The organism is Pseudomonas sp. AF32, from assembly GCF_022342325.2.
GTDB classification, from domain to species: domain Bacteria; phylum Pseudomonadota; class Gammaproteobacteria; order Pseudomonadales; family Pseudomonadaceae; genus Aquipseudomonas; species Aquipseudomonas uvaldensis.
The window spans coordinates 1-57,671 of the sequence record NZ_RQJK02000010.1 but is presented as its reverse complement, the minus strand read 5'-3'; the positions used below and the strand labels follow the sequence as shown (position 1 = coordinate 57,671).

28 protein-coding genes and 2 pseudogenes (1 of these 30 running past the window's edge) are annotated in these 57,671 nt (G+C 62.5%); 17 read left to right on the top strand and 13 right to left on the bottom strand.

Features of this window, described 5'->3' with window-relative positions:
• A protein-coding gene (locus tag EGM97_RS11460) for a VOC family protein (protein WP_238964713.1) crosses the window boundary here: on the top strand, positions 1–324 show its 3' portion. Its footprint begins 102 nt before the window's first position; 324 of the gene's 426 nt are visible here — the last part of the coding sequence; the start codon falls outside the window, past its left edge; the stop codon is at positions 322–324.
• Between the two features lie 75 nt (positions 325–399).
• On the opposite strand, the gene EGM97_RS11455 is transcribed toward EGM97_RS11460, so the two are convergent.
• The 3 genes from EGM97_RS11455 to EGM97_RS11445 all read right to left on the bottom strand — a co-directional run bounded on the left by EGM97_RS11455 (position 400) and on the right by EGM97_RS11445 (position 2,325).
• Positions 400–945: a hypothetical protein gene (locus EGM97_RS11455; RefSeq protein ID WP_238964695.1), complete on the bottom strand. Its 546-nt coding sequence runs from the start codon at positions 943–945 to the stop codon at positions 400–402.
• A 125-nt stretch (positions 946–1,070) separates the two neighbouring features.
• Positions 1,071–1,841, bottom strand: coding sequence for an alpha/beta fold hydrolase (locus EGM97_RS11450; protein WP_238964696.1), 771 nt, complete (start codon positions 1,839–1,841; stop codon positions 1,071–1,073).
• Between the two features lie 64 nt (positions 1,842–1,905).
• Entirely contained in the window at positions 1,906–2,325 is a 420-nt protein-coding gene (locus EGM97_RS11445; RefSeq protein ID WP_238964697.1) for an organic hydroperoxide resistance protein, read from the bottom strand.
• 357 nt (positions 2,326–2,682) lie between these two features.
• On the opposite strand from EGM97_RS11445, the gene EGM97_RS11440 reads away from it, so the two are divergent.
• The 4 genes and pseudogenes from EGM97_RS11440 (at position 2,683) to EGM97_RS11425 (ending at position 7,549) form a co-directional block, all read left to right on the top strand.
• Complete coding sequence (locus EGM97_RS11440; RefSeq protein ID WP_238964698.1) at positions 2,683–3,795, top strand: ABC transporter substrate-binding protein; 1,113 nt, start codon at positions 2,683–2,685, stop codon at positions 3,793–3,795.
• A 16-nt stretch (positions 3,796–3,811) separates the two neighbouring features.
• Positions 3,812–6,076, top strand: a pseudogene (locus EGM97_RS11435) (ATP-binding protein); the annotation flags it as partial.
• Positions 6,068–6,661: pseudogene (locus EGM97_RS11430) on the top strand (response regulator transcription factor); the annotation flags it as partial. The pseudogenes EGM97_RS11435 and EGM97_RS11430, both read left to right, overlap by 9 nt.
• Positions 6,662–7,549 carry a sensor histidine kinase gene (locus EGM97_RS11425; protein ID WP_477788806.1) on the top strand — a complete coding sequence of 296 codons (888 nt, stop codon included), beginning with the start codon at positions 6,662–6,664 and terminating at the stop codon, positions 7,547–7,549. It begins immediately after the preceding pseudogene.
• Positions 7,550–7,586: 37 nt separating this feature from the next.
• Here EGM97_RS11425 and EGM97_RS11420 read toward each other — a convergent pair whose 3' ends face one another.
• Genes EGM97_RS11420 through EGM97_RS11410 form a run of 3 tightly spaced genes read right to left on the bottom strand, consistent with a single transcriptional unit; the run spans position 7,587 to position 11,549 of the window.
• Positions 7,587–8,849, bottom strand: coding sequence for a TIGR02270 family protein (locus EGM97_RS11420; protein WP_238964700.1), 1,263 nt, complete (start codon positions 8,847–8,849; stop codon positions 7,587–7,589).
• A 23-nt stretch (positions 8,850–8,872) separates the two neighbouring features.
• On the bottom strand, positions 8,873–9,331 hold the full coding sequence (locus EGM97_RS11415) for a DUF6484 domain-containing protein (RefSeq protein WP_238964701.1): 459 nt from the start codon (positions 9,329–9,331) through the stop codon (positions 8,873–8,875).
• A 16-nt stretch (positions 9,332–9,347) separates the two neighbouring features.
• A complete protein-coding gene (locus EGM97_RS11410) occupies positions 9,348–11,549 on the bottom strand; it encodes a type VI secretion system Vgr family protein (RefSeq protein WP_238964702.1) in 2,202 nt (733 codons plus the stop codon).
• Positions 11,550–11,874: 325 nt separating this feature from the next.
• On the opposite strand from EGM97_RS11410, the gene EGM97_RS11405 reads away from it, so the two are divergent.
• The 4 genes from EGM97_RS11405 to EGM97_RS11390 are packed head-to-tail and all read left to right on the top strand — an operon-like array spanning position 11,875 to position 15,869.
• Entirely contained in the window at positions 11,875–12,969 is a 1,095-nt protein-coding gene (locus tag EGM97_RS11405; RefSeq protein WP_238964703.1) for a DUF2169 family type VI secretion system accessory protein, read from the top strand.
• Positions 12,966–13,997 (top strand): 3-oxoacyl-ACP synthase, encoded by a 1,032-nt coding sequence (locus EGM97_RS11400; protein WP_238964704.1) that lies wholly within the window; start codon positions 12,966–12,968, stop codon positions 13,995–13,997. Before EGM97_RS11405 ends, EGM97_RS11400 begins: the two co-directional genes overlap by 4 nt.
• A gap of 1 nt (position 13,998) precedes the next feature.
• On the top strand, positions 13,999–14,988 hold the full coding sequence (locus EGM97_RS11395; protein ID WP_238964705.1) for a PAAR-like domain-containing protein: 990 nt from the start codon (positions 13,999–14,001) through the stop codon (positions 14,986–14,988).
• A 32-nt stretch (positions 14,989–15,020) separates the two neighbouring features.
• On the top strand, positions 15,021–15,869 hold the full coding sequence (locus EGM97_RS11390) for a hypothetical protein (protein ID WP_238964706.1): 849 nt from the start codon (positions 15,021–15,023) through the stop codon (positions 15,867–15,869).
• Here EGM97_RS11390 and EGM97_RS11385 read toward each other — a convergent pair.
• From EGM97_RS11385 to EGM97_RS11365, 5 genes are all read right to left on the bottom strand, one after another.
• Positions 15,866–16,111, bottom strand: a complete 246-nt coding sequence (locus EGM97_RS11385) for a hypothetical protein (RefSeq protein ID WP_238964707.1) — start codon at positions 16,109–16,111, stop codon at positions 15,866–15,868. The genes EGM97_RS11390 and EGM97_RS11385 overlap by 4 nt on opposite strands.
• 141 nt (positions 16,112–16,252) lie before the next feature.
• Positions 16,253–17,356: a polyamine ABC transporter substrate-binding protein gene (locus EGM97_RS11380; RefSeq protein ID WP_238964708.1), complete on the bottom strand. Its 1,104-nt coding sequence runs from the start codon at positions 17,354–17,356 to the stop codon at positions 16,253–16,255.
• 211 nt (positions 17,357–17,567) lie between these two features.
• A complete protein-coding gene (locus EGM97_RS11375; protein WP_238964709.1) occupies positions 17,568–18,935 on the bottom strand; it encodes an MFS transporter in 1,368 nt (455 codons plus the stop codon).
• A 58-nt stretch (positions 18,936–18,993) separates the two neighbouring features.
• Complete coding sequence (locus EGM97_RS11370; protein ID WP_477788804.1) at positions 18,994–36,792, bottom strand: non-ribosomal peptide synthase/polyketide synthase; 17,799 nt, start codon at positions 36,790–36,792, stop codon at positions 18,994–18,996.
• Entirely contained in the window at positions 36,789–46,343 is a 9,555-nt protein-coding gene (locus EGM97_RS11365; protein ID WP_477788803.1) for a non-ribosomal peptide synthetase, read from the bottom strand. Before EGM97_RS11365 ends, EGM97_RS11370 begins: the two co-directional genes overlap by 4 nt.
• 472 nt (positions 46,344–46,815) lie before the next feature.
• Here EGM97_RS11365 and EGM97_RS11360 point away from each other — a divergent pair, with 472 nt between their 5' ends.
• From EGM97_RS11360 to EGM97_RS11350, 3 genes are all read left to right on the top strand, one after another.
• The gene (locus EGM97_RS11360; protein ID WP_238965573.1) at positions 46,816–47,181 is read left to right on the top strand and encodes a YfeK family protein; all 366 of its coding nucleotides are present in this window, start codon (positions 46,816–46,818) and stop codon (positions 47,179–47,181) included.
• 456 nt (positions 47,182–47,637) lie between these two features.
• Positions 47,638–48,690 (top strand): DNA-binding protein, encoded by a 1,053-nt coding sequence (locus EGM97_RS11355; RefSeq protein ID WP_238965572.1) that lies wholly within the window; start codon positions 47,638–47,640, stop codon positions 48,688–48,690.
• A gap of 3 nt (positions 48,691–48,693) precedes the next feature.
• Positions 48,694–48,891 carry a hypothetical protein gene (locus tag EGM97_RS11350; RefSeq protein WP_238965571.1) on the top strand — a complete coding sequence of 66 codons (198 nt, stop codon included), beginning with the start codon at positions 48,694–48,696 and terminating at the stop codon, positions 48,889–48,891.
• On the opposite strand, the gene EGM97_RS11345 is transcribed toward EGM97_RS11350, so the two are convergent.
• Positions 48,888–50,276, bottom strand: coding sequence for an OprD family porin (locus EGM97_RS11345; protein ID WP_477788802.1), 1,389 nt, complete (start codon positions 50,274–50,276; stop codon positions 48,888–48,890). The two genes, EGM97_RS11350 and EGM97_RS11345, sit on opposite strands and share 4 nt — an antisense overlap.
• 153 nt (positions 50,277–50,429) lie before the next feature.
• Here EGM97_RS11345 and EGM97_RS11340 point away from each other — a divergent pair, with 153 nt between their 5' ends.
• The 3 genes from EGM97_RS11340 to EGM97_RS11330 are packed head-to-tail and all read left to right on the top strand — an operon-like array spanning position 50,430 to position 51,255.
• On the top strand, positions 50,430–50,588 hold the full coding sequence (locus tag EGM97_RS11340) for a hypothetical protein (protein WP_238965570.1): 159 nt from the start codon (positions 50,430–50,432) through the stop codon (positions 50,586–50,588).
• Positions 50,589–50,605: 17 nt separating this feature from the next.
• Entirely contained in the window at positions 50,606–50,830 is a 225-nt protein-coding gene (locus EGM97_RS11335) for a DUF2188 domain-containing protein (RefSeq protein WP_238965569.1), read from the top strand.
• Complete coding sequence (locus EGM97_RS11330; protein ID WP_238965568.1) at positions 50,827–51,255, top strand: HhH-GDP family DNA glycosylase; 429 nt, start codon at positions 50,827–50,829, stop codon at positions 51,253–51,255. The genes EGM97_RS11335 and EGM97_RS11330 overlap by 4 nt, the downstream gene beginning before the upstream one ends.
• Positions 51,256–51,359: 104 nt before the next feature.
• On the opposite strand, the gene EGM97_RS11325 is transcribed toward EGM97_RS11330, so the two are convergent.
• A complete protein-coding gene (locus EGM97_RS11325) occupies positions 51,360–52,568 on the bottom strand; it encodes a methionine gamma-lyase (protein ID WP_238965567.1) in 1,209 nt (402 codons plus the stop codon).
• A gap of 124 nt (positions 52,569–52,692) precedes the next feature.
• Here EGM97_RS11325 and EGM97_RS11320 point away from each other — a divergent pair, with 124 nt between their 5' ends.
• Both EGM97_RS11320 and EGM97_RS11315 read left to right on the top strand, forming a co-directional pair.
• On the top strand, positions 52,693–53,163 hold the full coding sequence (locus EGM97_RS11320; protein WP_238965566.1) for an Lrp/AsnC family transcriptional regulator: 471 nt from the start codon (positions 52,693–52,695) through the stop codon (positions 53,161–53,163).
• Positions 53,164–54,056: 893 nt separating this feature from the next.
• On the top strand, positions 54,057–57,371 hold the full coding sequence (locus tag EGM97_RS11315; RefSeq protein ID WP_238965565.1) for a hypothetical protein: 3,315 nt from the start codon (positions 54,057–54,059) through the stop codon (positions 57,369–57,371).
• The last annotated feature ends 300 nt before the right edge of the window (positions 57,372–57,671 follow it).

The following is a 57,671-nucleotide window of genomic DNA, read 5'->3' as shown; positions in this document are numbered from 1 at the left end:
TCCCAATGGGTCGACTTCAACTTTTATGGCCATCAACTGGTTATCCACGAACAACCCAAAACCGCATCACAGGAAAATGCCCATCGCAACCCGGTGGATGGTCACGACGTACCGGTGCCTCATTTCGGCATCGTCCTGGGCTGGGAAGAGTGGGAAGCGCTGGCCGCGCGATTGAAGTCCTTCTGCACTGAATTCGTGATCGAACCTTACATCCGTTTCAAAGGGCAGGTAGGCGAACAAGCCACCATGTTCTTGTTCGACCCGTGCGGCAATGCCCTGGAGTTCAAGGCCTTCAAGGACATGAGCCAGCTTTTCGCCAAATGACCCAAGCGATGGCGGGCCCTGGCGTGGGGCCTGGAGCAATGGAAAAAGAGCCGCAATTGCGGCTCTTTTTCCAGATCATTTCAACGCTTGCGTGAACTGCGGGTCGCTGTACAAGCTCTTGAGCAGGTCCAGCACCATTGGGTTGTAGTTGTTTGCAGCAGCCGGGATGGCAACCGGGCCAAAGAAACTGCTGCCCCATGCACGCTGCACGTCCTTGGTGGTTTCGTACAAAACCTGGTCACCTTTACGCAGGGTGAAGCGTGCAGCCAGCTCGCCATGACCTTCGCTCATGCCGGCGGTGAGTTGACTCTTGATCAATTGAACCTGCAATTGCCGGTCAGCGCGAGGGTCCAGCAGACCTGCCTGACGGAGCTCATCGTTGATCGCTGCCTGGATGTGCAGTGGCACGCTGCCAACAGGCGAAGAAATCGGATTCAGGCGAACCATCAGCGACCCTTGACCGGAATCGGCGTTCACCTGCGCTTCCCGCAGAGGCTGCAAGGGCGCGTTTTGCTTGAGCTGCTGGACGTTCTGATAATTAGGTTCGTAGCGGGTCATGGTCACACCACAGCCTTGTAGCAGCAGCGCGCAGAACGGCAGAGCCAGGTAGAGCTTCTTCACAGCAAATCCTTATGTGTTTTTTTGAGGGCGCGATTATCGACTGATAGCTTTGCGCCATCAAGCATGAAAGCCCTGGCCTACGGCAAAAGGCCCGCATGCGCGGGCCTCGGGTTGCCATATGGCACTTACTGCGCAGCTTTCTCGATCAGGTTGGCTACCACCTTCGGATTGGAAACCATCACCACATGGGAGGCGCCTTTCACGACGACGGTTTGCTTGGAGTGCGCACGCTCGGCCATGAACGCCATGGCTTGCGGCGGGATGTTCTTATCCTTGTCGCCGTACACGAACCAGGACGGAATGGTTTTCCAGGCGGGGTCGGTGGCGGCTTCGTTCAGCGCGGCGACGGTGATGGGACGCTGACCGGCAGCCATCAGGCGTGCTTCGGCCTCGGGAACATCGGCCGCGAACTGGTCGTGGAATTTGTCCTGTTGGATATAGAGGTCCTTGCCGCCGTCAGCCAACTCGACAGGGGCCGAAAGGGCCGAGGCGAGGGTGCCTCCCGGGAATCGTCCGGACAGCTCTGCCGCGGTTTCGCCCGTTTCCGGGGTGAACGCCGCCACATACACCAGGCCCTTCACGTTCTGATTGCCGTAGGCCGCCTCGCTGATCACCGAACCGCCGTAGGAGTGACCGACCAGGACCACCGGCGTCTTGACGTTCTTGACGATACTCGCCACGGCTTGTGCATCGCTGCTCACGCCGCGCAGCGGGTTCGCCGCTGCGATGACCGGGTAGCCGTCCTTCTCCAGAATCTTCACTACGCCGTTCCAGCTCGACGAGTCGGCGAAAGCACCGTGCACCAGGATCACAGTGGGTTTGACGTCAGCAGCGTTTGCAAAACCGGCGGCGGCGAAAGCGGTGGCGAAGGCCAAGCCAGACAGAATCTTTTTCATGGGTCACTACCTGTAATAGAGAAGAAGAGGGCGGTTGCTATCAGGTTCCAAACGGCTACTGGCGTCAGACAGCGACGTGCAGGCGCACATCGACATTGCCGCGGGTGGCGTTGGAGTAAGGGCAAACCTGGTGGGCTGCGTCGACCAGTGCCTGGGCATCGACTTGATCCAGGCCGGGCAGACGGATGTTCAAGTCAATGTCCAGACCGAAGCCACCGGGGATCTGGCCGATACCCACATGGGCGGTGATCGAGGCATCCGCCGGGATGCTGCGTTTGCTTTGGCTGGCGACGAACTTCAGCGCGCCGATAAAGCAGGCCGAGTAGCCGGCGGCGAACAGCTGCTCAGGGTTGGTCGCTTCGCCGCCGGCGCCGCCAAGTTCTTTGGGCGTGGTCAGCTTCACGTCCAGGACGTTGTCGTTCGAAACAGCGCGGCCATCGCGGCCACCGGTGGCGGTTGCTACTGCGGTGTAGAGTGCTTTCATGATGTTTCTCCTTGGGGGCGATAAGACGGTATGTGGCTGAATTGAATCGCGCTTAATGTTTGCGCGCTAAGAAGTTGGAGTGAATTTAGCGAATTAAAAGTTAGCGCGCAATATAAAATTTCAAAAAAATGCTTGGGATTTTGATAACTCATTGTTTTTGATAGGAATATTTTTTACGGGCGACACCGTGACGAGACGATCAGCGAAGCGATGCTTGAACGTCGCGATTCTTCGAACCGTGAACGGAGGGGGGAGCTTTTCATCCAGGTGAAATCGGAATTGAGACTATGCTCATCGCTACTGCAGGCAATGTGTTGGTTTCATTTCAATGGTCGACCGCTCTGGAAAGGAGTCCGTATGAATTCGGTTTTTCATGCCCGGTTCAATTGCAAAACCCTGTGGCGTTTCGCCGGTTGCCTGATCGGGCTGGCGACGGTTGCCGGCCCTACAGTCCAGGCTGCGGAAGACGGTATCGCCCGCGGTCCTACCGCCAGCTATAGCATTGCCTTCAGCAACTCCTACGCCGGCAGCGACTTTCGCAAGGTCATGGTGCGCAACTGGCAGGAAATTGCGGCCCAGGCGCAAAAGGATGGCTTGATCCGCGAGGCTCCGGTAGTCAGCGCCAATAACTCCGCGCCGGAACAAGCCGCCCATATCCAGGACATGATCGTCAAGGGCGTCAATGCCATCGTCATCCTGGCCGCGTCGGACACGGCTCTCAATGGCGTGATCCGGGATGCCTGCAATGCCGGTATCGTGGTGGTTGTCATGGCCAGTCTGGTCACCGAACGCTGTGTCTATACCGTGGACTACGACTGGTCGGCCATGGGCCGCGTCGAAATCGATTACATCGCCAAGCGCCTCAAGGGCAAGGGAACGCTGCTGGAGATCCGCGGCATTGCCGGCGATGCCACCGATCAGAACATCAGCGACGGGATTCACAAGGCCGTTCGCGACTACCCAGGTCTGAAGTTCGCCAAGACCGTATACGGAAACTGGACGGCGTCCGTCGCGCGCAAGGAGGTGGCGCTGGCATTGCCATCGCTGCCCGGCATCGATGCCGTCGCGACTCAAGGCGGTGACGGTTATGGCGCGGCCATGGCATTCAAGGCGGCAGGACGCCCTCTGCCGATCATTGTGATGGGGAACCGCCAGGACGAGCTCGCCCTATGGAAGCAGGAGCGCGATGCCAATGGCTATGAGACCGTCTCGGTCTCTGCCTCCCCGAGCGTCTCCCAAGTGGGCTTCTGGGTGGCCCAACAGATTCTCGCGGGCAAGCAGGTGCCCAAGTTCGTCGAGGTGCCACTGGTACGCATCGATGCGAAAGACCTGGACGCCTGGCTTGCCACCATGCCGGTGGGCGGGGCCGCCAATCCTTCCTACAACCAGGCATCCGTTGCGGCGATGATCGACGCGGCCACCAACAAAACGGTGGCGCCAACGCCTGTGCCGGAGGTGACGAAGCAGTAGCGGCGGGGGAGGCGCCATGTTGACATTCAAGCCTGCCAAGGATAGACCCATTGCCGTCAAGATCGGCCTGGCGGTTGCAGCGCTGGTGTTCCTGATGCTGACGGTATCGTTGGTGAACCTCTACGGCCTGCGAGGCATGGTCCGCGCGGTGGATTCCACCAGCCACTCCGCAGAAATCCTGGCCTCGGTCAACGGAGCCACCGGACGGGTGGAAAACTTCATCGCCACCCGCGATCAGCAAAGCCTGTCCCAGGCCGAAGGCATGGTGACGACGGCTATCGCCGGCCTTACCGCCATTCCGGAGGCAGAAGCGCAATCGCTCAAAGGTAGCCTGGAGCGGCTCGCTTCGGCGATCTCGGCCTTGCGGGCGGCAACCCTGACCATGGATGGCGAAACGGAAAACATGACCGCCCACTACGGCCGGATGCGAGAGGCAACGATCATCGTTGAGCAGGGCATCGCCGATGGAATGAAGGGACTTGAGTCTCGCGCCGAAGACCATCGAGCGAAAGTGAACAGCATCGAAAGCGCCCATCGTATCCTGGATATCCTGCGCAACGGCCAGCGGATCATCACCGCCAATGTGGCCAAAATGCTGGTGACCGGTGATCAGACGGCGGTCACCGCGGCACGGAACGCCTGCGCGGCGCTTCCACCCGTTGTCGAGCAGTTACGCGAGGTGATGACGGCACCACAAGAGATAGAAACCCTGGACGGCCTGGCGACGGCGCTCGCTGCTGTCAGCCTGGCGATCACGCACCTGGGCGAGTCGTCCAGACTCCGGGGAGCCGAAGCTCTGCGATACCTGGCCATCAGCGAGGACAGGGTCGAGCGTCTCGAGACTATGACGAATGAAGCGCAAGAACGCGTTGCCCATGATGCAAGCGACATCCAGGCGGCCACCGGTTTGCTGCAAAATGCAGCCGCGTTGTCCAAGCGTTTCGCCGAGCGCGTTGCCACTTTGGAAGCGCAGACGATGTCGTTTCGCCTGTCACCGTCGGCCGAGGTTGCCGGCTCCGTCGGCGCTATCCTGGACGAGCTTTCGCGTCTCGCTCGCGTGCTCCCTTCGTCAGTGGCGCTACAAGCCAAGGCCACCTCCCTGACGGTCAGCGATCAGATCGCCGGCTACCGTGCAGCATTCGCCAGGTTTCATCAAGCGAGCAATGCTTTGAGCGCCGCACGCGATCAGGTTCGCAACGAGGCACGAAGCGCCGGTCTGCTGGTGGCTCGCTTTGCTGGCCAGGCGCGCTCCGCCGCTCTGATCCATAACGATCGCGGCATGCTTGCGACGTTGGTCGCGGGCACCATCGCCATTCTGCTGGCCGGCGCCATCGCTTGGAGTACGTCCCGGTTTATTGCCCAGCCCATCGTGGCCCTGGCCACGGTCATGCGCCGGCTGGCGGCCGGCGACCTGAACGCCGAGATTGCCAGCGCCAGTCGCGGCGACGAGATCGGGATCATGACCCGTGCCGTAAGGGTGTTCCAGGAGAATGCCCTGCGCATCCGGGTGCTGGAGGCCGAGGCCGAAGCCGAACGCCAACAAGTCCAGGCTTCATTGGAAAGGATGGTTGCCGAGCGAACCGACACACTGCACCGGCAGACCGCAATGCTGGAAGCCCAGGCCGTCGAACTCATCGAGGCGCGCAATCAGGCCGAGGCGGCCAACCAGGCCAAGAGCGATTTCGTTGCCACGGTCAGTCATGAGCTGCGCACCCCCTTGACCCTGATCCTCGCACCTTTGGAGCAGCTTTCAGCGGCGACCACTCCGCCAGCGGACTGGCATGCGCAAATCGATCGCGCCCAACGCAACGCGTTGCGCTTGATGAACCGGGTGAATGACATTCTCGATTTTTCCAAGGCTGAAGCGGGCAAGTTTGACTTGTGCCCGGCGCCCATCGATTTGAACAAGGTGGTGGGCACGCTGGCCGAGGATGCGGCGCTGGTGGCCAAGGGCAAAGGCTGTACCTTGACCTGCAGCATCGATCCGACACTCGGCACGGTGTTTCTGGACCCTCGTCACTTCGAGAAGATCGTTCTTAACCTGGTGAGCAATGCCATCAAGTTCACGCCAGCCGGTGGCACAGTGCACCTGGCAGTCACAGCGCTTGGCGACGAGCGGTTTGAGTTCGCGGTACAAGACTCGGGCATCGGCATTGCGCCCGATAAACTGCCGCTGCTGTTCCAGCGTTTTTCCCAGATCGACAACTCTGCCACGCGCCACTACAGCGGCACAGGCATTGGGCTGGCCCTGGTCAAGGACCTGGTCGAACTGATGGGCGGCGAAGTCGGCGTCAATAGCGAGCCCGGACGAGGTTCGTGCTTCTTTGTCCGGCTTGCGCTCGGGGTCGAGCCGAACACCGTGTCGACCGAAGCCAGTGACATGCATGAGCGATCGTCGCCGAGCACAACCGAACAGCGCCACTTGCGTTTCGACGATGGGCACCAGGGCGTTGGCAAAGGCCGTGCTTCGCCAGAAGGCATCGATGAGAGGCACCCGGAACGTACCTCGCAATCCAGGGTGTTGGTGGTGGATGACAGCCCGGAAATGCTCAGCTACCTGAGAGAGCTTTTGCACGAGGACTACATCGTCGCCACCGCATCGGATGGCGAGCAGGCCTGGGCACTGTTGCAGCGCCAGCCTGTCGATGTTGTCGTCTCGGATGTGATGATGCCGGAGCTCGACGGCTTTGGCCTGACCGCCAGGATCAAAGCCAGCGCCGGCTTCGCCCATCTGCCAGTGATCCTGTTGACCGCTCGCGGCGGCAGCGAAGCTTGTGTCTCCGGGCTGGAAAGTGGCGCCGATGACTATATCGCCAAACCCTTCTCGCCGCTGGAGCTCAAGGCTCGCGTACGAGCAGCGCTACGCATGAGCCAGGTACAAGCCGAACTGCAAGCAAAAGCGCGCCAGGCAGGCATGGCCGAAATCGCCACGGCGGTGCTGCACAACGTCGGCAACGTGCTCAACAGCGTGAACGTATCGGCCGAAACAGTCAGCAGCCAGATGCGCACGTCCAAAGCCCAGGGGCTGGGCAAGGTGGCTCAGTTGATCAACGAACACGTCGACGACCTGAGCGAATTTCTCACCAGCGACCACAAAGGAAAGATGCTGCCCGGCTACTTGCTCAAGCTGGCGGAGGTGGTAACGGCGGAGCAGCAGGGCATCATCGAAGAGCTCGGGCAACTCACCAAGGGCGTCGATCACATCAAGAACATTGTCGCGGCCCAACAGTCCTACGCGGTTGCCGTCAGTGTCGTCGAGACAGTACTGCTCCCGGAGCTGATCGACGACGCCTTGCGCTTGAGCGCCGGTTCACCGGCGCGCCAGGAGGTGACGGTGGTCAAGCACATCACCGACTTGCCCCTGTTGTCACTGGACCGGCACCGGGTGCTGCTGATTCTGGTGAACCTGATCCGCAATGCCAAACAGGCGTTGCAAGGCGTGAGCGATCGCAGCCCCTGCATCACCTTCGGCGCCTCCCTCACCGACGGGTCGGTATTGCGTATCACGGTGACCGACAACGGCAGTGGGATTGCACCAGAGCATTTGAAGCGAGTCTTCACCCATGGCTTCACCACCCGCAAAGAGGGCCATGGATTTGGCCTGCACAGCTGCGCGCTGGCCGCACAGGAAATGGGCGGCAGCTTGACTGTGCACAGCGATGGGGTTGGACAGGGGGCGACCTTTATTCTCGAAATACCGATTGATGCTTCGCAGGCCAAGGTGAACACCGGATCGGTGCAGGCCGCTGATTGATGACAAGCCCCTGATCCATCGATTCTGTCCCCACTGATCAACGGCCGAATGGCGCCGTCATACCCAACAACCGCTTTTGCCGCCAGGTCGGCGCACTGGTGGGAAAAAGCACCTCATTCGGCCGAAAGCGGGCAAGACCGCAAGCGGCGGCGATACGCTGGCATTGCTGGCCGCTCATCAGGACCCGCTCGAACGTGTGTTCATTGTGGGCCGATCCGAGCAGGTAGCGAGTGCCCATCTGCAACTGTCCACCGTTGGCGTGCCACCAGGCTTCGACTGACCGTGGATCGGGCCAGGGCAGGCTTTCATCGGGGTCCATGGCAACGTTCGGGTCGGCGGGATTGTCGTTCGGACCTGCATCGAAATCCGGCAGGTCCTGCAATTCGAGGTCGAGGAGCGTCAGGTCAGCCCCCGTGATGAGGCTGAAGGCTTCGCCGGCGACGCGGGCGTAAGGCAAGTCGCTCATGTGTTGGATCAACCAGGGCACGCAGACCGGGTCTCCCAGTAATCCAAGGGCCTGGATGCCGATGTGTCGATGCCTGGGATCCTGTACCCATTGGCGTATCCAGGCGATGCTGGGCTCGCGCTCCTGCCACGCCAGTAACACGCCAAGGGCGCGGTATTGAAACTCGCCCGGCTGTTCGGCGAATTGGCGCAAGGGTTCCAAGGCCTGCTGGTCGCCCAACTGGGCCGCGGCCCAGTTGGCCCAGAAACGGGTGGCGGTATCCGTGTGCTGGCAGTGGCCGCGGATGTTCGGTAGCACGTCGTGCCGGCGCAACTCGCCGGCGGTACGGGCAGCACGGGCCAGCACGCTTGGGTCCGTGTCGCAAAGTCCGCCGATCAGGGCAGGGCCGGGATCGTGCCGATGCATGCCGCAGGCGGCCAGGCCGAGGCGCCGAAACATTGGCTCAGGCGCGGCGAGCATCCGCTCGATCCAGGGCGACAGTCGTTCCCAGTCGAGCCATCCCAAGGCCATTCGATAACCGCGCTCAGTTTCTGCGGCGCTTCGCAGGTGTTCGCTCAGCCGGGATAACACTTTCCCATTGGCCGACTCGAAAGCCAACACCGCACAGGCAAACATCTCGCCGACCCCATGGGGTCCTAGCTGGCTCAGGAGCGCTTCCAGGCCATCATCGGCGGCGATGCGCAACCCGTCGAGGTGAGCGTCAAGACGGTTGTCGAGTGCACTGAGGTGTTCGATATCGTAGTGCGGTGCGCGCAGGGCGTAGTCGCGCAGGTTGGCCAGGAAGCTGGCTTCTTCGGCGTGCTGCTCGATGATCGGGAACAGCGAGTTGTTCATGAGGCAGGCTTCTCGTACAGCGCCTAGTTGATCTGCACCGAACCGCCCTTGATGCGGTTGACCCCGCTGGAGCGGCTGGAAAGGTAGGCGCCTTGGATAATCACTTTGCCCTCGCGGGTCAGGGTGATGCTGGCCTTGCCGCACCGCAGGATGATTTCCCGTTTGGCGCTGAACTCCAGGCGCTCGCCGTCCAGGTGGGCGAACGCAGGTGCCGTGGGTTCTTCCAGACGCTGGATGCGGCCGATCACCAGCGGCCGTGCCGGGTCGCCTGCCTCGAACATCAACGCGATCTGGACGCCGATGTCTTCGCGGGTCAGGGGGGTGGTGGTGCGTGCGGCGAGGCCCGTTTCACCGGGGCAGCCCGGAAATGCCACCACTGGCGCGTCCACCTGTGGCACGTCCAGCAAGACACCAATCACAACGCCGTCCACGCGCACCGGCGCCGAGGTGGGGGTGGCGCAAAGATGATATTCAACGGTCATAGCGGCCACTCCATGGCTAGTTCTGCAGGATCTTCTGGCCTTTGACGACAACATTCCTGTTAGCCTTGATGTTGATGGTCCCGGAGCCGTCGAGGGTGATGTTCTTGCCGCTGATCATGATGGTGCCGTCCTTTTTCATGGTGATGCTGGCGGCCCCCGTGGTCAGCGTGATCGAGTCGCCGGCGGTGAGGGAGAAATGCTTGCCGACGTCCAGGCTGTCGTTCTGCTTGATATCGGTGCTGCGGTTCTGGGCAACGTCACGGGATTCGTTCTGGCCGATCCGGGTGCTGTGGTTACCGTTGATATCGGTGCTCTGGTTGCCGCTGATCTCGATGCCTTCGTTGCCTTTGACCGTTTCATTGCGGTTACCGGAAATATCGATCGTCTCGTTTCCACCCACGTCCTCGCTGCGGTTGCCGCCGATGCTGATGGATTCGTTGGCAACGACCTTTTCCGTGCGGTCTGCACCGATGGTGATGGTCTCGTTGCTGCCGACTTTCTCGGTGCGATTGACGCCGATGGTGATTTTTTCGTTGTTGCCCACCTCCTCGGTACGGTTCACGCCGATGGTGATGGTTTCGTTGTTGTCCACGGTCTCCGTGCGGTCGTGTTTGACGTGCACGATCTCGTCGTTGTCGATGGTCTTGTTGCGGTCATGGCCGACCCAGTGGGTTTCGTCGTTCTCGACCTCGATGTCCTGGTTCTTCTCGGCATGGATGAACAGTTGCTCCGCGCCTTTTTTGTCCTCCATGCGGATCTCGTTGAAATTGGCCGGTGAACCGCCCTTGCTTGAACGGCTTTTCACGCCACTCTGGGTGGCATTGGCTGGCAGCCCGTAGGGCACGGTCTGCTCGGCGTTATAGACACGGCCCGTGATGATCGGCCGGTCCGGATCGCCTTCCAGGAAACTGACGATCACTTCCTGGCCGATCCGTGGAATCTGCACCGAACCCCAGTTCTTGCCGGCCCAGGCCTGGGACACGCGAATCCAGCAGGAGCTGTTCTCGTTGGATTGGTCATGGCGATCCCAGTGGAAATGCACTTTGACCCGGCCATATTGGTCGGTCCAGATTTCTTCGCCACTGGGCCCCACCACCACGGCCGTCTGTGGCCCGCGGACGATGGGCATGGGCGTCAGCGGGAGAGGGCGGTAGACCTGATGAGCGTCCATGCAGTCCAACTCGCTGACGAACTGTTCGGCCAGGTCCGACTGCCCGCTTTCATAGGGGTCCTGGCGGATCTGATAGCGGGCGACCACCACCAGGTATTCGCGATTCTGGTCTGCCCGCTCGTAACCCGTCAGCGCGAACAAGTGACCGGAGCCCAGCCCGCGAGCGAGACCGCGCAACTGCACCCGTTCGAATTGACTGTGGATGGCTTCGATGCGGGTACGGGCGTAATGCTCGCCGTCATGGCTCTGCAGGTATTCACCGGGATAGTCATAGAGCGGATAGTCGCCGTTGCTGTGGCTGCGCATGACACTGGAGCGCACCTCAAGGCTGGCGCGAGGACGCTCGAAGTCATAGTCGTTCAACGCCAGCGAACCGGGTTGTACTTCTCGTGCCAGTTGCCACTCGTAGAAATGATCCCGTTCGCGCATTTGCCGGTCGGGCGGATAGAAGGGCACGCTGTCGTAGTCCGGCACCGTGGTATGTGCCCCATAGGCATCGGCCAGCACCAGTACATGGCGCCCCTGTTCATGCCGGAAGAAATAATAGATGCCTTCCTGTTCCATCAACCGGCTGACGAAATCGAAGCTGGTTTCGCGGTATTGCACGCAGTATTCCCACTCGCGATAACTGCTGCTCAGACTGTCTTCGAAATCCGAGAAACCGAGGTCGCGGAACACTTGCTTGATGATGTCCGGCACCGTCTTGTTCTGGAAAATCCGGCAATCCGACGTACGCGTGAGCAACCAGAACCAGGGGCGCAGCACGACACGGTAACCGGCAAACTGACCGCGTCCGGCCAACTGGCGGCAACTGCAGACAATCCCGTGGAAATAGCGTTTACCGCCTTCGTACAGCTCCAGGGTCAAGCCCATGGGCTTGCCCAGCAACTGATCGAACGTGATCGCCCGGTCTTCGGAGGTCAGATCCAGTTCGTAGTGAAAACACCGGCCTAATTCTTCACTGCCTTCCATGGTTTGCAGCAACAAGACATCGCCACCGAGTGGGCTGTCGATCTGCACCAGGCGGTTGTTCTGCGTGATTGGCATCAACGGCGTCCTCTGGCTCGGGTTCGGACGTCAGTGGGCCGTCTTGACTGCATGGCGCTGTCTATCCATCACCGGTTGATCTCCCTATCGGTCTATTCGGCGCTCTAGCCTCGTTCAGCAAGCGTAGACGGGAATGGCGGGGGGTGTTACTCGCCTCATGGGCAAAGAGCCGAGCCAAGCGCCAAGCCAGCAGCATGCTATCGTTTCAGTAAAACAACGCAGGTGTGCCAAGGACAGGGAGGTGTGGCTCGTAGCGCCACGGCAGGGTGTGCATGTCCCTCGGGATTGTTGCCAGGCTATGTGCACGAGTCACCAGACAAGCACTATGCAGATCACCAGCAATACCACCCCGTTTCTCGCCGAACGCTTTGTTTCAACAGATCAAAACGGACAGAAACACTGCGTTGTGGTTGTCAGGGCGACCTTTGATGTCGACGATCAGGGTTGCTGCGTGCCGGCGTCGGAGCAGGTCCCCTTTGTCTATGGCGACCAGCACCACGGCGATCCTGGTACGACATCGGTCCGTTTCGAGACTGACTTCGCGCCGGTGAAGCCACGCGTCGATGTGTTGGTTCACGCTTCGGCCGTTTCCCCGAAGGGTGAACCCGTGACCCGGTTACAGGTTGGCTTCGCGGGTGCGGGTATCCATAAGCGTGCAGTGGTGAGTGGCGATCGCGTTTGGACGCTCGGTGTGACGGGCATCATCGCGTCGCCGCCGTCGCCCTTCACCTCGATACCGCTTTGCTGGGATCGTGCTTTTGGCGGCAGCGATCTATCCCATGACGATGAGAAAAAACGTGGCAGCGATCTGCGTAATCCCACCGGTGTTGGTTTCCATCTGAATGACCGGGACGACAGCATCCTCAATACGCGGTTGCCAAACGTGGAACGCCACGACGATCTGACGGGGGCCTGGGCGGATAAGCCGCAACCCATTGGTTTTGCGCCCGTCGGCCGGGGCTGGCAGCCGCGTATCGGCTTCGCCGGGACATACGACCGACACTGGTTCGAGACACGCCGCCCCTTTTTGCCGGAAAACTTCGACGTTCGTTATTTCCAGGCGGCGCCGCTCGACCAGCAGTTGGATCGTCTGGAGGCTGGCACACGCTTCACCTGTGCCAATATGAGTCCGGGCGGGGCATTCGTGGCTCAGACGCCGGCCTTCGACATCCCGATCACCTTCCTCTTCGAAAATCGCCAGGTACAGGCGGTCATCAACGCCGACACCGTTATCCTCGAGCCTGGTTGTGCCCGGCTTACGTTACTCGGCAGGACATCGGTAGCGCTGCCTCGCAAACTGGCGCAACTGCGAGAAATACAGGTCGGCAAGCGCCGTTATACGGACCTGCACGGTAAACCGCATTTCGCCAGCCTGTCAGACCTGGTCACCTCATTGGGACATGGGGAGGCGAAGACATGACGCAGCCCGTCTACGTGTCTTGCCTGGGATTGGTATGCGCGGTTGGCCTGACACCCGCGGCGGCGGCTGCAGCAATGCGGGCGGGGATCAGCGGCTTCGATGAGTTGCCGTGGGTCGAAGATGGCTTGGAACCGATCATTGGCGCGAGAGTGCCAACGGTGGCGGAGGATCTGCACGGGCGTGCACGGCTTGTCGAAATGCTGGTTCAGGTACTGTGTCAAAGCCGTGCCGCATTGGCGGGCCGCACAGATCTGGGCGAGCTGCCGCTGCTTCTCTGCACATCCGAGCCGCAAAGGCCTGGCTCACGGATTGACGGCATCGTGACGCAAGTCGAGGCGCGATTGGGAGAGCTGCTGCAGCGTAAAGGCGCTGCCCACGTGGCTCTTGGACATGTTGCAAGCATCGAAGCGTTGAGTCTGGCGGGGCGGGCCATGGACCAGGCCGACCGTGACGCCTGCCTGATCGTGGCGGTCGACTCTCTCGCGGATCCCCGCTGCTTGCTCTGGTTGGAGCAGAGCGGTCGGCTCAAGACCACGCTACGCTCAGATGGCGTGATACCGGGTGAAGGCGCTGCGGTGCTACTCGTCAGTCGAAAGCCGATGAATGCGGCGCCCTTGGTCGTTCGTGGCGTGGGGACTGGCAACGATGCCGCCACGGTGCTCAATGACGATCCACAACTGGGCCTGGGGATGACGACAGCCGTCGCAGCGGCCCTCGCACAAGCCGGCGTTGCCATGCACGACGTCGCTTGGCGTTTGAGCGATGTGTCGGGCGAAGCCTATGGGTTCGAGGACCTGGCGCTGGTCCAGTCTCGCCTGATGCGGCAAACCCGCCCGAGCCAGGATCTGTGGCATCCGGCGAGCTATGTTGGCGACTGTGGAGCCGCGCTGGGAGCGATACAAATCGCCTGGCTTGAACAAGCGTTTGCGCGTGGCTATGCCCCTGGTCCGATTGCGCTGGTACACAGCTCATCAGCGAACGGTGCACGGGCAGCAGCCGTTATCAGTGGCACAGTGAGGGAGCGCTGACATGTCGCACGAGGTTTATGCCAACAGCAACGAGATTGCCGGAAAAGCCGGGATGGGCAAAGTGATCGCCTCGTTTCCCGATGTCTGTCTTTCGCCGCCAGGGCCACCGGCCGGGCCGATTCCGATTCCTTATCCGGACACCTCCTTCTCGTCGACACTCAAACAGGGCTCCAGGACGGTCATGCTGCAACGCAAGCCGGCAGCGTTGTCACAACAGTCCTATTACCAGCCTTCCATGCTCGGCGACGAAGCGGCAACCCGGGCCTGGGGAATGTCGGTGATCACGCACCAGATTACCGGCAAGACCTATTTCCAGGCCTGGTCAATGGACGTTCAGATTGAGGGCAAGTATGTCTGCCGACACTGCGACATCACCACCAGCAATCATGCCAGCGCGCCTGGTGTGGGGGCGCCCAATCCGAATCTTGAAGCAGTGGGGTGGGGCGAACTGGAGGATGAAAGACCGTACACATGCGCTTGTTGCAACGGGCCTCGTCATTCAGCCGGCAAACCGATGACGATGGATGATTGGTACATGAAAGATTCTGCCGGCAATGTGGCCCCCCATGCGGCTACCTACACCGCCCTGATGAACGACGTGAACAATCGCAAGACGGCGACGCCTCCTTGCACTTGCAGCAGCCGGCTCGTTCCGTCTGCGCCTTGCAACGTCTTCAGGCGACCCGTGACGCCAGCGGAGCGGCAGGCGAACAAAAGTGCCTGGAACAGCCTGCGTGACACGTACCAAGGGGTTTTCAATGTACCGAGCGAAGCGCAAGTGATCGCGAATCTGACGCCGAAGCTGGGTCGCGCACCGGTGCAGGCCGAGATTCAGGACGAGCGGCAAGTCAATCACCTGGTTCCCAAGGCTGCGGCCGGCGGCTGTCCCGTCGGAGAAGGGAATCTTGAGAAAAACGGCGACTTGTGTCCTGTATGTCGAAGTCTGGATAAGCGTTTTGGTACGCTGCAGTCATTGGCCTCAAAAGCCTGAACCGGCGCAAGCGACGACTATGAGGAATGACAATGGACTGGAGTCGTTACGGAAACCCCGAAATGGTCGACTGGCAAGGGCGGGGGTATTTTGCTTACCCTGACGTCGTGACCATGCCTCCCGGAAGGGAAGTCGGGCGGTTGCCGCAGGAGGGTGACTACTTTCAATGGCTGGAGGCCCTGAGGCGGGCAAAGCTTGGCGATTTCAGCCTACTGCCAGGGCTCGTCGAATTGGGCAGCGGCGACACCCATCCGGTCAACCGACGCCTGTGCGCGGAGCTGCTGGGCGATGCCGGACCGACGTCTACCGTCGACAGTCTCGCAACACGACTGGCATCCGAAGAAGTGGGGCTTGAGCTCACACTGGCCTGGGGCGCAGTGCTCACGCGGCGCGGAAAGCTGGCCGATATGCCCATTGTTCTGGCTGCATTCGAACGGGTCGCGACCATCAGCGATGCCGAGATCCTGCCAGTGCATCTCTCGGGTTGTCTGGAGACGGGGTACGAACTCTGCGACCACCAGGACTATGATTCACTGGAAAGCTATCGCAACGCGGTGCTCAACAGATGCGCCGAACTGGCAGGTAGATTCGGTACGGACCAGGTCTGTGTGGACGGCGGTGAACCGCTGAGTGTGATTGGCCTGGCCCAGCGGATTTTGCGGCGCCTGCGAGAACCTTGTTTTCCATTCGAACTGCGCCGGCGCTTCGAGTGTGCGACCGGCATCGACTGCTCTTCTTTTTATCATGATCGGGTGTTCAGACCGATGCAGGCGTCAGCCCTTCTGGAAGCCTTTCTCGAAGACCCCCATGCCAGTAGGTTCGAAAGTGGTGTTCGTTATTTCTTCGGGCATCGTATTCCGGATCAGGAAAATCCACGCTAATTTGCCTGGTGATCTGCCTTTCCGGCCGGGGCAAATTCGGGAAACTCCTCCAGCAATGCCTTGTTCCCGCCGATGATGAGTTTTTTAACTGCCTGGGAGATGTTCAATCGCACCACCCCGGTCGAGATGGAATACATCGCCCACGCTTGTTCGGGCGTGCAATGAATAATTTGTTCTTCAATCTCGTTGTAGGCTTTGCTTTCGTCCGAGTTCAGGCTGGCTTGATAATCGCCTTGGCACATGATTTTGTCCCTTCCTAAGACCTCTAGGACAGTCCTGTTTAGTGAGGACTGTCCTTCCCTATGCAGTTTTAATTACGTCAAACAGCCCCTCAGGCCGGGGGCGACTCGCCTGTCCAATTGAGCGCCGGGCAAGCCAGCGGTTTAAATGCCGCTCTTCACGTTGGTCCAGACGCGGGTGCGAATTCGTTCCAAGGCCAGGGGCAACGGCTCCAGAGGGACAAGTGAAGCAACTGTTTTCTTGTCTGGATAAATCCAGGGGTTGTCACGTAATTGTTGCTCGACAAACTCAGTGGCGTCTTTGTTGGCGTTGGGATACAGCGTGTGATTTGAAGTCTTTGCGATGATTTCAGGGCGCAGCATGTAATTGATAAACGCCATGCCTTCCTTCGGATGGGGAGCGTCTTTCAATAAAACCAGATTTTCCGACCAGACCAGTGCTCCCTCGCGAGGGAGGCTGTAGGCGATCTTGCGCCCGGTTTGGTTTTTCTCGTTGATGGCCTGCGCAGCCAGAGCACCATTGGCCCATCCCACTACCGCACAGATATTGCCGTCGGCGAGGTCAGCGTCAATTCGGGATGAGTCGAAATAAAGCACGTAAGGACGGATTTTCAACAGCAGCGCCTGGGCCTTCTTGTAGTCATCCGGATTTTTGCTGTTGCTCGGCAGCCCCAGATAATGCAAAGCAATCGAAATGATTTCGCTGGGCGAATCGAGCATCGCCACGCCACAGGACTTCAGTTTACTGATGTTCTCTTCTTTGAATATCAGGTCCCAGCTGTCGACCGGAGCATCGTCGCCCAGTGCGGCTTTGACTTTATCGACGTCATAGCCGATGCCCGTGGTGCCCCAGAGATAGGGTACGGCGTAACGATTACCAGGATCGTTGACGGCAAGTTGGGACAAGATGTCCGGATCGACATGGGATAAATTGCCGAGCTGATTCCGATCCAGCGGCTGGAGCACCCCGGCCTGGATCAGACTTGGCAAGACATTGGAGGTGGCGACAACCACGTCGTATCCCGTGCGGCCAGCCATCACCTTGCTCTGCATGATTTCGGCACTGTCAAATGCATCCATGTGGAAGCGGGTGCCGGTTTCCTGCTCGAACTCCTTCGGGGTCTGGGGGGCGATAAACCCAAACCAGTTGTACAGATGCATGCCGGGTTCCACAGCTCCCACCGAGGTGCTTATCCCGATACAAAGAAGCGAGGCTGAAAATATGCTGCGCAGGCGCGACTTGCTCATACAACTATCCTTGTCAAGACGAGGCCCCTCATGGTCCTCGTAACCCGGTAGCGAATATACCGGGCATTGACGGAGAGTAAATACCTACGAATACACTGCCAAAAGTCCTCCCGTGTAGAGCGCACAGCCCGCATCACCAAAGGCACCCAGTCAATCTGCGCCTTGAGTAGCGCGCTCTCATGGAGCCATGCCGCTCCGGAGAGCAACAGATTCAACAAGGTTCGACGTCTGGCGCAAACGGCGCAGGTGCTCCCGTCCATCCCGGTGCCAGCCGTCGTAGCGGCTTGATCAGCAGACCGAGACAAGCCAGCAGCACATACAGAAGCCCGGCGATGGCAAACAGCAAGCTCAACCCGCCGATCTTGCCGCTGCCCAGTACCGGGGCGAGTGTGGTCTGCCAAGCGCCGGGGGCGCTCAACAGCGGGATCGCCCAAGTGTCCGCCAGGGTGCCGGCGCCCAAGGCACCGATCGGCATCGCCAGCAGGCAAACCATCTGCCGCGTCGACAGGACGCGTCCCAGCACTTCGGCCGGCAGGCTGCGCTGCCAGAAGCTCTGGTCGCTGCTGGTGCTCAGCGAGAAGCAGCCAAACGCAACGAAAGCCGCTGCGTACAGCAGCAGCGGGGAGTCGCTGATGCCGATGCCTAGCACGCTGGCGCCCAGCAACAGATCCGCGAGCAATACAGTGCGGATCAGCCGGGCGGGTGGCCTGGCCACCACCCACAACGAGCCGGCGAGCATGCCCAGGCCGCCGCAGGTCATCACAGTGCCCAGCACCAGCACTGAATGGCGCTCCATCACCAACGGCGATAACAGCGCCGAGGCCAGGCCGAGCATCAGGTGTTTCAGCGCCAGGTAGCCCAACAGTGCCCACAATGCCGGACGGGCACGCAGCACTGCCAGTACACTCGGCACGCCAACGGTGGATGCGGCGCGGCCGGTGCCAGTGACGCGCAGCGCCGAAGCGACCAGCGCCAGCCAAATCAGGATGCCCGCGGAAAACAGCACCGTGCCCACATCCAACAACAGCACTCCGGGAACGCCGAAAGCGCCCAGCAGCAATGCCGCCAGGGTCGGCGCGAGCAGCTGCGGCAAGCCAACCATCAGTTGCATCAGGCCGTTGGCCCGTCCGATGGCGCGAGGGCTGTGCAGCAAGCGCGGGATCGCCGCCTGGCAGACCAGCATGCGCACCACCAGCGCACTGGAGTTGATCGCGGCGAAGGCATACACCTGGCCGCGATCCAATGCACCCTGGTCGAACAACCACCACAACACCAGCGCGGCGAGTCCACTGCAGCCTTCGACACCGAGCAAAATCGCCCGCGCCTCGCAACGGTCCACCAGCCAGCCGGCCAGCGGTGCCAGGAGCAGGCCAGGCAACGCCGACAAGGCGATGACCCAGGCGTAGTCGGTGACACTGGCCTGTTGCTGCAACAACCAGATGCCCAGGCTGAAAGCCGCGAGAGCCGATCCCAGGGTCGAAGCGACCTGGCCGAGCCAGGCCCACAGCCAGGGCCTGGCCGCCCGGGCCCCTTGTGGGAGCGAGCCCGATCGCGATGGCGCCGGCTCAGTCGACGTCATTGACGGCTGAGTACTGGCTCTGCGAGTAAGCTCGCGCCCGGTTCGGGGAGCACCTGTGTCAATCTTCATCGGATAACGGCGCCTCCAGCGCGGGCCAGTGGTGGCGCAGGTGAGCGGCCAGGGTGGGGGCCGCACGTGCCTTGAGGATCGACAGGTGGTCGCAGTCGGCGATCACGCACCGCTGGCAGTCCAGGGCGAAGGCATCCCAGTGCTGTTCGACCGAAGTGGGTGGTTCACGGCCGTGCTCGGCCTGCAGCAGTACCACGGGGCCTGGGTAGGCCGGCGTCGGCTGGTAGTCGGTCGCCAGGTTGGCCTGGAACACCCGCAGCGGGCCGAGCAGCGACGTGGGCTTGGCCTGTGCCGGCATCAGGCCGACAGCCTGCATCCGCTCCAGCAACGTGGCGCATTGTGCTTCCGGCTCCTGATTCGCCAGGGTGTCCAAGTCAAGCTCCAGGCTGCATCCGGCGTCGAGTTCCAGCAACGCTACGTAGCGCCCCAAGGCCTCGCGGGCGTCACGGGCCATGCGCTTGCCCGGTACACGACTGTCGATCAGCAGCACCGGTGCCACCTGCGCACCGCTCGCCTGCAACTGACGGGCGATTTCAAAGGCCAACCAGCCGCCGAACGAATGCCCCAGCAGGTAGTAGGGGCCCTGTGGCACTTGGGCACGGATTTCCCGCACGTAGGCGCGGGCCGCCGCCTGCACCGACCCATGGGGTTCGCTGCGGCCATCGAGGCCACGGGCTTGCAGCCCGATCACCGTCAACCGCCCATCCAACTGGCGCACCAAAGGCACGAAACTGCTCACGTTGGCGCCTGCGCCCGGCACCATGAACAGGCACGGCGCATTGGGCGAACCGGTTTGCAAGGTCAGGCTGGACCGGCTGGCGGCAGGTTTGAGCGGATGCGACTCGCTTTGGTCCAGCGCCCGTTCCAGGGCGGCCGCCAGACCTTGCAGATGGTTCGGATCGCGCATGATCGACCAGTGATCGCCTGCGATTCGCTGTTCCATCAAGTTCGCGCCCAGCAGCGCTCGCCAGTCGGCACCCAGGTCGCGGGCGCCGGTCAACTCGGGACGCGCCGAAGCCGCGCTGAATAGATGCACAGGCAAGCCCAGTGGCGCCGGCCGGTAGCGAACCATGGCGTTGCGCAAGGTCAGGTTCAGGCGCGCACGGCGGATCAGTGCCGGGCGATCGAAGGCGGGCGGCAACCAACCTCGGCTGCGCGCCGTGGCGAGCACGGCGTCGAGGTCCAGGCCGCGGTGCCATGGCACCTGCCTATCCTCATCGACCTGTTGGGTGGCCAGATAGCCAAGCAACTGCTGGCGCAGATCACTTTCGTCGAGGCTGAAGGGCAACACCGGTGCCCGCAGTGCCCCTGGTTGACTGCTGTCGATCAGTCCGAGAAACGCCACTTGCTCGTCCTCGCCCAGCAGTTGACGCGCCATTTCATAGGCCAGCACACCGCCGGCCGACCAGCCCGCCAGCCGATAAGGACCGTCGGGCTGAACAGTGCGCAACAGCGTGATGTAGCGCTTGGCGAGGGTCGGGTTGTCGATACCGTCTTCCAGCTCGGCTGCGGCCTGCACGGCGTAGAGACCGAGTTCCGGGTCCAGGTGACGGGCCAGCCGTTCATACGGCAGCGCCTCACCGGTGCCCTCGTGGATGAAGAACAGTGGTGGCTGGCGGCCGCCGCCCGTGCGAATACACAACAGGCCCTGGGCCTCAGCGGCGTCCCGGGTCACCACCTGACGGGCCAGTGCTGCCAGGTTCTCGGCGTTGAACAGCGCACCCACGGTCACGTCCAGGCCTTGTGCGCGCAGGCCGTCGAGCAGTTGCACCAGCAGCAACGAATGTCCGCCGAGGGCAAAGAAGTTGTCTTCACGGCCGACCTGCTCAACCCCTAGCAACTGCGACCACAGCTGCGCCAGACAGGTTTCCGTGGCACCGTGCGGGGGCGTGTAGGGACGTTGCTGCAGAGCCTGACGGTCCGGCGCCGGCAAGGCACGTCGATCCAGTTTGCCGTTGGCCGTCAGCGGCCATTCTTGCAACTGGACATAGGCGCCGGGCAGCATGTGCGCTGGCAGTTGTTCGGCCAGGGCAGCGCGCAGCGTCCCCGGTTCCAGGTCGCCACCCGGCTCGGCCAGCAGGTAGGCGACCAGCCGCGGATCGCCTGGCTCGTCCTGGCGTGCCAGCACCACGGCCGAACGCACGCCGTCCAACGCCACGAGTCGCGCTTCGATTTCCCCCAGCTCGATGCGAAAGCCGCGCACTTTGACCTGTTGGTCGTTACGGCCCAGGTAGTGCAACCGGCCGTCGGCGGTCCAGCGGGCCAGGTCGCCGGTCTTGTAGAGCCGCTCGCCGCGACTTCCGGCGAACCGCGCTGGCAGGAAGCGTTCGGCATCCAGGGCCGGTCGGTTCAGGTAGCCCCGGGCAAGGCCGGGCCCGGCAACGTGGATCTCGCCGACCACGCCCTGGGGCACCAACTCGCCATGTTCATCGAGCAAGTAGATCCGCAGGTCCGGGATCGGCCGGCCGATGGGCACCAGCCCGGTGTCGGTGTTGCAGTCGGCGGCTTCGATCGCTTGATAGGTGACGTGCACCGTGGTCTCGGTGATGCCGTACATGTTCACCAGTTGTGTACGGTGGCTGTCCGGCCGTGCGAACCAGGGCCGTAGTGCCGCGCCGTCGAGGGCTTCACCACCGAACACAATGCAGCGCAGGCGATGGGGCGCGGCGCGGGTCTGCTTCATCCAGGCATAGAAGGCGCTGGGGGTTTGGTTGAGGACCGTGACGCCGGTGTTTACCAGCAGGTCGTAGAAATCCTGCGGACTGCGTGCGGTCAAATACGGCACGACCACCAGCCGGCCGCCGTGCAGCAGCGCGCCCCAGATTTCCCAGACCGAGAAGTCGAACGCGAAGGAATGAAACAGCGTCCAGACATCCCGCTCGTTGAACCCGAACCAGCCTTCGGTAGCGCTGAACAACCTTAGCACCGCGCGGTGTTCGACCATCACGCCCTTGGGCACGCCGGTGGAGCCGGAGGTGTAGATGATGTACGCCAGGTCGGTATCGCTGGCCTGAGGATCGGCCGGCAGGTCTGTTCCGGACTGTTCGCCCCAGCTGCCGCAATGCGGGTCCAGGGACAGGGCCGTGCAATCGGCAGGCACCAGCAGCGTTGGCGGAAGTGTCCCGAGGGTCAGTACCACTCGGGGGTTGCTGTCACCAAGGATGAAGTTCAAGCGTTGCGCGGGATAGACCGGGTCCAGCGGCACATAGGCGCCGCCGGCCTTGAGGCTCGCCAGGATGCCCACGAGCATGTCCAGGCCGCGCTCGGCGTGGATCGCCACGCGGCTTTCCGGGCCTACACCCAGCTCCCGAAGACGATGAGCCAGGCGGTTGGCGCGTTGGTTGAGGGCACGATAACTGAGGGTCTGCGTGCCGTACTGGAGTGCAATGGCATCGCCTCGGCGCGCAGCCTGGGCCTCGAAACGCTGGTGCAGGCGTTCGCCCGATGCCGGCTCCAGGGGAGCGACGGGGTTGAAACCGTCGAGCAACTGCTGGCGTTCGGCCCGGCTGAGCAAGTCGATGGTGGTCACGGTTTGTCGATCGTCGGCGACCATGGCCCGCAGCACCGACAGCAGGGCATGCCAATGGCGCGCCACGGTGGAGGCATCGAATAACGCGGTGGCGTAATTGAAACCGCCCTGGATCACGCCGCCGACCTCATGGACGTCCAGCGCCAGGTCGAACTTGGCCGTGGTCACGGGCGCGCCAACGCTTTCCAGCTGCAAACCGTTGCCCAGATCAAGCTCCCCACGGGGCGCGTTCTGCCAGGCCAGCATCAATTGGAAAACCGCGTTATGGGCCTGTGACCGCGGCGGGTTGAGTGCTTCGATGACCTGCTCGAAGGGCAAGTCCTGATGGTCCTGGGCGGCGAGGGCGTGCGCCCTGACCTGGGCGAGCAGCGCGTCGACCCGTGGCCCTTCGTCCAGGTCGATGCACAGGGCCTGGAAGTTGACGAAGAAACCGATCAGCGGTTCCAGCTCGACCCGTGCGCGGTTGGCGATGGGGGAGCCAATGACCACCTGGGCTTGGCCCGAGAAACGACTGACCACCACGGACCAGGCGGCCAGCAAGGTCATGTACAAGGTTACGCTATGGCGCTGGCTCAAGGTCTTGAGACCCTGGGTCAGCTCTGCGTCGATGAGCACCGGCAAGCTGGCACCCGCGTAATCCAGGCGCGGCGGGCGTGGCCGGTCAGTGGGCAAGGTGACGCAGGTCGGTGCGGCGCCCAGGTGCGCGGTCCAATAGGTACGCTGGCGCTGCAGTTCATCGCCTTGCAGCCATTGGCGTTGCCACAGGGTGTAGTCGCCGTACTGGTGCGTCAGTGCCGGCAATGGATCGTCCCGGCCCTGGCTGAAGGCCCGGTAGAGCTGGGAAAACTCGTCGGTGAGCACCCCCATGGACCAGCCGTCCGAGACCAGGTGGTGCACGGTCACCAGCAGGATGTGGTCGTCGGCGTCCAGGCGCAGCAGGCGGGCACGGACCGGCCACTGGTCGGTGAGGTCGAAGGGCCGACCGGCTTCTTCGGCGCAATGGGCTTGCCACTCCGTCGCGCCGGCTGTGCTCAGGTCCAGGCTGACCAGCGGCAAGGCGGCGGGCGGGTCGATGACTTGTCGCGCTTGTCCGGACAGGCTGACAAAGCGCGTGCGCAGGCTTTCATGGCGCGCCACGATGCGGTCAAGGGCCCGGCGCAGGGCGCTTTCATCCAACTGGCCGCGCAAGCGCAAACCGGCCGGCATGTTGAAGGCCGCTGTCGAATCCGGATTGAGTTGCTGGATCAGCCAGAGGTTTTGCTGGGCGAACGACAGCGGCAGCGGCTGACGGCGATCAGCCTCCGGCAACGGGGCCTGACGGCTGTGGACGGAACTGCCAAGCAGCGTGGCCAGGGCGTGCAGGCGTGGCTGGGCGAAGACCGCCGAGAGCGGCACTTCCAGGCCCAACCGGTGGCGGACCTGAGCGAGCAAGCGCAACGCCAGCAACGAATGCCCACCGAGGGCGAAAAAGTCATCCTCTCGACCAATCGGCTCGACGCCAAGCAGTTCACTCCAGATCGCCGCCAGGCCGACTTCCAGCTCGCCCCGTGGCGCGCTGTAGGGCATCTGGGCGAATGATTCAGGCGTTGGGGCCGGTAGGCGCAGGCGATCGACCTTGCCATTGGCGGTCAGCGGCAGGCTCGCCAGTTGCACGAAGGCGGCTGGCACCATGTACTCCGGCAGACGTTCGCTCAACTGGCTGCGCAGCGCCAGTGGCGGCAGCGCTTGGGCCGCGTTGAAGTAGGCCACCAGGCGGGGTTCGCCACGCTCGCCCTGTTGCACGACGACCACCGATTCGCGGATGCCGGGCACTTGATCTAGGCGACTCTCTATCTCGGCGAGCTCGACCCGATAACCGCGGATCTTGACCTGCGAGTCGTTGCGTCCCAGGTATTGCAAGGTGCCTTCGACAGTCCAGCGCGCCAGGTCACCGGTTTTGTAGAGGCGTGCTCCGCCGTGTTGGTCGAGGGGGTGGTCAATGAAGCGTTCAGCGGTCAGGTCCGGTCGATTCAGATAGCCTTGGGCCAGGGCCAGGCCCGCCACATGCAACTCACCCACCGCGCCCTGGGGCACCCATTGGCCATGAGCGTCCAGCAGACACACCTGGGTATTGGCAATCGGACGGCCGATCACCGGTACGTCGGCCCATTGCTCGGGGTCATCGCCCAGGGTATGGGCACAGACCACATGGGTTTCGGTCGGACCGTAGTGGTTGTGCAGGCGTGCCTGGGGATGCTGGCGAAAAAACGCGCGCAGCGCCGCGGTAATGCGCAAGGTCTCGCCGGCCACGATTACATCGCGCAGCGCCGGCAACGCCAGCGGTGCTTCGCTCCAGCGCTCGGCCAGTGCCGCCAGGGCAATGTACGGCAGGAACAGGCGTTCGATGCGGTTATCGCAGAGCCACTGCGGCAGGGCGGCGAGGTCAAGGCGCCGGGCTTCGTCCAGCAGCACCAAGGTGCCGCCGCTGCCCAGGGTGGAGAACATCTCCTGAAAGGCCACGTCGAAGCCCAGCGCGGCGAATTGCAGGGTGCGCGCGGCGCCAGGCAGCGCGTGACCGGCCTGCCAGGTCAACAGGTTGCTCAGAGCCAGATGCCCCATGGCGACGCCTTTGGGCAGGCCGGTAGAACCGGAGGTGTACATGACGTACGCCAGATCGTCCGGGCTCGGTTGCGCCAACGGTGGTGCGGCGGGGACGGGTGTCGCCGTGGCCGAGAGACGCACGGACAACGTGCGGCAGCCCTCGCCAGTCTGCAAGGCCTCGACCCGCTCGACATCCCACAGCAGCAGGCAGGGCTGGCAGTCGTCAATGATGCCTTGCCGACGGGCAATCGGCTGACCGGGGTCGAGCGGCACGTAGGCCGCCCCGGTCTTGAGCGTGGCAACCAGGGCCAGCACCATTTCCAGGCTACGGGGCAGGTGGATGGCCACTCGTTGGCCGGGCCCTGCGCCCTGGTCGATCATTGCCCAGGCCAAGTGGTTGGCCTGGCGGTCCAGTTCCCCATAGCTCAAGCCGCGCCCATGCAGTTCAACGGCGATGGCGTCAGGCTGCAGCAGCGCTTGACGCTCGAAGGGGCGGTGCACCCAGCTCGCCTCGGGGAATGGGGTCGGCGCCGGGTTGAGCTGGTACAGCAGGCGCTGGCGTTCGTCGGCGTCGACCAGTGCCAGGTGTGTGATCGCCTGGCGATCGTCGGCGATGAACTGACGCAGCACCTGGACCAGATAAGACCAATGCCGGCTGACGCTGGCGCTGTCATACAGGGCCGAGGCGTAGTTGAACCCACCGACGATCCGGCCCTCGGCTTCGTAGAGCTCCAGGGAAAGATCGAACGGCGCGGTGGTCTGCTCCCCGGCCAGGGGCGTAAGGCTCAGGCCGTCGAGGTCCAGGCGGCTGCGGGGCGCGTTCTGCCAGGCGAACATCAGCTGGAACACCGGCGTATGGGCCAACGAACGCGGCGGGTTGAGCGCCTCGACCACGTGCTCGAACGGAACGTCCTGATGGGCTTGGGCCTGCAACGCATGCTCGCGAACCTGGGCCAGCAACTGGCTGATGTCCGGCTCGCCGCTCAGGTCCACGCACAGTGCCTGGGTGTTGACGAAAAAGCCGATCAGCGGCTCCACTTCGCTGCGAGTGCGGTTGGCGACCGGGGTACCGATGACCACGCGTGCCTGCCCGGACAGGCGTGCCACCACCACGGCCCAGGCGGCCAGCAGCGTCATGTACAACGACGTACCGTGGCGCTGCCCCAGCGCTTTGAGCTGCGAAACGGTGGGCTCATCCAGAGCCAACTCCAGGCGCGCACCGGCGAAATCCTGGCGCGGCGGCCGTGGGCGGTCGGTGGGCAGGTCGACCCGTTCCGGGGCCTCGCGCAGGTGTTCGAGCCAATAGGCCAATTGCTTGGCACCACGCTCGCCGGCCAACCATTGACGCTGCCAGGCGGCGTAGTCGGCGTATTGAATGGCCAGGGGCGCGAGCGAGTCGGGTACGTTGCCGTGGAAAGCTTTGTACAGCACCGAGAGTTCGTCGATCAGCACGCCGATGGACCAGCCGTCAGCGATGATGTGGTGCAAAGTCACGTGCAGCACATGGCGATGGACACCCAGGCGCGCCAACCACACCCGCAGCAATGGGCCCTCGCTCAAATCGAAGGGACGGGCGGCTTCATGGGCCATGGCGGGCTGCAAGTCGGCGGCTTTAGCCAGCTCCACGCGTTCGAAATCCCAGCGCGGGGTGGGGTCGATAACTTGCCGGACCTCGCCGTCCTGCTCGATGAATCGCGTGCGCAGCACCGCGTGGCGCTCGACGATACGTGCCAGGGCATTGCGCAAGGCGTTTTCGTCCAGCTCGCCGTCCAAGCGCAGGGCACCGCTGATGTGATAGGCAGCGCTGGCCTGGGCGTCCAGGCGTGCGATGAACCAGAGACGCTGTTGGGCGAATGACAAGGGCCGCGCCGCTGTCTGCGGCAATACGGGAATGCCCGTCAGGGTGCTGCGTGCCGCTTTGACCAGCAACGGTGCCAGTCCGGCCACGCTCGGGTGCGCGTACAGGGTGGCCAGGGGCAGTTCAAGGCCCAGGCGTTGGCGCACCCGCGAAACCCATTGCACGGCCAGCAGCGAATGCCCGCCCAGCTCGAAGAAATCATCGTGCCGGCCAACCCGGGCCACGCCCAGGAGGTCGCACCAGATTTCGGCCATGAGGCTTTCCTGTTCTCCGCGTGGTGCCTCGTAAGTCTGGGTGCTCCAGGCGTCTTCGCCGGGGCGCGGCAAGGCCGCGCGGTCGAGTTTGCCGTTGGGCGTCAACGGCAGGCTGTCCAGCGGCACGATCAGGGCCGGCACCATGTGTCCCGGCAAAACCTCGGCCAGGGCATCGCGTAGGGCCGTCGCAACCAGTGGTTCATGACCGGCGGCCGCCACCGCGTAGGCCACCAACGCCGGCTCGCGGCCCTCACGCGCAAGTGCCAGCACCGCTGCGGCGCTGACCTGGGGCAGGGCCAGCAAGGCCGCTTCGATTTCCCCCAATTCGATGCGAAAACCACGGATCTTGACCTGGAAGTCGTTGCGTCCCAGGTAATGGAGCTGCCCCTCGGCATCCCAAAAGCCCAGGTCGCCCGTGCGGTACAGCCGCGCCGTCGGGTCGCTGCTGAACGGGTCGGCCAGGAAACGCTCCCGGGTCAGCTCCGGGCGGCGATGGTAACCGCGCCCGACGCCGGCACCGCCGATGTACAGCTCGCCCGGCACGCCCACTGGCAAGGGTTGCATGGCTTCGTCGAGAACATGCACCTGAGTGTTGTCGATGGGGCGGCCGATGTGCGGCTGGAACCCTCGGTCACGGTCCATCGACACCCAGGTCGAATAGACAGTGGTTTCGGTCGGGCCGTAGAGGTTGTTGACCTGGCGCACGGCGCTGTCGGCGAACAACCGCTCCACCAATGCCCCGGGCAATGCCTCGCCGGCCAGGTTGACGCATTCCAGCGAAGCCGCCAGGGCGTCGGCGCGCAGCAGCGCGTCGAGCGCCGACGGCACCGTGTTGAGCAGGCTCAGGTCCGGGCGCTGGTCGAGCAAGGCGAGGGCGTCGTCCACCAGTTCGAGGGTGCCGCCACAGGACAGCGGCGCAAAGCATTCGAATACCGACAGGTCGAAGTTGATCGAAGTGCTGAACAGGCTGCGCTCAAGGGTTTGCGCACTGAAGCTGCGCAGCGCCCAGTCAAGGAAGTTACGCGCGTTGCGGTGCTCAATCATCACGCCCTTGGGCTGACCGGTGGAACCGGAGGTATAGATCATGTAGGCCAGGTGATGGGGCTCAAGCCCCGCGCCCAACGGCGCGCCACCCAGCGGTGCGTTACCGCCGCGCAGCACCTCGTCGACATTCAAGCGCTGGCAATCGCCGGCGAGGGCCAGCGTCAGCGGCGCATCGCCCATCGCCAGGATTGCCACCGGAGCGCTGTCTTCGAGCATGTAGGCCAGGCGCTGGGCCGGGTACGCCGGGTCCAGCGGAACATAGGCACCGCCGGCCTTGAGCACAGCCAGGAGCGCGACGACCAGTTCGGGGCTGCGGCGCAAATGGATGCCGACTCGCTGGTCGGGGCCGACGCCGAGTGCTTGCAGGTGCAGGGCCAAGAGACGGGCCTGGCGGTCCAGTTGGGCATAGGTCAGCTCGCGGTCCTTGCAACGCACCGCCACCGCCGCCGGCGTCAGCCGTGCCTGGGCTTCAACGCGCTCGTGCAGCAGGGCGCGTTCAGGTTGGGCGCGCTGGGTGGCGTTGAACCGCGCCAGTTGCTGGCGTTCTTGCGCCGGCAGTACATCGAGGCAACGGGTAAGCCGCTGCGGGTCGGTGTCCAAGGCCTGGACAAGGCTCGCCAGGGCGCAATGCATGAAGCTCCAGGCCCGTTGCGCGCCCACCGTACCGGCAATCTGCGCAGTCAGGTTGAAGCCCTGGCCCAGGTCGTCCACCGAAAAGGTGAAGGGATAGTTGGTGCGCTCGGCAGTACTCAGCACGCGCATGCCCTCCACCTGCTGGTGCGGGGTGTCTTCCAGGCTGTAGCGGAAATTGAGCAAGGCGCAGAACAGCGGCGTACCGGACGGCACGCTGCTGCAACGTTGGGCCAGGGCTAATGGCGTGTGCTCGTGTTCGAGCAGCGCCGACAACGTCTGATGGGTGTGTTGCAGGCTGTCGACCACCGAACGCTGTGCAAAACCGATGCGCAGCGGCAGGGTATTGATGAAAACGCCCAATGCCTGGTCGGCGCCTTGCACCCCTTGCAGTCGCCCCAGCAACACCGTGCCGAACACTACATCGGCGCGGCCGGTGGCCTTGCCCAACACCAGCGCCATGGCCAGGTGAAAGAGGCTGGCCACACCCACCCGATGTCGACGCGCCGCTTGGCGCAGGGCGGTCGCCAGTGTCGGTTCGAGGGGCGCGCGTACTTCGTCGAGGGCGCCGGTGTTCTGCACATCGAGCAGCCCGAACGGGGCCGTGGGCTCGCTGACATCGGCCAGCATCGATTCGAAAAACGCCTGCTGTCGGGCACTGTCCTGGCCACGCCGGGCGTGGGCAACGAAGCGGCGGAACGGCACGGGCTCCCCCAGTGCATTGCTCTGGCCCTGTTGAATCAGAACGATTTCTTCGACCATGCGCTCCAGGGTGGTGTGGTCCAGTACCAGGTGATGGTGCAAGACCTGCAACAGCCAACGCTGCTGCGCGGCGTCGAATGCCTTCACCATCCGCAGCAGCGGCGCCTGGCGGATGTCCAGGCGCCGCTGGCGGGGATCGGTGTGGGTTTGCAACTGCGCCAGCGCATCGTCCTGGGTGATGCGCAGCACCTCGACCGGCAGCGGCGCGGTGCGCCAGACCACCTGCACCGGTTGGTCCAGGTCTTCCCAGGCCAGGGCGGTGCGCAGGATGTCGTGACGCTCGATGACCCGTTGCAAGGCTTCGCAGAACGCGTCCAGGCCGGTCTCCTGGTCAAACGCCAGGGTGGTGTGCAGTAGGTAGGTATCGCCCTGGTCCTGCAAGAGATAATGAAAAAACAGACCTTCCTGCAACGGCGCCAAGGGGTAGATGTCCTGGACGTTGGCCGCGCCCCCTTCAACGCCGGCAACGATCCGATCGATCTGTGCTTGGGTCAGGTCCACCAGAGGCAGCAAGTCTGGGGTGATCCGGGTGCAGCCCGGCGGTAGGGGACCACCTGCTGCATCAGGGGCGTCGGTCGGCGTCTCGCCGGGCTTGGTCAGGATCGCCGCGAGTGCACCAACCGTGGGGGCGCCGAACAGGGTGCGCACATCGATGGCACAACCGTCCACCCGCAGCTGCTCGACCAGTTGCACAGCCATCAGCGAATGCCCGCCCAAGGCAAAGAAATTGTCCTGGCGTCCCACCCGCGGCACGCCGAGGGTCTGTGCCCAGAGCTCGGCGAGGCGACTTTCCACCGGCCCCTGGGGGGCTTCGTAGTGCTCCAGGGCGAAGTGCTCTTTAGCAGGCTCGGGCAGGGCGCGGCGGTCCAGTTTGCCGTTGGCCGTCAGGCTGAAAGCCTCCACATGTACAAAGGCGGCTGGCAGCATGTAATCGGGCAATACCGCGGCCAAGCGAGCCCGCAGTTCGTTGGCTTGCTGGGCCTGGGTCGCGCTGAAATAAGCCAACAAGCGCTGCTGGGCGTCGACCCGCACCACCGCTTCGGTGATGCCGGGCAGCGCCTTGAGCTGCGCTTCGATTTCCCCCAGCTCGATGCGAAAACCGCGGACCTTGACCTGCAAGTCGTTGCGCCCGAGGTACATTAGCACGCCGTCCGCACGCCAGCGCACCAGGTCACCGGTGCGGTACAGCCGCGTTCCAGGCGTGAAGGGGTTGGTGACGAAGCGCTCTTCGCTCAACTGTGGCTGGTTCAGGTAACCGAGGGCCAGCCCGTCGCCACCGATGTACAGCTCGCCGACGACGCCGATGGGCACTGCCTGGCGCTGCCCGTCGAGGACGTAGACCTGAGTGTTGCCGATGGGCCGACCGATGGGAATGTCGCCCGCCAGCGCATCCTCGAGGGTGATGCAATGGGTGGTGGCGAAGGTGGTGCTTTCAGTGGGTCCGTAGCCGTTGAGCAACTGCCCGGGAGGCGAGTGGCGCAGTACTCGCTCGATGCACCGCGGGTCCAGCACGTCGCCGCCGACCATCAGCAACCGCAGGGCGGAGAACGCCGGAGCCAGGGCCTCGGCGAACTGATGGAACAACCCGGCGGTGAGCCACAGCACGCTGACTTCGTGGCGCAACAGGTGTTCATTCAAGCGCCCGGCGTCGAGCACGGTCTGGCGCGGGCAGACCACCAGACAGCTACCGTTGAGCAAGGCGCCCCAGATTTCCAGCGTGCTGGCATCGAAGGCCGGGTTGGCAGCCAGGGCGATACGGTCCTGGGCGGTGAAGTCGGCAAAGCCATTGTTGAGCACCAGTCGGGCGACTGCCCGGTGCAGCACCTGCACGCCTTTGGGCGCGCCGGTGGAACCGGAGGTGTACATGATGTAAGCAGGGGCATTCGCCGGCACCGCGTTGATCTGGCGCCGGGGCGCGTCATCGTCCAGGGAAAGGTCCGAGTCCCACGGGACCAGCACCCGGCACGCCATGGGCGCGTCCAGCGGCGCGGCTGGCCATTCGTCAACGAGTAACCAGGCGCTGGCGCAATCCTCGAGCATGGCACGCTGGCGCTGCGCCGGGGTGGCGGTGTCGATGGGCACGTAGGTCGCACCATTTTTCAGAATTGCCAGGATGGCCAGGATCAAGCGCGGGCCACGCTCCAGGCACAGCGCCACCCGGGCGCCTTCGCCAATACCTTGGGCAGCCAGCCAGTGCGCCAGTTGCTCGGCGCGCTGGTCGAGCTGGCGGTAACTCATGGCGCCGGTGACGTCCTGGATCGCCGTGGCTTCGGGCCGACGGCGGGCCTGGGCCTCGAAGAGGCTGTGCAAGGGTTCATCAGCGGGGTAGTCGCGGGCCGTGTCATTGAAGCCGCGCAACACCTGATGACGTTCGTCGTCACCGAGAATCGACAGTCCGTCGAGCGTCTGCCGGTCATCGTCGATCATCGCTTGCAAGGTGGTGCACAGCGCCTGCCAATGACGTTGCACGGTGGCAGCGTCGAACAGGGCGGTGGCATAGGTCAGGCGGCCGGCGATCATGCCGTCGCGTTCGTGCAGGTTCAGGGTCAGGTCGAACTTGGCGCTGTCTTCGGTGGTGGTCAGCGGCGTGAGCTCAAGTGCGCCCAGTTCCAGGCTCGGCTGCGGCGCGTTCTGCCAGGCGAACATAACTTGGAAGATCGGGCTGTGGGCCAGCGAACGCGGCGGGTTCAGTGCCTCCACCACCTGCTCGAAGGCGACGTCCTGGTGCGCCTGGGCGTCCAGAGCGGTGCGCCGCACTTGGGCCAGCAACTGATCCACCCGCAGGGCATCGGTAAACCGCACCCGCAGGGCCTGGGTGTTGACGAAGAAGCCGATCAACGGCTCGACTTCGGCGCGGGTGCGATTGGCCAGAACCGAGCCGATCACCAGGTCTTCCTGCCCGGAGAGGCGCGCCAGGACCACCGACCAGGCGGCCAGCACGGTCATGAACAGGGTGTTGCCATGGCGCTCGCTCAGTTGCCTGAGAGCCTGCACCAATATCGCATCCATGCTCACGTCGAGACTGGCGCCGGTAAAATCCTGCTGCGCTGGCCGCGGCCGGTCCAGCGCCAACTGCAGCAACGGCGGGGCGTCTGCGAGTTGCTCACGCCAGTAGTCCAATTGTTCGGTGACTCGTTGGACCTGACGGGAAGAGCGCTGCCACAACGCATAATCGGCGTACTGAATGGCCAGTGGTGGCAGGGGATCGGTGCGGTCCTGGATGAACGCTTGATAGAGCACGCTCAGCTCACGAGTGAGCACACCCAGCGACCAGGCATCACCGACGATATGGTGCAAGGTCACCAGCAGCACATGCTCCTGGTCGGCCAGGCGCAACAGACAGCCACGGATCAGCGGCCCTTGTGCCAGGTCGAAAGGTGCTTCGGCGGCTTCGACGCAGTGAGCCTGAAACGCCATGGGTGGCTGGCCCCGCAGGTCGACGCTGCGCAGGAAGAAACCTGCTGGCGGGTCGATGACTTGGCAGGGCTCGCCGCCTTCGGCCACGAACCGGGTGCGCAGGGCTTCATGCCGCTCGACGATGCGTGACAGCGCGGCGCGCAACGCCGCTTCGTCCAGATCGCCGCGCAAGCGCAAACCGCCAGCCATGTGGTAAGCAGCACTGGCCTGGGCATCCAGGTGGGCGATGAACCACAGGCGTTGCTGGGCGAACGACAGCGGCAGCGGCGCCTGCCGGGCTGCGACCGGTATCGGCGCCGCGCCAAGGTGGCCGGACGCGGCCAAGGCTTCGATGGCGCGCGCCTGCTGTTGCAAGGTCGGGTTTTCGAACACACTGGCCAGGGGCAGCTCGATCCGCAACTGTTGGCGCAATTGAGAAACCAGTTGCACGGCCAGCAGCGAATGCCCCCCGGATTGGAAGAAGTGCGCCTGGCGACCGACCTGCGCCAATCCCAGCAGGCGGCCCCAGATCGCCGCCAGTTGGGTTTCCAACGGGCCTTGGGGTGCCTCGAAGGGGCCGTCGACTGCCTGATCCGGGGCCGGCAAGGCACTTCGATCGAGTTTGCCGTTGGGGGTCAGGGGCAGCGCCGGCAAGGCGACATAGGCACTGGGCTGCATGTACTCGGGCAGCGTCGCGGCCAGGACATCGCGCAATTGCGCCTCGCTCACCGGGACCTCGGGCTGCATCACCCAGTACGCCACCAGGCGTGGGTCGCCCGGCGCGTCCTGGCGGGCGATGACCACCGCGTGCTGCACACCCGGCACCCGGCTGAGGGTGCTTTCGATTTCGCCCAATTCGATGCGATAGCCGCGCACTTTGACCTGGAAATCGTTGCGGCCCAGGTACAACAACTGCCCGTCGGGCGTCCATCGACCGAGGTCGCCGGTGCGATACATTCGCGCGCCGGCTTCGCTGGCGAACGGGTCCTGGACGAAACGCTCCTCGGTCAGCGCCGGCCGATTCAGGTAGCCGCGCGCCACCCCGGCGCCACCGATGTAGATTTCGCCGGTAACCCCCAAGGGCACCAACTGGCGATGGGCGTCGAGCAGGTACACCCGGGTATTGTCCAGTGGCCGGCCGATGCCCGGTACGAAACCCTGCTCACGGTCCATCGACACCCAGGTCGAGTAGGTGGTGGTTTCCGAAGGGCCATACAGGTTGCACAGCCGCCGTACCGCGCTGTTGGCGAAAATTTGCTCCACCAGTCCCTGCTTGAGGGGTTCGCCCGCCAGGTTGACCACCTGTGTCGACGCCGGAATCGCCTGGGCGCCGACCAGCGCATCGAGCGCCGAAGGCACGCTGTTGATCAGCGTCACCGGCACGGGGTGGTCGAGCAGCGCCAGGGCATTGGTGGCCATGTGCAGGGTCGCGCCGGCGGCCAGCGGCACGAAGTATTCGAAGACCGCCAGGTCGAAGTTGATTGACGTGGCGAACAGGCTGTCGCGCAGGCTGGCGGCGTCGAAAGCATGCAACGCCCAGTGCAACAGGTTGCAGGCGTTACGGTGCTCGATCATCACGCCCTTGGGAGTACCGGTGGAGCCGGAGGTGTAGATCACGTAAGCCAGGTGATGCGCGCCCAGGCCCAGTTGGGCGGGGTCCGGGTTGTCGGCGGGTTGTTCGGCCAGGCGTGCCTGGGTCTGCGGGTCGTCCAGGCACACCCGCGTGCAGCCATCGCTGACGGCCACGTTCGATTGCAGTGCAGTGACCGTCAGCAACGCCCGCGGTGTGCTGTCGTCGAGCATGTGCGCCAAGCGCTCGCGGGGGTAGGCCGGGTCCAGCGGGACGTAGGCCGCTCCGGCCTTGAGAATGCCCAGCAGGGCCACCAGCAGGTGCGGACCACGCTCAAGACAAATCGCCACGCGACTGTCGGGGCGAACCCCGGTTTGCAACAACAGGTGGGCCAGGCGATTGGCCTGGTGGTTGAGCTGCCCGTAGGTCAACGGCGCGGCGCCGCCAGCGGCGTCAAAACGTGCGGCGATGGCCTCGGGTTGACGCTCGGCCTGCTGTTCCAGGGCGCGATGCAGCAAGTCCTCGGCGGGCCGTTCGCGGGCCGTGGCGTTGAAGGTCTGTAGCAGTCGCTGGCGTTCCGCCTCGGGCAATACCGAAAGGTGACAGGCCAGTGTGTCGGGCTGCCGTTCGAGGGCGTCCAGCAGGTTTTCCAGCGCACTGCCAAGCCAGCCGAGCACCGGCGCGGCGCCGACCTGAGGGGCGATCTGCAGGCTCAACGAGAAACCCTCGCCGAGGTCGTCCACCGAGAGGTTGAACGGGTAATTGGTGCGTTCCTCGCCGCCGAGCACGCGCATGCCAGCGAGCGCAGGCGCCTGGTCATTGCCCACGCTGTGGCGGTAATTGAGCAGTGCCGAGAACAACGCGGTGCCATTGGGCAGGGCGCTGCAGCGTTGGGCCAGGGCCAGGGGCGCATGTTCGTGGGCAATCAGTCGGCTGAGCAGGGTGTGGGTTTGCTGCAGCGCCTGCTCCACGGGGACTGCCAGGCGGACCCGCAGCGGCAGGGTATTGATGAACAGGCCCATGGCCGTGGCGGCCTCGGCAGCGCCCGACAATCGCCCGAACATCACCGTGCCGAACACCACGTCGTCGCGACCGCTGGTCTTGCCCAGTACCATCGCCCAGGCCAGGTGGAACAGGCTCGCGCTGCTGACTTGCAGGCGCCGCGACAGCTCGCGGATGCGTCGACTCAACGTCACCGGCAGCGGCGCCTCCAACGTCTGCACCTGGCTACCATCGCCGCGTACATCGAGCAGGCCGCACGGTGCGGTAGGCTCGTCGATATCACCCAACAGTTCACTGAAAAAAGCCGTGTGTTGCGCGTCGCTCAAGCCCTGGCGCGCGCGCATGACGAAGTCGCGAAACGGTTGTGGCGGCTGCAATTGGTCCACGCGACCTTGCTGGATCGCCGCGACTTCCCCCACCAGCCGCTCCAGGGAGGTGTGGTCCATGACCGCGTGATGATGCAGCAGTTGCAACAGCCAACGCCCGCCGGCCGGGTCCTCGGCGGCGACTGCGCGCATCAGTGGCGCCTGGCGAAGGTCCAGGCGTTGCCGACGCGGATCGGTATGGGCTCGCAGCGCGGCCGCGACATCGGCCTGGTCGGTGGCGAATCGCTCCATGATCAGTGGAGCCTGACGCCAGACCACCTGCACCGGTTCGTCGAGGCCTTCCCAGGCCAGCGCGGTACGCAGGATGTCGTGACGGGCGATGGCCTGGTTCAGGGCTTCCATGAAGCGCCGCAGGCAGGCCTCATTGTCGAAGGCCAGCAACACGTGGAGCAAATAAGTGTCGCCATGCGCCTGCAGAAGATGGTGAAACAGAATGCCGGCCTGCAACGGCACCAGCGGATAGATATCCTGAATATTCGCCGCGCCACCGGGCACGCCGGCCACGATGCTTTCGATCTGCGCCTGATCGAGCTGGCACAGGTCGAACATCGCCGGGGTGATATGGGTGGTCCCCACCGGCAGTCCGCTGGTCCGGACCGCCGGGGTCGCGGGCTGGCGCAGTGCTTCGATCAGCGCCGGTTTGTGGCTGCGCAGCAGTGCGATCAGTGCCTGATCGGCCAGGACTTCGTCGTCGGCCACCACCGACAGTTGGTCGCCGCGCAGGGACAGGGTGACGCCACGGTGTTTGAGCAAGGCCAGCAATTGATCCGCAGTCACAGGAGCAGTTCCTTCAATGGAGTGGTGACCGCCGCCAGACCGGCGAGGGTCGGCGCGGTGAACAGTTGGCTGATGTCGGCCCGCAGGTTGTGTTGGCGCAAGCGCTCGACCAGCCCCATGGCGATCAGCGAATGGCCGCCCAGGGCGAAGAAATTGTCGTGGCGACTGACCCGCTCGACATTCAACAGCTCGCACCAGAGGGCGGCCAGGACGATCTCGATTTCGCCTTGGGGGGCCTCATAGGGCGTCTGCACGAACGCCTGGGCGTCCGGCTCGGGCAGCGCGTTGCGGTCGAGCTTGCCGTTGGCGGTCAGCGGCAGCCGGTCCAAACACACATAGGCGCTGGGCAGCATGTAGTCGGGCAACTGTTCGCTCAGGGTGGTGCGGGCCTGGCCTGGAGTCGGCAGTGTGTCGCCCTGCAAGTAAGCGATCAGCCGGTCCACGCCGTGGCGATCGGGACTGCCCACCACCACGGCCTGGCGCACTCCGGGCAGTGCCAGCAGGTGGCTTTCGATTTCACCCGGTTCGATGCGATGCCCGTGGATCTTCACCTGGAAGTCGGTGCGTCCCAGGTAACTGAGGCTGCCATCCGACTCCCAGCGGCCCAGGTCGCCGGTACGATACAAGCGCGCATCGGGTTCGCGGGTAAACGGGTCGACAAAGAAACGTTCGCCGGTGAGCGCCTCACGCCGCCAATAGCCGCGCGCCACGCCCTGGCCGCCGATATGAATCTCTCCGACCACCCCCAGCGGGACGCGCCGACCATGGGCGTCGAGCACCTGCACCCGGGTATTGGGCAGCGGCTGTCCGAGGCTCGGCAGCGCATGTTGATCGAGCCAGGCGCTGGTAGTGTCGACGGTGCACTCGGTGGGGCCGTAGACATTCAGGACACGCAGATCGGATTCCTTGGCCAGTTGTGTCCACAGTTCAGCGGGTACCGCCTCGCCACCCAGCAGGATGCGCGGCGGCAATGGCTGTGGCTGGGCTTGGGCCTGCCGGTGCTTGAGCAGGGCTTGCAACTGGCTCGGCGTGCAATCGAACAGTGTGACCTGCTGGTGGTGCAGGTAATCCAGCAGGGCCCCGGCATCCAGCCGTATACGTTTGGGAATCAGCACCAGGCAGTGACCACTGAGCCATTGGCAAAGCTGCTGCACCGAGGCATCGAAGGCCATCGACGCATTGAGTGAGCAGCGGCTGTTGGGGGGCAGGTCGTCCAAACGCTGGCGCAGGCCGGCCCACAGATTGAGCACCGAGCGGTGCTCGACCATGACCCCTTTGGGCTGCCCGGTGGAGCCGGAGGTGTAGATCATGTACGCCAGGTCAGTCGGCTGGGGGCCGGGTGCGGATTCTGCCGTTGCCGGGACTTGCAGCCAGCCAGGTTGTACGGGCGCGTCGAGGCTGATCAACGGTCCGCCCGTGAAGGCGGGCAGCCGGTCGCCCACCTGCTCCTGGGTGATCAGCGCCGCGGGGGCACTGTCATCCAGCAGATAGGCGAGGCGGCTGGCCGGGTAGTCGGGATCCATCGGCACGTAGGCACAGCCGGCTTTCCACACCGCCAGCAAGGCAACCGCCGCATGCGCCTGGCGCTCCAGGCAGACAGCGACGAACTGACCGCGCCGCAGCCCTTGGCCCAGCAGGTGATGGGCCAGGCGGTCAGCTTGCCGGTCGAGCTCACGGAACGTCAGGGACTGATGCTCGTCGATTACCGCCAAGGCGTCCGGCGTTGCCGCGACCTGTTCGGCAAACCGCTGCACCAGCGTTCCCTCGGGCGCAACCGTGGGCGGCGGGTTGAGGCGGTCCAGGTACGCCTCTTCTTGCGGGGGAAGCACGCGCAATTGCTGCACCGGCATCTCGCCTGTCTGTGCCAGGTTCTCTACCAGCGAGTCGAGGGCTTGCAGCATGAATTCGACGAGCCGCTCGGGCGAGTGTTCGGGGTGCGTCTGGGCCGTGAGCTGGAAACCTTCGCCCAGGTCATCCATCGCCAGGTTGAAGGGGTAGTGGGTGCGTTCCTCACTGTGCAGCAGGGTCATTCCCGGCATCGCCTGGGGGATGTTCGCTTGCCCGGCATGGCTGTAGCGGTAGTTGAACAGCGCGCTGAACAGGGCCGTGCCCGCCGGTACCGCGCTGCATCGCTGGGCCAGCGCCAGCGGGGTCTGCTCGTGGCAGAGCAGACCGTTCAACGTCTCCTGAACCCTCTGCAGCACGGCGCGGGTGCTGCCTTGCAGGCGCACGCGCAATGGCAGCGTGTTGATGAACAGGCCCAGGGTCCGGTCCGCATGGGCGCCAGCTTGCAGGCGTCCGAACAGCACCGTGCCGAACACCACATCGTCGCGGCCGCTGAGGCGTTCCAGCACCAATGCCCACGCCAGATGGCAGATACCTGCCACGCTCACGCCATGGGCATGGGCCTGCTGGCGCAGCCGGCGCGCCAGCTCCGGGCTCAACGCTTGCCGGTGCTCCAGGGCGTGCCAGCGCGGATCGGCGTGCAAATCGACGTCGAAAGGCAGGGTCGGCTCGTCCAGGTCGCCCAACTGCTCGCTGAAGAATTTGCGCGCAGCGTCCACCACCTCCGGGCGCCGTGCCTGGGCCACCAGGCCGCGGGGGCTGGTGGGCGCGGGCAATTCTGCCCGACGACCGCCTTCGATCAGCGCAATTTCTTCGACCATCAACTCCAGGGAGGTGTGATCCACCACCACATGGTGATGGAGCAACAACAGCAGCCAACGATCATGGACCGCGTCAAAGGCTACGCGGGCTTCGATCAGCGGCGCCTGGCGCAGGTCGAGACGGAAATGGCGCGGGTCGGCGCTGGCGTGCAAGCGGGCAGCGATATCCTCGCCGTCGAGCACCAGGCGTCGGGGCGTGAACGCGACGTGTCGCAGGACCACCTGCAATGGCTCGCCCAGATCCTCCCAGAGCACCAGGGTACGCAGCGCGTCATGCCGGGCAATGACCTGTTCCAGCGCGGCGCAGAACCGTTGCAGGCAGGCCTCGTCGGTAAACGCCAGCAAACTGCGTAGCACGTAGCGATCACCGTCACGCTGGGCCCGGTGGTGATAGAGCATGCCTTCCTGCAACGGGCCCAGCGGGTAGATGTCCTGGATATTGGCCGCTCCGCCGGGCACCTGCGCGGCGATCTGGTCGATACGCGTCTGGGACAGCGTCACCAGGTCGAGCATCTCGGGGGTGATGCGCGAGCAGGAGCGCGCGATGGTACTGACACTGGCCTCGGGCGCGGCGCTGCTGTCGAGTGCTTCCAGGCGCCGGGCCTGGGCGGCGAGGGTCGAGCGCTCGAAGACGCTGCGGATGTCCAGATTCCAACCATTGCGGCGCAGTTGCCCGAGCAGTTGCACCGCGAGCAGCGAATGCCCGCCAAGGCTGAAGAAGTCATCCTCGCGGTCGATGTCCGGTTGGCCGAGCACTTGCGCCCAAATCGCCGCCAGACGTTGTTCGGTGTCACCGCGGGGCGGCTGCCTGATGCCGTCGGCGATGGGGGTGCCGGGCATCGGCAGGGCCTGGCGGTCGAGCTTGCCGTTGGGCGTCAGTGGCAGGCGCTCCAGGAGGATGCAGGCGCTGGGCAGCATGTAGTCCGGCAAGCGGTGTTCAAGATAGGTGCGTACAGCCGCCGTGCCGAGGGTTGGCGCGTGGGCATCCTCGGCCACCAGGTAGGCAACCAGTCGCGGGTCGCCGGACGGCGCGGATTGCGCTACCACTACCGCTTCGCGTACGCCCGGCAGGCCCAGCAACTGGGCCTCGACTTCCCCCAGTTCAATGCGAAAACCGCGCACTTTGACCTGGAAGTCGTTGCGCCCCAGGTAGTCCAGCTGACCGTCGGCCCGCCAGCGCCCCAGGTCGCCGGTGCGGTACATGCGCGCCGCGGGATCGTCGACGAATGGATCGGGCAGGAAGCGTTCGGTGGTCAGTTCGCTGCGGTTCAAATAGCCTCGCGCGACACCGGCGCCACCGATGTAGATCTCCCCGGCCACGCCCAGCGGCACTGGCTGGCGATGCCGGTCCAACACGTAAATCCGGGTGTTGTCCAAAGGGCGACCAATGCCGGTCAGGTAACCGTCTTCGCGGTGCATCGACAGCCAGGTGGAGTAAGTGGTGGTTTCGGTCGGGCCGTAGAGGTTGCACACCCGGCGCACCGCGCTGCGGCTGAACAATTGCGCCACCAGCGGCGCCTTGAGGGGTTCGCCGGCCAGGTTGATGACGCGGACGGTGTCGGGGATGGCGTCGATCCGCGCCAGTTGCTCCACCGCCGAGGGCACGCTGTTGACCAGCGTCACGGCCCGTGGCTGGGCCACCAGTGAGAGGGCGTTGTCCACCAGTTGCAGGGTCGCGCCGGCGGCCAGCGGCACGAAGCATTCGAACACCGCCAGGTCGAAGTTGATCGAGGTGGCGAACAGGCTCAGTTGCATCTCCTCGACCTGGAAATTATCCAGCGCCCAATGCAGCAGGTTACCGGCGTTGCGGTGTTCGATCATCACGCCCTTGGGCAGGCCTGTGGAGCCGGAGGTGTAGATCACGTAGGCCAGGTGCGCCGGGGTCAGGTCCGGGATCTTTGGGTTGTCCAGGGACAGGACGCCCAGGCGGTCCGCCAGCGGCGGCGAGTCCAGCTGCCACTGGGCGGCGCCGGACGACGCCGGTAAACGCCCATGCGCGGTCTGGCTGGTGAGCACCAGGCGCGGCGCACTGTCTTCAAGCATGTGCACCAGGCGTGCCGCCGGATAGGCCGGGTCCAGCGGCACGTAGGCTGCACCGGCCTTCAGGGTGGCGAGCATGGCCACCAGCAGGTGAGGGCCGCGTTCAAGGCAAATCGCTACCCTATCATCGGGGCGCACGCCGGCGGCCAGCAAGGCATGGGCCAGTTGATTGGCACGGCCATTGAGTTGCGCATAGGTGAGCGACGTCTCCCCGGCGCTGTCGATCTGCGCCGCCACCCGATCAGGATGCAGGGCTGCCTGCTGCTCGAAGGGCTCATGCAGCAGGGTGTCGCGTGGGTGCGCCCGGTGGGTGGCATTGAACCCGTTCAGCACTTGCTCGCGCTGGGCGGGGGGCAATGTGTCCAAGGTGCAAGCCCGTATCGTCGGTGTCGACTCCAGGCTCTGTGCCAACACTTCAAGGGCATGGACCATATGGGCCAACACCGCCTCGGCGTTCACCGAATGATGGATTTGCCCGGTGAGGGCGAAGCCGTCGCCGAGGTCGTCCACAGACAGACTGAACGGATAGTTGCTGCGTTCCTCGCTGCCCAGCCACTGCGTACCGGGCAGCGCGAACGCCGGTTGTGCGCTGCGTTGAGCCTGACTGTGACGAAAGTTCAGCAACGCCGAAAACAGCGGCGTCTGGGCGGGCAGGGCACTGCACCGTTGCGCCAGTGCCAGAGGCGCGTGCTCGTGGGTCAGCAATTCGATCAGCCGGCCGTGGGTCTGTCGCAGTGCCGTGTGCAGCGGCGCGTCGAGATCGATGCGCAGCGGCAAGGTGTTGATGAACATGCCCAGCGCCCGCTCGGCTTGCTCACCGGCGCTGAAACGACCGAACAGCACGGTGCCGAATACCACCTCGTCACGACCGCTGGACTTGCCGATCAGCAGAGCCCAGGCCAGGTGGAACAGGCTGGCGACGCCGACCTCCCAGGTCTTGGCCAACCGTCGCAAGCGCAGGGCCAGGGCCGGTTCCAGCGCACGTTGGGCCTCGCGATTATCGCGGCCCGAACCTTGTACGTCGTGCAGCCCATAGGGCAGGGTCGGCTCGGTGAGGTCGCCGAGCAGCCGCTGGAAATAAGCTTCGGCGCTGGCCTGGCGATGGGGCTGGCGCGCCTGGGCGACGAACTGGCGAAACGGCACGCTCGGGGGTAGATGGCAATGGGGGTCGAGCATCAGCTCACGAACTTCGGCAAACAGCGACCCCAAGGTGGCGTGGTCGATGGCCAGGTGATGATGGACCAGTTGCAGTTGCCAGTGTTGTGTCGCGCTGTCGAAACGCACGAAGGCCCGCGCCAGGGGCGCGCGTCGGATGTCCAGCGGCTGGTCGCTGAACCCTTCACCGTCGGCGAGCTGTTGCACCGGCAGAGTCGCGCGACGCCAGACCACCTGCACCGGCTCGTCCAGGCCTTCCCAGAGTACTGCGCTACGCAGCACGTCGTGACGGGCGATAACTTGGTCGAACGCCGCGACGAAGCCTTGCAGTCGCTCATGGCTGTCAAAGGCCAGGGTAGCGCGCAGCAGGTAGGCGTCGTCATCCGGTTGCAACAGGTGCTGGAACAGCAAGCCTTCCTGCAGAGGCGCCAGCGGATAGATGTCCTGGATGTTGGCCGTGCCACCCTCGACCGCCGTGACGATCGAGTCGATCTGCGCTTGCGCAAGGCTGAGCAGGGGCAGTATTTCCGGGATGATACGCAGGCAGTCCGGGTCGATGCCCGAGGCGATGGCGGGCGAGTGGGATTCGGCTGGACTCACCGGGTGTTCGAGCAGCAGGGCCAGATGTTGAAGGTTCGCCGCGCTGAACAAGGTCCCGATGTCGAGGTGCCAACCTTCGGCCCGCAATTGCTCGACCAGTTGCACAGCCATCAGCGAATGCCCGCCCAAGGCAAAGAAATTGTCCTGGCGTCCCACCCGCGGCACGCCGAGGGTCTGTGCCCAGAGCTCGGCGAGGCGACTTTCCACCGGCCCCTGGGGGGCTTCGTAGTGCTCCAGGGCGAAGTGCTCTTTAGCAGGCTCGGGCAGGGCGCGGCGGTCCAGTTTGCCGTTGGCCGTCAGGCTGAAAGCCTCCACATGTACAAAGGCGGCTGGCAGCATGTAATCGGGCAATACCGCGGCCAAGCGAGCCCGCAGTTCGTTGGCTTGCTGGGCCTGGGTCGCGCTGAAATAAGCCAACAAGCGCTGCTGGGCGTCGACCCGCACCACCGCTTCGGTGATGCCGGGCAGCGCCTTGAGCTGCGCTTCGATTTCCCCCAGCTCGATGCGAAAACCGCGGACCTTGACCTGCAAGTCGTTGCGCCCGAGGTACATTAGCACGCCGTCCGCACGCCAGCGCACCAGGTCACCGGTGCGGTACAGCCGCGTTCCAGGCGTGAAGGGGTTGGTGACGAAGCGCTCTTCGCTCAACTGTGGCTGGTTCAGGTAACCGAGGGCCAGCCCGTCGCCACCGATGTACAGCTCGCCGACGACGCCGATGGGCACTGCCTGGCGCTGCCCGTCGAGGACGTAGACCTGAGTGTTGCCGATGGGCCGACCGATGGGAATGTCGCCCGCCAGCGCATCCTCGAGGGTGATGCAATGGGTGGTGGCGAAGGTGGTGCTTTCAGTGGGTCCGTAGCCGTTGAGCAACTGCCCGGGAGGCGAGTGGCGCAGTACTCGCTCGATGCACCGCGGGTCCAGCACGTCGCCGCCGACCATCAGCAACCGCAGGGCGGAGAACGCCGGAGCCAGGGCCTCGGCGAACTGATGGAACAACCCGGCGGTGAGCCACAGCACGCTGACTTCGTGGCGCAACAGGTGTTCATTCAAGCGCCCGGCGTCGAGCACGGTCTGGCGCGGGCAGACCACCAGACAGCCACCGTTGAGCAAGGCGCCCCAGATTTCCAGGGTGCTGGCATCGAAGGCCGGGTTGGCAGCCAGGGCGATACGGTCCTGGGCGGTGAAGTCGGCAAAGCCATTGTCGAGCACCAGCCGGGCGACCGCCCGATGCGGCACCTGCACACCTTTGGGCAAGCCGGTGGAACCGGAGGTGTACATGATGTAGGCAACAGCGCCGGCGCGCTGCGGCGGTGGGTTAGGCGCGTCTTCGAATGAGCCGGCGACATCGATCAGTTGAACGTCTTGCACCGCAGGCCCGTCGTTGCCTTCGACCAGCAGCCAGCCACTGCCACAATCCGCCAGTACCCGCGTCTGATGGGCCAGGGGCGCATCCCGGTCGATGGGCACATAGGTGGCGCCGCGCTTGAGGATGGCCAGCACCGACACGATCAATGCCATGCCGCGCGGTAAAGCCAGCGCCACAGGGTCACCGGCTTTGATGCCACACGCCGCCAGATGTGCGGACAGACGCTCGGCGCGACGGTCGAGCTGGCGGTAGCTCAACGACTGGTCGCCATCGAGCAGTGCCGTAGCCTCGGGCCGCCACCGCACTTGCGCTTCGAACAGGCTGTGCAGGGGCTCGTCGGCCGGGTAGTCACGTAGGCTGGCATTGAACCCATGGAGCACTTGCTGCTGTTCGGCGGCGTCTAGCAGCGAGGCTTCGGCCAGCGGCCGGTCAGGGTCAGCCAGCAGCTGGTCGGTCAGATGCTGAAGGCGCCGCAGGTGCGCGGCCATGTCGTCGGCGCTGAACAGCCGCGGGTCGTAGTTGAACTCCAGGAGCGGCTCGGTTTTCTCCTCGTAATGACGCAGGTAGATGGCCAGCGGATAGCGCTCATGGCCGTTGTGCCAGGTGCGCAGCGCGCATCGTGCCGGCCCCAGGTGCACGTCCCCCGGATACTGTTCGACTGACAGCATCACCTCGAACAAATGGCCGGGATGACCGGCGCGGGCGCGCAACTCGCGATGCAGGGTTTGCAGTGGGTAGCGCTGGTGTCGGTAGCTGCGCAGCGTCTGGCTGGCCACCTGCTGCACGGCGCGGGCAAAGCTCAGCGTCGGATCGACCCGCACCGCCAGTGGCAGGACCGAGGAAAACATCCCGGCCGTACGTTTTTGCAGCGGGTTGCTGCGGTTGTGCACGGGCAGGCCGATGACCAGCTGTTCGCGTTGATCGGTCATTCGGCTGAAATAATAGGCCAACAGGGCGCTGAGGCCGTGGCTCAGCGTGGCGCCCTGGGTTTTCGCCCATTGGCTCAACCGTTCAAGGCGCTCGCTGCCCAGCCTCCAGATCGTCTGGGCACTGGGCACCGGCTCGCCGACGTTGGCTCGGGGGGCCTGCTGGAACAACGGCGCCGGCAGTGCCGGAAATTGTTCGAGCCAGTAATCACGGGCCTTGGCGTAGCGCACCGAATCGAGGAACGCTTGGTCCCGGGCCAGGAAATCGCGATAGCCCTGCGCCAACTCGGCGTCGAGGATGGGCGGCTGGCCTTGCAGCAACCGGTTATAGGCCGCGCTCACGGCTTGGCCGATCAAGCCCACCGAGGTGCCGTCGCAGATCAGGTGATGATAACGGATGTTCCAAAGCGCATGGGTGTCCGACAGCTGGAACCATTCCATGCTCCACAATAGCTGGTCGTAAAGGGTGAACGGGGTACGATTGAGTTGCGTGATGCGGGCCAGGGCTGCGTCGCGGGCCAGGGGTTCGGCGCGCCAGTCGTGGAAGGCGAGAGCGCCCTGCACGGTGTCGTCAACCCGTTGCGTCACGTGCCCAGCGTGCTCGCTGAAGATCAAGCGCAACGCGTCATGCTGGGCCACCACGGCCCGCAGTGCGGCGGTGAACAGGGCGAGGTCCACCGCACCGTGGATTTCCACGGTGACACCGATGTTGTAGGAAGGGGAATCGGGCGACAGCTGTTGATCGAGCCAGACGGACTGTTGGGTAGAACTCAATAGATAGCGTTGCGCTTCGACCATGACACTTCCCTGTGAATGGTTGCGATCCTGGTCGGCACGCAGCGGTGGCGCCGACTTTCTCGAACCGGTTGTCCTTGAAAACGAACGGCGCATGACCTTGTCGACGGCACCCTGTCCATAGTGGGGAGCGAGGCGAGCCGCTGGCGGCGCTCGGACGTTCAATCCGAGCGCGTAACATAGCAGCGCTTTCGAGGATGGGAAGCTAATTTTTAAGGGTTGTACGATGTCATAACGCAATCAAATGCCGCGGCTCCGCAGCCTAGAGCGGTTGCCAAATAATTTTCCCGAGGGCATTTGTTCCCCTGCGTGAGGCGGGCTTATTTTCTACACCTTGCTGACTTGATCGCCAGGCGCTTCCCGGATCGCTCGCTATACGTCATGCTCAAAGGGAACCATTTCTACCAAAACCGGGCTTCATCCCCTGTGCTGTCGAAGAGCGAATCGCAACAGCGCCAAAATACAAGGATCAAACATGCGAAAGTGGATGGGAGCGGCGGGCATTTGTCTTTTCGCAATCGTAACCAACGCGCAGGCTCAAGCCACACCTCAAGCCACCCAAGAGATAAGGGGGCTGCTGGACTTTGTCGAGCACAGTGAATGTAAATTTGTGCGTAACGGAGAGGCATTCCCAGGTCCCGAAGCTCGTGCGCATCTGGAGAAAAAGCTGAATTACCTGGAGGACAAGAACAAGGTGAACAGTGCCGAGGACTTCATCGATCTTGCTGCCACGAAAAGCAGCATGAGCGGTCGCGACTATGAGGTGCGATGCCCAGAAGGCGCACAGCCTGCCAGTGCCTGGCTCAAGCGGGAACTGCAGAGACAACGGCAGCTTCATTGATGTTGTCTCAAGGCGAATAAGGCTCGGGGGGGTGTTGGGTTTTTTACTCTCTGCTTTTCACTGCCCACTAGAAACGTGCCGGATAGGATTACCGGCACTCTTTTTATCTCTTCGGCAAGCGCTTGTTGGGCGGCGCGCAAAGCAACTCCGCCGAAGGACACGCTGGGATCCGCACAGCGCTACGCCGATTTCATCTCCTTCCAGCCCACATCTCCCATCAATCCCTTGATGTCCCCCCCTTCGCAAGCGCTCAGGTCGCAAGTCCGCGCCCCATCGTGTGACGGCTGTACAACTCCAGGTGCTAGAGCAGCAGCGGGGCGGCCTGTCTGACTGTGCAGCGCGCACGCCCCTGATGCTCTGATCATTTGGCGGACCTCAGTCAAACGGTGTAGGGTTGAATCAATTTATTATGTACATACATAATACGTAACACGGTATGAAATCGTAGGAGGCGCCATGGCTAGAAGCGGGATCAACAAAGCTGTAGTGCAAAAGGCACGTCAGGCACTGCTGGCCAGGGGAGCCAACCCCAGTATCGACGCCGTGCGCGTAGAGCTCGGGAATACGGGGTCTAAAACGACGATTTCCCGCTACCTGAAGGAGCTTGAACCTTCCAATACAGAGCCGGTGAGCTCACGTGAACGCATGGGCGAAACGCTCAACGGTACGGTGCAAACGTTACTGGATCAGTTGATGGAGGAGGGGCAGGCAGTCATCTCCCAGGCGACGGCGGCGTTTGAGCAGCAGCGGATCGCGCTGGAAAACCAGATCATCGAGCTCAGATCGGAGCTGTCCACCGCTCAACGGCATCTGGCCACCCAACAGGCCGCGATAGAGCAGCAGAACGCTGAACTCGCAACCACCCGGTCCTCACTCCAGGCTGAGTTGACGCGCAACGCACGCATCAGTCAGCGCTGTGCCGACCTGGAATCCCTGGTTGCTGAAAAGGACAAGCACCTGCAATCGCTGGAGGAAAAGCACGTTCAGGCTCACGGGGCGCTTGAGCATTATCGAGAAGCGGTGAAGGAGCAACGTCATCAGGATCAACGCAGGCACGAGTCTCAACTGCATGAGATGCACGTTGAGCAGCGCAAGCTGCGAGAGACCATTGCCGTAAAACAGGACGATCTGACGCGACTGAGTCGCGACAATGAACGCCTGCTCGCTGAGGCCAGGCAGCAAACCAAGGCCCTGCATACGCAGGAAGCCCTGGTTCTGTCGCTTAATACTCAAACTGAAACGCTGCGCCAGGCTGAGGCCAGGACCACTGGGGTGATTGAGCACCTCATGGAACAGGTCTCGGCTTTGCGTGACGAGGTTAAGGCGCTCCACAAGGCCGCCGCTGTAGCCGAGCTGCGTGAGCACGAAACCACGGCGCTGGTCGCGGCGCTTCAGAAAGAGAATGAAGAACTCCGGCAGGCTGAGGAGGAGGGTAGCGATGCCGCCTCAGGGGTAGAGAAGAAACGACTCGCCGGGCACATCAAAGCTTCGAAACGACCAAGGAGATAAAGCATGGATCAGCTCGCAGGAAATCCGCAGGGCCATGACGAAGGCTCGTCAGTTTGGCAATTCGCTCATCAGCGTCTTTCCCGGATGCTGATGGACAGGGTCGAGCCATTTGGCTCTTTGGTGCCGATCATGAAGCTGGATGCCGCCGGCACCAGAGAACATCGGTCGACACCCAACGTTACCGGGCGGCGAACCGGTTAAAAGCGTCCCAGCTTGAGGGGGTACTCGATCACGACGTAAATCCGGTCGATGTCATCGCCGCCCTGGGCACTGTTGGCCCGATGGGTCACGTGGGATACCTGCATGGACAAATCCCTGGCCGGTCCCGATTGCACGGTGTAGCGCAGATCGATATCCCGCTCCCAATGGCGTCCGCCATTTCCTTGTTGCGGGACGAACTGGCCGGAATCCGGGTCAAATGGGTTATACGCCCCACCTTGGGGCGCATGGGTGCCGTCGATACCCCGGCCAGTGACGTAGCGGGTCATGAATTTCAATCCAGGGACGCCGAAAGCGCCCAGGTCGAGGTCGTAGCGGGCCTGCCAGGAGCGTTCGCCGGCGCCGTTGAAGTCTGCGTACTTGATGGAGTTGGCCAGGTAGATCGAGTCGCCGCCCACAAAGTCGAATGGAGTGTCGCCGTGGATTTTCTGATAGGCCAGCGTGAATCCCTGGGCGCCGAGGGTGTACTTGCCGGACAGGCTGTACGCCGTGTTATCAATCCCGCCGGCTACGGCTTTTCCGTAATCCTGGGTGTGGTAAACGTTGCTGTCCAGGAAGAATCCGGATCGCTTCAGATGCAGGTTGGCGTAGTACTGACGCCAGGTGTCGGACAGCTCGGACGCGTAAAGAGCACCGCCCAACGGCTGGTCTTCGAACAACCGGGCGCCGAGAAAACTGATGCCGCCGATATTGGTGCTCGCCCCATAACCGGTGAAGTCCCCTTTGCTGGTCGAGGCATCTTGATTCTTGAACGCGGTGAAGTGCCCGGCCTGCAAATGCACGTCGTCAAACTCCTGGCTGTCGAACAGAAACCCCGTGGCGTATTCCGGTTGCAGGCGTTTGTCGGCGGTGTCGAACACCGGGGTTTCCACGGTCATCTCGCCGTAGGCCAAGGTGGTTCTGGACGTGCGCAGTTTCAGCGCGCCACCGGCGCTGGAAAAGTCGCTTTCACCGCGGCCATCCGCATCCAGCGGCAGCAATCCCGTTCCCGAATGCCCCTTGCCGCCATCCAGTTTCAAACCGAAAAAACCATGGGCATCGACACCTAATCCGACGGTGCCGGGGGTAAAGCCGGAGGCAAATGTGGCGATGAAGCCTTGAGCCCATTCCTGCTTGTAGCTTTTGTTCGCCGGGGAGGGGGAACGGTAGTCATTTTGCAGGAAGAAATTTCGGCTCAGCACGTTCAAGGTTGAGCCGTCCATAAAGTCTTGCGCCGAAGGCTCGGTAGCCTGGGCGGTGCCGCAGTTACTAACCAGCAATATGGATAACCAGAGTCGATCCCTATGTTTGAGTCGCGGCCCTGGGTGCGCGTGAGCTTTATTGCTACGAAGGCGCAGGCTTTTCAGTGCTTGATTTGCGGTACGCATGCTGTAGCCAGTTCGGTGACGAGGGCCTGATTATTGGCCGCGAGGCTCTGGCTGATGAGTTAAACGTTGTTAATTCTGAGTGGTTACGACTCAGTTGAACGCCGCGCAGCGCCTGTCCTCCAATCTCTATCAGAAAGCAGAAGGAGAACCAGCATGCAGCCCAAGACTGAAGGACTTGAAGAGCACGGCCCCAGCGGCGTGCCCTACATAAACGATCCAGGAAAGCCCACTTCACCGCCCTTGAACGATGCCGACGCCACTGATGGAGCCGAAGCGGAGGAAGATATTCAGGACGAAGCAGAATCCATCTAAATGTGAGGAGCAAGGCAATGGACAACTACCACCTGAGCCCTTCTGCGGATGGCTGGGAACTTAAGAAAGTCGGCGCAGAGCGTGCTTCCAAAAAAGCCGCAACTAAGCAGGAGTTGGTGAGTTCTCTGACAGATTTCTTTGATGGCAAAACCGCCTCGGTGAAGATTCACAAAGCCGACGGCTCCATTGAGGAAGAGCGCACTTATCCGCGTTCCGCTGACCCCAGGCGATCGAAGGGATGACCCCAATTTCCGCTATCGACCTGGGTATTGAGGTCGACGACCCGAGCGGCCACGGTGTGTATCGGTGGCTGCTCGCCAGTTTTCTGATCGGTAAAAGGATACGTTCCTCTGTCGCCGTTGAGGCGTACCGGAACCTGGTTGATCGATATGGCTTGGATACGCCTGCAAAGCTCGCCCGATGCTCACATCGAGATCTTGTCAGGCTCCTCGGGCAAGCGGGCTACGCACGATACGATGAATCCACGGCGCGGCGACTGCACGAGCTTGGTGTGGGACTGGATGCCGGACTGGAATGTCGGATGAACGCTTTGCAGAGTGGGTCAATGAAATCAGCTGAGTTTGAGCGATGGTTGCTCGGCTTTAACGGCATCGGACCGAAGACGTTAGAGATCTTCAAGCGCGAAGTTGCCCTGGGAGACAAATGACGCGTGGAGTCGCACGTCTTTCCCTACAGACACTGCCTGGTCCACAGCCGGTGTGCCCGCATAGGGAATATCCGTATCGTTGAGGGGATAAGCGGTGGACATGTTCAACCTCCTTGAGCACAGGCATCCAGCGCTTGGGTGACGTCGGCCAGCAGGTCCGCGACATCTTCAAGGCCCACCGACAAACGCACCAAGCCCTCGGAAATCCCGTGGTGCGCACGTTCTTCAGGCGTGTAGGTGGAATGGGTCATGCTGGCTGGATGCTGGGCCAGGGACTCGGCGTCTCCCAGGCTGACCGCGCGGGCGAACAATTCCAGTGCGTTCATGAAACGTCGGCCGGTGGTCAGGCCGCCCTTGAGTTCGAAGGCGATCATGCCCCCGGGCAACTTCATCTGCCTCGACGCCAGGTCGTACTGAGCAAAGGAGGGCAGGCCGGGGTAAGTGACCCATTCGACGGCCGGGTGCGCTTGTAAATACTCGGCGATCACCTGGGCGTTGCTGCAATGGCGCTCCATGCGCAGTGACAGGGTCTTGAGCCCGCGCATCAGCAGAAAAGCATCCTGAGGCGACATGACCGCACCGGTCAGGTCCTTGAGGCCTTGCAGGCGAATGCGGTTTGCCAGTGGATGACTGGCAACCACGATGCCGGCCGTGATATCGCCATGGCCACTGAGGTATTTGGTGGCCGAATGCACCACTACATCCGCCCCCATTTCCAAGGGGCGTTGCAGGTATGGAGTGCAGTAGGTGTTATCGACCACCAAGGTGACATTCCGGTGATGGTGGGCAATCTTGGCCACCGCGCAGATGTCGACCAGCTGCATGTTCGGATTGGCCGGGGATTCGAAATAGATCATGCGCGTCGAAGGACTGATGGCATCGCGCAGTTCGGCCAGGTTGGACATGTCAACATGGCGCACCTTGACGCCAAACTCGCCGATACCGTGGTGCAGCAGGGCAAAGGTGCAACCGTACAACGTACGGCTGAGGATGATCTCGTCACCGGGGCGCAGCAGGGTCCAAAAGATCGCCGCAATGGCTCCCATGCCGGAGCTGAAGGCCACCGCCGCCTCGCCGTTCTCCAAAGCCGCCATGCGTGACTCCAACAGAGCCAACGTGGGGTTGGAGATCCGCGTGTAAAAATGCCCGGATTCTTCGCCAGCGAAACAACCGGCGCCGTACTCGGCGGTAGGAAAGGCGAACGTGGAGGTCAGGTAGATCGGCGGGATCAGTGCGCCGTTGTTGTCCAGCGGGTTATAGCCGTAATGGATGGCGCGGGTGGAAAAGCCCAGTTCATTGTTTTTATTGTTCATGTTGAGCGCTCCTGTATTTCCTACAATGCTATGCTCAATTTCAACAAGAAAAATTCCAAATTGACCCAGGAATTACCAATCATTTGGAATAAACGCTCCGGAGAGCACAATTTGGAGGCAAGACATGCCCAGTGATCTGGATCGTACCGACAAAGCCTTGCTCGCGGCCCTGCAAGGCAACGCCCGGCTGACCATCGCCGAACTGGCCGAACAGGTGGCCCTGACCACTTCGCCGTGTTGGCGACGGGTAAAAATTCTCGAAGAGAAGGCAGTGATTACCGGCTACCAGGCGATTCTTTCGCCCAAGGCTCTCGGCTACGGCGTCACCGCATTTGTCAGCGTGATGATGGAGTCCCACAGTCAGGAAATGGCCCGATCCTTCGAACAGCGCCTATTGGAAATCCCGGAGATCGTCGCCTGTCACAACGTTTCCGGGCGCTACGATTTTCTGCTGGAAGTGGTGGCCAAGGACCTGGAGTCTTTCGGCGAGTTTGCGCGAGAGGTGCTGCAGACGTTGCCGGCGGTCAAAGAGATCTATTCAAGTTTTTCGTTCAAATCGGTCAAGCCCTCGCGAGTGATCCCGGTGCTGGGCTGAACGCGGTATAGATGGAGACAGAGGGCAGAGGACTCGGCGAGTGAATAAACACCGATACACATATTGTTTAACAGAGTCGGTCGTTTCGCTGGGTGTTGCGTTTCAGTTGATACCTTAGACCCCCGGTTTTCCTAGGTTTGCGAGTTTAATTCGTCGCTTACAATGAAAGAGCTATGTTGCTCGTCTAAGTCTGCACCCTGTTGCAAATAATTTGTTACACATCGAGCGATCCAATGAGGCCGGAGATCCGCTTTTCACCTTTGAGCAAACTCAATTAAGCTCAGCAACAAAATTGAAAGAGACGCCAAAAAATGGAATTTCCCGGGTTAACTCGGCAGTTGCTAATTGACCCTGAGCTTTGGAGTATGACCCGATCAGGTGCGAGGGCCGGTCGGGGTTTTCGGTATCAGGACGCAGTAACCGCTTGGCTTGCCTCAGTGGCGTGGAGTGGCGAAGCCACTTGGACGCGACTCATCCCGGAAGGTGTCGACGACCTTACCTTACATGGACCTGAGCTTGAGTTTAGAGCCCAGCTCAAGGCCAGGCATGATCCTCAGGCTGTCTTCTCCCAATCTGAGACGGCAAAACACCTTGCCAAGAGCGCTAAGGATCTCCCACTCGACTGGCGTGAATCCAATCGAGTGAGATTAGCATTGGTGCTAGAGCGACCGCTTGAAGGTATTCAACCTACAGGCTGGATAGTCACGCTTGCGGAAAGTGGCCAAGATCTGACGAAATTCGAAAAGCTTTTGGGAGAGGCCTTAGGGCAACCCGAGAATGGTGTGGTCGAGGCTTTACTAGTGCGCACCCACCTGGTGATCGAACCCGATCCGCTAGATCGTGGCTGCGCTGCCCTCACCAGTGCATCACTACCACCTGCAGGTGTGCGGCTAGTGCTCCAGCAACTTCGCGAGCAGGCTGGGAAAGCATCTGACTCCAACTACCTAGCATCGAGCGAAAAGCCAAAGACGTTGGACCGAAGCGATGTGCAGGAACGTATCGATGGAGTTCTAGGGATTATTGATCCTATCGGCTACGTTGCTTTGACAGCTGGCCTCGCAGAGATTGCAAATTTTAGCGAGCCTATGCCGGCTGCAGCCTTCTACCGGGGTGTCAACGTGGCGCCAGGGCACGTCGGGGCCGGCCTAGTGTTTGGTCGACCGGAGCTGATGGTGGACATTTTGACCGGCCTCGAGGCAAAGCGATTTGCATTAGTCGCGGGACCCTCCGGTTCGGGGAAGTCCGCACTTGCCTGGTTGTCGGCTCACCATACACGTCATGCCGTGCGTTGGTACCGCATTCGGGAGCTGCAGGTCGCCGATGTAGCAAAGCTCGTTCAGCTCGCCAAACTACTAGAAGCTAGTCCTGAGCGTCCCGTTGGTTTCGTCGTTGACGATGTGGGCCGTCAGGAGACCGCTGGATGGGATGGGTTGGTTCGGGAGGTAGAGGCCCAAGCAGGTCTGCTTGCCATTGGTACGGTGAGAGAAGAGGACATCTTTCTCCTGTCATCCGCAGCTCGTACACCGACTATCCGCCCCAAGCTAGATGAGAGTCTGGCATACGGAATCTGGAAAGCACTGCAAACGTCCGCTTCGGTGGTTTTCAGTCACTGGCAAGAACCGTTTGAGCTAAGTAACGGTTTGCTTCTCGAGTACACCCATTTGCTAACTGCCGGGGAGCGCCTTGAGGAGACGATTCGTGAGCAGGTGCGTCGTCGTCTTGCTGAAGACCGGGGTGATGAGCTGATGATTCTGAGGACCATTTCGTTCGCTGCTGCCCAAGGGGCAGCTGTAGACCCAGTTCGGCTTCGAATACTTTCTGGGATGGATGAGCCTCGCTTTGCAAAGTTGCTTCAGCGACTGGTCGATGAGCATGCGGTGCGTGCCAGGCCTGATGGTGCACTCATGGGGCTGCACGAGATCCGCTCGACATATCTTGACGTAGCCATCCGTGAGCTTCTTGGTGAAGCTAGAAGTCGGGCAGTCACAGCGGCAGCTGAAACCCTTGCGAGCGATACTTTTGCGGCGTTCATCGTTCGGGTGCTGCGACGATGGCCTGAAGAGGAAGGAGCCATGTTGGCGGGGCTCGTCGCTCGGCTGAAGTCAGAAGACGGGCGGTGCTGGGCGCCAATACTTCATGGCCTAGGACTCGCAACCGCGGATCGAATTGCAGAAAAATGGCTGGAAATTTCTCGTTCAGTAGATATTGAGGACCGCTTAAGCGGTTTCACTTTTATGTTTACTCTCGCGAGCATGGATTTCGGCGACGAACCGTTGTTCGCCAAACCGAAGATAGCGCATGCCTCCTTCTCGAAAGTCGATGTCGCAGATCTTCGTAATTCTTTGATCAAGATGGCAGCAAGCGCTTGGCCTGCCCAATTGAGTGTTAGCGAGGCGGCCGAGCTGGCAGCGACCCTATTACCAATTGTCGGTTGCAAATCACCGCCGTCTACCAAGTGCATTCCAAGTGGAGACTTGACTAATACCCCCTTGGAAGACCTTCTAGCTCTTCTAATCACTTTAAGAGAAGTAGATTTAGATGCTGCACGAGCTGTCATTGAGATGTGCGGAGGCACGTCTGCTCTAATAAATCGCTTGTACCGTGAGACACCTTGGGTAACTTGCCCTGAAATCGGAGAGTCTGATGGCAAGCTCAGTGTGACTGGGTACGTTCGTTTCGTTCATTCTGAGGTTCAGTCAGATCTGAATGAGGAGGTCGTACGTTTATGCACGGCCATGAGCGCTGTGGTACCTGATGCCGAGCTCCTCATTTCAGACGCGATCTTCTGCGACGGCCATCCCGTTGGGTATGGAGCGCACTCTCAGAACACCAAACGAATGCCGCGCCATGCCGTCATAGCTCCGATACGAATTGCCTGGAACCAGGCTCAAATTCGAGCGATCAACCGATTGGTGGCTGCTCCCACCGAGACCCAACGCACAACAGACTTAGCAGTTGCAATCAATGAACTTGGAGTAAAGCTGAGGGAGGCGGGGGATTTCTACTGCCGGATGGAAACCCCAGGAGCGAAGTGGAAAATGCTTCTGCAGATTCGAGATTGGCTAACAACGTTCATTCAACCTCCGAGTATTAGTGAGTCAATCTCCGGGCCTCTATCACCAGGAAAGTCGAATGATGGTGACAAGCTTCATGACTTTGTTACAGGTCTGCAACGACTGATGACTGAACTGACTGATGGAGTTTCGGAAAAGCCGAACCTAATGGCTGCCCGGACAGCTGGCTTGGTGCGCGACGCGGAGTTATTGCATCGCCCAGAGTTATGGCGCATGACCAGCGAGCCCCCCCTGGAAATGTTGGTTCAAATAGCCGAGACGCTTCGGCAGATACGCGCCGTACTTGCCGACACTGCTATGAATCCGGATCAACGCCTTGTGTTTGCAAGTCGTTTTCGTACCACGAGTCGTCGCCACTCCATTCTACGTCGAGCTGCGGAAGATGCGTGCCAAAGGGCTGAGTCATTGACATCCGCTCGCCGAGAACAGATACGGCTCGCTATGGCGGACAAAGGATTGAACGTTGAAGTGTATTCGCGTAATCAGCCCGAAAGCAGTGGTGCTCAATGGCCAGATGCTGAGTTTGCCGTTCTCTTGAAGGTTGAGGCGCTTTTTGATTGGTTAACCACGGAGGAGTCTTTCTCCGCAGTGGCAGCTGCACTATCGCCCCAAGCAACCGTTAGCTACGGAGCGGTAATCAATGGACGCTTAGCTCCTATGGGCATGACTTTCATAGTTTCGTTATTTCCCGACGTTACCTTCGCTGACAAATGGAAAGATAGCGTACCGTACTCTCCGATAATCGATGAAGACTTAAGGCTCTACGATGAGGCTTTGGAGGCCATCGGAGCTATGTCGGCAGCTTGCGCAGAATCAGGACGTGAGATGAATGCCAAAGAGCTTGAGTTTGTAACCAGCATGATGGAGCGATGCAGACGCAGTATGGAGTGCATAGCGACGAAGCTAGAAGATACCGCAGATGATGTACTTATCGACGTAGCAGGTTCTCTCAGTCGTGCGTTCAGTCGCTTTCAGAACGAGCTAGAAAATGAAGAGGGTGAAATAGTAGCTTCTGATTTGTCAGCCGGTCTACGCGGGACTATGACAGATCTGACGTATGAAATCCTTGGCATTCGTTTAGCCCTTATGGAACGTGCTGCATTTCGATTGGGGAGCACCGGCGTTGAAAGCTAATCGCTTTTCAGGTTCAGGCGGCAAGGGCAGCGTTGTGCTAGTGAGCGCCGACGAGACGAGGTTGGCGAGCAAACTGCCCAGGGAGATGATGATGGTGAGCAACGTCTGTTTGAAATCGTTTGCTCATTAGATGCCCGACCTCCGTTCGCGGGCATCTGCTTTTATAACGTCACGACCAAGGGGATCTGCCTAGGCTCTGTACGAAATCCGCCGAAACTCATTTGACTCCCACAACCGTCAGGAATCAGTAGAGTCCGCGTCCATCAATGGCAGGAGCCCACGATGGCCAAGCGGTACGAA

Excerpts from the sequence above, each read along its gene's own strand:
- EGM97_RS11450 (WP_238964696.1), bottom strand. The coding sequence starts at position 1,841 with ATGAAAAAGATTCTGTCTGGCTTGGCCTTCGCCACCGCTTTCGCCGCC.
- EGM97_RS11445 (WP_238964697.1), bottom strand. The coding sequence starts at position 2,325 with ATGAAAGCACTCTACACCGCAGTAGCAACCGCCACCGGTGGCCGCGAT.
- EGM97_RS11440 (WP_238964698.1), top strand. The coding sequence starts at position 2,683 with ATGAATTCGGTTTTTCATGCCCGGTTCAATTGCAAAACCCTGTGGCGT.
- EGM97_RS11425 (WP_477788806.1), top strand. The coding sequence starts at position 6,662 with ATGAGCCAGGTACAAGCCGAACTGCAAGCAAAAGCGCGCCAGGCAGGC.
- EGM97_RS11420 (WP_238964700.1), bottom strand. The coding sequence starts at position 8,849 with ATGAACAACTCGCTGTTCCCGATCATCGAGCAGCACGCCGAAGAAGCC.
- EGM97_RS11415 (WP_238964701.1), bottom strand. The coding sequence starts at position 9,331 with ATGACCGTTGAATATCATCTTTGCGCCACCCCCACCTCGGCGCCGGTG.
- EGM97_RS11410 (WP_238964702.1), bottom strand. The coding sequence starts at position 11,549 with ATGCCAATCACGCAGAACAACCGCCTGGTGCAGATCGACAGCCCACTC.
- EGM97_RS11405 (WP_238964703.1), top strand. The coding sequence starts at position 11,875 with ATGCAGATCACCAGCAATACCACCCCGTTTCTCGCCGAACGCTTTGTT.
- EGM97_RS11400 (WP_238964704.1), top strand. The coding sequence starts at position 12,966 with ATGACGCAGCCCGTCTACGTGTCTTGCCTGGGATTGGTATGCGCGGTT.
- EGM97_RS11395 (WP_238964705.1), top strand. The coding sequence starts at position 13,999 with ATGTCGCACGAGGTTTATGCCAACAGCAACGAGATTGCCGGAAAAGCC.
- EGM97_RS11390 (WP_238964706.1), top strand. The coding sequence starts at position 15,021 with ATGGACTGGAGTCGTTACGGAAACCCCGAAATGGTCGACTGGCAAGGG.
- EGM97_RS11385 (WP_238964707.1), bottom strand. The coding sequence starts at position 16,111 with ATGTGCCAAGGCGATTATCAAGCCAGCCTGAACTCGGACGAAAGCAAA.
- EGM97_RS11380 (WP_238964708.1), bottom strand. The coding sequence starts at position 17,356 with ATGAGCAAGTCGCGCCTGCGCAGCATATTTTCAGCCTCGCTTCTTTGT.
- EGM97_RS11375 (WP_238964709.1), bottom strand. The coding sequence starts at position 18,935 with ATGACGTCGACTGAGCCGGCGCCATCGCGATCGGGCTCGCTCCCACAA.
- EGM97_RS11365 (WP_477788803.1), bottom strand. The coding sequence starts at position 46,343 with ATGGTCGAAGCGCAACGCTATCTATTGAGTTCTACCCAACAGTCCGTC.
- EGM97_RS11360 (WP_238965573.1), top strand. The coding sequence starts at position 46,816 with ATGCGAAAGTGGATGGGAGCGGCGGGCATTTGTCTTTTCGCAATCGTA.
- EGM97_RS11355 (WP_238965572.1), top strand. The coding sequence starts at position 47,638 with ATGGCTAGAAGCGGGATCAACAAAGCTGTAGTGCAAAAGGCACGTCAG.
- EGM97_RS11350 (WP_238965571.1), top strand. The coding sequence starts at position 48,694 with ATGGATCAGCTCGCAGGAAATCCGCAGGGCCATGACGAAGGCTCGTCA.
- EGM97_RS11345 (WP_477788802.1), bottom strand. The coding sequence starts at position 50,276 with ATGCGTACCGCAAATCAAGCACTGAAAAGCCTGCGCCTTCGTAGCAAT.
- EGM97_RS11340 (WP_238965570.1), top strand. The coding sequence starts at position 50,430 with ATGCAGCCCAAGACTGAAGGACTTGAAGAGCACGGCCCCAGCGGCGTG.
- EGM97_RS11335 (WP_238965569.1), top strand. The coding sequence starts at position 50,606 with ATGGACAACTACCACCTGAGCCCTTCTGCGGATGGCTGGGAACTTAAG.
- EGM97_RS11330 (WP_238965568.1), top strand. The coding sequence starts at position 50,827 with ATGACCCCAATTTCCGCTATCGACCTGGGTATTGAGGTCGACGACCCG.
- EGM97_RS11325 (WP_238965567.1), bottom strand. The coding sequence starts at position 52,568 with ATGAACAATAAAAACAATGAACTGGGCTTTTCCACCCGCGCCATCCAT.
- EGM97_RS11320 (WP_238965566.1), top strand. The coding sequence starts at position 52,693 with ATGCCCAGTGATCTGGATCGTACCGACAAAGCCTTGCTCGCGGCCCTG.